Annotated in this window: 54 protein-coding genes (1 of these 54 running past the window's edge); 36 read left to right on the forward strand and 18 right to left on the reverse strand. The window is 70.9% G+C overall.

Annotated features, from left to right (window positions below):
- Positions 1–97: 97 nt before the first annotated feature.
- Together ACFXDJ_RS14475 and ACFXDJ_RS14480 are read right to left on the reverse strand one after the other, a co-directional pair.
- Positions 98–586: a glutathione peroxidase gene (locus tag ACFXDJ_RS14475; protein ID WP_384652010.1), complete on the reverse strand. Its 489-nt coding sequence runs from the start codon at positions 584–586 to the stop codon at positions 98–100.
- 41 nt (positions 587–627) lie between these two features.
- On the reverse strand, positions 628–1,224 hold the full coding sequence (locus ACFXDJ_RS14480; protein ID WP_384652024.1) for a hypothetical protein: 597 nt from the start codon (positions 1,222–1,224) through the stop codon (positions 628–630).
- On the opposite strand from ACFXDJ_RS14480, the gene ACFXDJ_RS14485 reads away from it, so the two are divergent.
- Complete coding sequence (locus tag ACFXDJ_RS14485) at positions 1,160–1,387, forward strand: hypothetical protein (protein WP_384652031.1); 228 nt, start codon at positions 1,160–1,162, stop codon at positions 1,385–1,387. The two genes, ACFXDJ_RS14480 and ACFXDJ_RS14485, sit on opposite strands and share 65 nt — an antisense overlap.
- Before the next feature lie 315 nt (positions 1,388–1,702).
- Positions 1,703–3,481, forward strand: a complete 1,779-nt coding sequence (gcl, locus tag ACFXDJ_RS14490; protein ID WP_384652025.1) for a glyoxylate carboligase — start codon at positions 1,703–1,705, stop codon at positions 3,479–3,481.
- Positions 3,482–4,472: 991 nt separating this feature from the next.
- Here gcl and ACFXDJ_RS14495 read toward each other — a convergent pair.
- The 3 genes from ACFXDJ_RS14495 to ACFXDJ_RS14505 form a co-directional block, all read right to left on the reverse strand.
- Positions 4,473–5,930 (reverse strand): catalase, encoded by a 1,458-nt coding sequence (locus tag ACFXDJ_RS14495; protein ID WP_384652027.1) that lies wholly within the window; start codon positions 5,928–5,930, stop codon positions 4,473–4,475.
- 249 nt (positions 5,931–6,179) lie between these two features.
- Positions 6,180–7,070 (reverse strand): 2-hydroxy-3-oxopropionate reductase, encoded by an 891-nt coding sequence (locus ACFXDJ_RS14500; protein ID WP_384652012.1) that lies wholly within the window; start codon positions 7,068–7,070, stop codon positions 6,180–6,182.
- A 74-nt stretch (positions 7,071–7,144) separates the two neighbouring features.
- The gene (locus tag ACFXDJ_RS14505) at positions 7,145–7,978 is read right to left on the reverse strand and encodes a TIM barrel protein (protein ID WP_384652014.1); all 834 of its coding nucleotides are present in this window, start codon (positions 7,976–7,978) and stop codon (positions 7,145–7,147) included.
- 125 nt (positions 7,979–8,103) lie between these two features.
- On the opposite strand from ACFXDJ_RS14505, the gene ACFXDJ_RS14510 reads away from it, so the two are divergent.
- From ACFXDJ_RS14510 to ACFXDJ_RS14540, 7 genes are all read left to right on the forward strand, one after another.
- Complete coding sequence (locus ACFXDJ_RS14510; RefSeq protein ID WP_384849118.1) at positions 8,104–8,355, forward strand: thiamine-binding protein; 252 nt, start codon at positions 8,104–8,106, stop codon at positions 8,353–8,355.
- Positions 8,352–8,750 (forward strand): helix-turn-helix domain-containing protein, encoded by a 399-nt coding sequence (locus ACFXDJ_RS14515; protein ID WP_384849121.1) that lies wholly within the window; start codon positions 8,352–8,354, stop codon positions 8,748–8,750. The genes ACFXDJ_RS14510 and ACFXDJ_RS14515 overlap by 4 nt, the downstream gene beginning before the upstream one ends.
- 152 nt (positions 8,751–8,902) lie before the next feature.
- Positions 8,903–9,418, forward strand: a complete 516-nt coding sequence (gene uraD, locus ACFXDJ_RS14520; RefSeq protein WP_371618626.1) for a 2-oxo-4-hydroxy-4-carboxy-5-ureidoimidazoline decarboxylase — start codon at positions 8,903–8,905, stop codon at positions 9,416–9,418.
- Between the two features lie 8 nt (positions 9,419–9,426).
- Entirely contained in the window at positions 9,427–9,819 is a 393-nt protein-coding gene (uraH, locus tag ACFXDJ_RS14525) for a hydroxyisourate hydrolase (RefSeq protein ID WP_384652020.1), read from the forward strand.
- Positions 9,820–9,821: 2 nt separating this feature from the next.
- Positions 9,822–10,745, forward strand: a complete 924-nt coding sequence (gene pucL, locus ACFXDJ_RS14530; RefSeq protein WP_330299345.1) for a factor-independent urate hydroxylase — start codon at positions 9,822–9,824, stop codon at positions 10,743–10,745.
- A gap of 218 nt (positions 10,746–10,963) precedes the next feature.
- Positions 10,964–12,367 carry an 8-oxoguanine deaminase gene (locus ACFXDJ_RS14535; protein WP_384652022.1) on the forward strand — a complete coding sequence of 468 codons (1,404 nt, stop codon included), beginning with the start codon at positions 10,964–10,966 and terminating at the stop codon, positions 12,365–12,367.
- Between the two features lie 414 nt (positions 12,368–12,781).
- On the forward strand, positions 12,782–14,188 hold the full coding sequence (locus tag ACFXDJ_RS14540; RefSeq protein ID WP_384652029.1) for a nucleobase:cation symporter-2 family protein: 1,407 nt from the start codon (positions 12,782–12,784) through the stop codon (positions 14,186–14,188).
- A 223-nt stretch (positions 14,189–14,411) separates the two neighbouring features.
- Here ACFXDJ_RS14540 and ACFXDJ_RS14545 read toward each other — a convergent pair whose 3' ends face one another.
- Entirely contained in the window at positions 14,412–15,503 is a 1,092-nt protein-coding gene (locus tag ACFXDJ_RS14545; RefSeq protein ID WP_384664114.1) for an Lrp/AsnC family transcriptional regulator, read from the reverse strand.
- 148 nt (positions 15,504–15,651) lie between these two features.
- Here ACFXDJ_RS14545 and ACFXDJ_RS14550 point away from each other — a divergent pair, with 148 nt between their 5' ends.
- Positions 15,652–17,673, forward strand: coding sequence for an ATP-binding protein (locus ACFXDJ_RS14550; protein WP_384849124.1), 2,022 nt, complete (start codon positions 15,652–15,654; stop codon positions 17,671–17,673).
- On the opposite strand, the gene ACFXDJ_RS14555 is transcribed toward ACFXDJ_RS14550, so the two are convergent.
- The 5 genes from ACFXDJ_RS14555 to ACFXDJ_RS14575 all read right to left on the reverse strand — a co-directional run bounded on the left by ACFXDJ_RS14555 (position 17,670) and on the right by ACFXDJ_RS14575 (position 22,478).
- The gene (locus ACFXDJ_RS14555; RefSeq protein ID WP_384663867.1) at positions 17,670–18,269 is read right to left on the reverse strand and encodes a 3'-5' exoribonuclease domain-containing protein; all 600 of its coding nucleotides are present in this window, start codon (positions 18,267–18,269) and stop codon (positions 17,670–17,672) included. The genes ACFXDJ_RS14550 and ACFXDJ_RS14555 overlap by 4 nt on opposite strands.
- A gap of 69 nt (positions 18,270–18,338) precedes the next feature.
- Complete coding sequence (locus tag ACFXDJ_RS14560) at positions 18,339–19,460, reverse strand: GDSL-type esterase/lipase family protein (protein ID WP_384663866.1); 1,122 nt, start codon at positions 19,458–19,460, stop codon at positions 18,339–18,341.
- A 347-nt stretch (positions 19,461–19,807) separates the two neighbouring features.
- On the reverse strand, positions 19,808–21,427 hold the full coding sequence (gene aceB, locus ACFXDJ_RS14565; RefSeq protein ID WP_384659702.1) for a malate synthase A: 1,620 nt from the start codon (positions 21,425–21,427) through the stop codon (positions 19,808–19,810).
- Positions 21,428–21,699: 272 nt separating this feature from the next.
- The gene (locus ACFXDJ_RS14570) at positions 21,700–22,323 is read right to left on the reverse strand and encodes an NTP transferase domain-containing protein (protein ID WP_384659705.1); all 624 of its coding nucleotides are present in this window, start codon (positions 22,321–22,323) and stop codon (positions 21,700–21,702) included.
- Positions 22,278–22,478, reverse strand: a complete 201-nt coding sequence (locus ACFXDJ_RS14575) for a hypothetical protein (protein ID WP_384659708.1) — start codon at positions 22,476–22,478, stop codon at positions 22,278–22,280. Before ACFXDJ_RS14575 ends, ACFXDJ_RS14570 begins: the two co-directional genes overlap by 46 nt.
- Before the next feature lie 88 nt (positions 22,479–22,566).
- Between ACFXDJ_RS14575 and ACFXDJ_RS14580 the strand changes: the two genes are divergently transcribed.
- Positions 22,567–24,057, forward strand: coding sequence for a PLP-dependent aminotransferase family protein (locus ACFXDJ_RS14580; RefSeq protein WP_384659711.1), 1,491 nt, complete (start codon positions 22,567–22,569; stop codon positions 24,055–24,057).
- Between the two features lie 25 nt (positions 24,058–24,082).
- Here ACFXDJ_RS14580 and ACFXDJ_RS14585 read toward each other — a convergent pair whose 3' ends face one another.
- The 3 genes from ACFXDJ_RS14585 to ACFXDJ_RS14595 all read right to left on the reverse strand — a co-directional run bounded on the left by ACFXDJ_RS14585 (position 24,083) and on the right by ACFXDJ_RS14595 (position 26,729).
- Positions 24,083–24,556, reverse strand: a complete 474-nt coding sequence (locus tag ACFXDJ_RS14585) for a hypothetical protein (protein WP_384659713.1) — start codon at positions 24,554–24,556, stop codon at positions 24,083–24,085.
- Between the two features lie 221 nt (positions 24,557–24,777).
- A complete protein-coding gene (locus ACFXDJ_RS14590) occupies positions 24,778–25,413 on the reverse strand; it encodes a response regulator (RefSeq protein WP_384659716.1) in 636 nt (211 codons plus the stop codon).
- Positions 25,413–26,729 carry a sensor histidine kinase gene (locus ACFXDJ_RS14595; protein ID WP_384849127.1) on the reverse strand — a complete coding sequence of 439 codons (1,317 nt, stop codon included), beginning with the start codon at positions 26,727–26,729 and terminating at the stop codon, positions 25,413–25,415. The genes ACFXDJ_RS14590 and ACFXDJ_RS14595 overlap by 1 nt, the downstream gene beginning before the upstream one ends.
- A gap of 134 nt (positions 26,730–26,863) precedes the next feature.
- Here ACFXDJ_RS14595 and ACFXDJ_RS14600 point away from each other — a divergent pair, with 134 nt between their 5' ends.
- Together ACFXDJ_RS14600 and ACFXDJ_RS14605 are read left to right on the forward strand one after the other, a co-directional pair.
- Positions 26,864–27,955 carry an ABC transporter permease gene (locus ACFXDJ_RS14600; protein WP_384659725.1) on the forward strand — a complete coding sequence of 364 codons (1,092 nt, stop codon included), beginning with the start codon at positions 26,864–26,866 and terminating at the stop codon, positions 27,953–27,955.
- Positions 27,952–28,635, forward strand: a complete 684-nt coding sequence (locus ACFXDJ_RS14605; protein ID WP_384659727.1) for an ABC transporter ATP-binding protein — start codon at positions 27,952–27,954, stop codon at positions 28,633–28,635. The genes ACFXDJ_RS14600 and ACFXDJ_RS14605 overlap by 4 nt, the downstream gene beginning before the upstream one ends.
- 143 nt (positions 28,636–28,778) lie before the next feature.
- Here ACFXDJ_RS14605 and ACFXDJ_RS14610 read toward each other — a convergent pair whose 3' ends face one another.
- Positions 28,779–29,582, reverse strand: a complete 804-nt coding sequence (locus ACFXDJ_RS14610; protein WP_384659730.1) for an IclR family transcriptional regulator — start codon at positions 29,580–29,582, stop codon at positions 28,779–28,781.
- A 337-nt stretch (positions 29,583–29,919) separates the two neighbouring features.
- On the opposite strand from ACFXDJ_RS14610, the gene allB reads away from it, so the two are divergent.
- From allB to ACFXDJ_RS14630, 4 genes are all read left to right on the forward strand, one after another.
- Positions 29,920–31,254, forward strand: coding sequence for an allantoinase AllB (allB, locus tag ACFXDJ_RS14615; protein WP_384659735.1), 1,335 nt, complete (start codon positions 29,920–29,922; stop codon positions 31,252–31,254).
- Between the two features lie 2 nt (positions 31,255–31,256).
- Positions 31,257–32,369, forward strand: coding sequence for an allantoicase (gene alc / locus ACFXDJ_RS14620; protein ID WP_384659733.1), 1,113 nt, complete (start codon positions 31,257–31,259; stop codon positions 32,367–32,369).
- 220 nt (positions 32,370–32,589) lie between these two features.
- A complete protein-coding gene (locus tag ACFXDJ_RS14625; RefSeq protein WP_384650951.1) occupies positions 32,590–33,210 on the forward strand; it encodes a dihydrofolate reductase family protein in 621 nt (206 codons plus the stop codon).
- Positions 33,211–33,350: 140 nt separating this feature from the next.
- The gene (locus ACFXDJ_RS14630; RefSeq protein WP_384849129.1) at positions 33,351–34,271 is read left to right on the forward strand and encodes a DMT family transporter; all 921 of its coding nucleotides are present in this window, start codon (positions 33,351–33,353) and stop codon (positions 34,269–34,271) included.
- Between the two features lie 112 nt (positions 34,272–34,383).
- Here ACFXDJ_RS14630 and ACFXDJ_RS14635 read toward each other — a convergent pair whose 3' ends face one another.
- The gene (locus ACFXDJ_RS14635) at positions 34,384–35,388 is read right to left on the reverse strand and encodes a Gfo/Idh/MocA family oxidoreductase (RefSeq protein WP_384650954.1); all 1,005 of its coding nucleotides are present in this window, start codon (positions 35,386–35,388) and stop codon (positions 34,384–34,386) included.
- Positions 35,389–35,608: 220 nt separating this feature from the next.
- Here ACFXDJ_RS14635 and ACFXDJ_RS14640 point away from each other — a divergent pair, with 220 nt between their 5' ends.
- From ACFXDJ_RS14640 to ACFXDJ_RS14695, 12 genes are all read left to right on the forward strand, one after another.
- Positions 35,609–36,619, forward strand: a complete 1,011-nt coding sequence (locus ACFXDJ_RS14640) for a sugar ABC transporter substrate-binding protein (RefSeq protein ID WP_384650956.1) — start codon at positions 35,609–35,611, stop codon at positions 36,617–36,619.
- The gene (locus ACFXDJ_RS14645) at positions 36,616–37,650 is read left to right on the forward strand and encodes an ABC transporter permease (protein WP_384650958.1); all 1,035 of its coding nucleotides are present in this window, start codon (positions 36,616–36,618) and stop codon (positions 37,648–37,650) included. The genes ACFXDJ_RS14640 and ACFXDJ_RS14645 overlap by 4 nt, the downstream gene beginning before the upstream one ends.
- Entirely contained in the window at positions 37,647–38,513 is an 867-nt protein-coding gene (locus ACFXDJ_RS14650) for an ATP-binding cassette domain-containing protein (RefSeq protein ID WP_384650960.1), read from the forward strand. Before ACFXDJ_RS14645 ends, ACFXDJ_RS14650 begins: the two co-directional genes overlap by 4 nt.
- A 16-nt stretch (positions 38,514–38,529) precedes the next feature.
- Entirely contained in the window at positions 38,530–39,690 is a 1,161-nt protein-coding gene (locus tag ACFXDJ_RS14655; RefSeq protein WP_384650962.1) for an ROK family glucokinase, read from the forward strand.
- A complete protein-coding gene (locus ACFXDJ_RS14660) occupies positions 39,687–40,274 on the forward strand; it encodes a hypothetical protein (protein WP_384650964.1) in 588 nt (195 codons plus the stop codon). The genes ACFXDJ_RS14655 and ACFXDJ_RS14660 overlap by 4 nt, the downstream gene beginning before the upstream one ends.
- A 38-nt stretch (positions 40,275–40,312) precedes the next feature.
- The gene (locus ACFXDJ_RS14665) at positions 40,313–40,945 is read left to right on the forward strand and encodes an MBL fold metallo-hydrolase (RefSeq protein ID WP_384650966.1); all 633 of its coding nucleotides are present in this window, start codon (positions 40,313–40,315) and stop codon (positions 40,943–40,945) included.
- A 30-nt stretch (positions 40,946–40,975) separates the two neighbouring features.
- Positions 40,976–41,755 (forward strand): exodeoxyribonuclease III, encoded by a 780-nt coding sequence (locus tag ACFXDJ_RS14670; protein ID WP_384650968.1) that lies wholly within the window; start codon positions 40,976–40,978, stop codon positions 41,753–41,755.
- Positions 41,756–41,819: 64 nt separating this feature from the next.
- Positions 41,820–42,260 (forward strand): DUF6278 family protein, encoded by a 441-nt coding sequence (locus ACFXDJ_RS14675; RefSeq protein WP_384650970.1) that lies wholly within the window; start codon positions 41,820–41,822, stop codon positions 42,258–42,260.
- Between the two features lie 107 nt (positions 42,261–42,367).
- Positions 42,368–43,111, forward strand: a complete 744-nt coding sequence (locus ACFXDJ_RS14680; RefSeq protein ID WP_384650972.1) for an amino acid ABC transporter ATP-binding protein — start codon at positions 42,368–42,370, stop codon at positions 43,109–43,111.
- 73 nt (positions 43,112–43,184) lie between these two features.
- On the forward strand, positions 43,185–44,072 hold the full coding sequence (locus ACFXDJ_RS14685; RefSeq protein ID WP_384651027.1) for a glutamate ABC transporter substrate-binding protein: 888 nt from the start codon (positions 43,185–43,187) through the stop codon (positions 44,070–44,072).
- Between the two features lie 17 nt (positions 44,073–44,089).
- Entirely contained in the window at positions 44,090–44,734 is a 645-nt protein-coding gene (locus ACFXDJ_RS14690) for an amino acid ABC transporter permease (RefSeq protein ID WP_384650974.1), read from the forward strand.
- Positions 44,731–45,618 (forward strand): amino acid ABC transporter permease, encoded by an 888-nt coding sequence (locus ACFXDJ_RS14695; RefSeq protein WP_384650976.1) that lies wholly within the window; start codon positions 44,731–44,733, stop codon positions 45,616–45,618. Before ACFXDJ_RS14690 ends, ACFXDJ_RS14695 begins: the two co-directional genes overlap by 4 nt.
- Positions 45,619–45,783: 165 nt before the next feature.
- Here ACFXDJ_RS14695 and ACFXDJ_RS14700 read toward each other — a convergent pair whose 3' ends face one another.
- Positions 45,784–46,953, reverse strand: a complete 1,170-nt coding sequence (locus ACFXDJ_RS14700; RefSeq protein WP_384651029.1) for an Ig-like domain-containing protein — start codon at positions 46,951–46,953, stop codon at positions 45,784–45,786.
- Between the two features lie 298 nt (positions 46,954–47,251).
- On the opposite strand from ACFXDJ_RS14700, the gene ACFXDJ_RS14705 reads away from it, so the two are divergent.
- The 6 genes from ACFXDJ_RS14705 to ACFXDJ_RS14730 all read left to right on the forward strand — a co-directional run bounded on the left by ACFXDJ_RS14705 (position 47,252) and on the right by ACFXDJ_RS14730 (position 54,298).
- On the forward strand, positions 47,252–48,475 hold the full coding sequence (locus ACFXDJ_RS14705) for a lipid II:glycine glycyltransferase FemX (protein WP_384650978.1): 1,224 nt from the start codon (positions 47,252–47,254) through the stop codon (positions 48,473–48,475).
- Positions 48,472–50,172, forward strand: a complete 1,701-nt coding sequence (gene murJ, locus ACFXDJ_RS14710; RefSeq protein WP_384650980.1) for a murein biosynthesis integral membrane protein MurJ — start codon at positions 48,472–48,474, stop codon at positions 50,170–50,172. The genes ACFXDJ_RS14705 and murJ overlap by 4 nt, the downstream gene beginning before the upstream one ends.
- Positions 50,173–50,255: 83 nt before the next feature.
- Positions 50,256–50,939 carry a response regulator gene (locus tag ACFXDJ_RS14715; RefSeq protein WP_384650982.1) on the forward strand — a complete coding sequence of 228 codons (684 nt, stop codon included), beginning with the start codon at positions 50,256–50,258 and terminating at the stop codon, positions 50,937–50,939.
- Between the two features lie 48 nt (positions 50,940–50,987).
- Positions 50,988–52,442, forward strand: coding sequence for an ATP-binding protein (locus ACFXDJ_RS14720; protein WP_384849145.1), 1,455 nt, complete (start codon positions 50,988–50,990; stop codon positions 52,440–52,442).
- Positions 52,439–52,957 carry a hypothetical protein gene (locus ACFXDJ_RS14725; protein WP_384650984.1) on the forward strand — a complete coding sequence of 173 codons (519 nt, stop codon included), beginning with the start codon at positions 52,439–52,441 and terminating at the stop codon, positions 52,955–52,957. Before ACFXDJ_RS14720 ends, ACFXDJ_RS14725 begins: the two co-directional genes overlap by 4 nt.
- Before the next feature lie 54 nt (positions 52,958–53,011).
- Positions 53,012–54,298 (forward strand): cytochrome P450, encoded by a 1,287-nt coding sequence (locus tag ACFXDJ_RS14730; RefSeq protein WP_384650986.1) that lies wholly within the window; start codon positions 53,012–53,014, stop codon positions 54,296–54,298.
- Here ACFXDJ_RS14730 and ACFXDJ_RS14735 read toward each other — a convergent pair.
- Complete coding sequence (locus ACFXDJ_RS14735; protein WP_384650988.1) at positions 54,258–54,983, reverse strand: hypothetical protein; 726 nt, start codon at positions 54,981–54,983, stop codon at positions 54,258–54,260. The genes ACFXDJ_RS14730 and ACFXDJ_RS14735 overlap by 41 nt on opposite strands.
- A 115-nt stretch (positions 54,984–55,098) precedes the next feature.
- Between ACFXDJ_RS14735 and ggt the strand changes: the two genes are divergently transcribed.
- A protein-coding gene (gene ggt / locus ACFXDJ_RS14740; protein ID WP_384849132.1) for a gamma-glutamyltransferase crosses the window boundary here: on the forward strand, positions 55,099–55,504 show its 5' portion. 1,406 nt of this gene lie beyond the right edge of the window; only the first 406 of its 1,812 coding nucleotides appear in the window; the start codon lies at positions 55,099–55,101; its stop codon lies beyond the right edge, outside the window.

Here is a 55,504-nt window from a genome sequence, read left to right on the forward strand (position 1 = left end):
GTCTCGGACTCCGGCGAGGTCCTGGCCCGCTCGAACGTGGTGCTCGACGGCTACTGGGACAAGCCCGAGGAGACCGCGGCGGGAGCTACGCGAGGAACTAAGCGGACAGCTGCGCCTCGATCGCGGCGATGACCTCGGGGGACTCGGGCTCGGTGCGCGGGCGGAAGCGGCCCACGACCTCGCCGGCGGGGGAGATCAGGAACTTCTCGAAGTTCCACGTGATGTCCCCGGCCTCGCCCTCGGCGTCCGGGGTCTTCACCAGCTCCTGGTAGAGCGGGTGGCGGTTCTCGCCGTTGACGTCGGACTTCTCCAGCATCGGGAAGGTGACGCCGAAACCGGCCGCGCAGAAGGTCTGGATGTCCTCGGCGTTGCCCGGCTCCTGCCCGCCGAACTGGTTGCAGGGAACACCGATGACGGTGAAGCCCTTCTCCTCGTACTTGAACTGCAGCCGGGCCAGCCCCGAGTACTGGGGGGTGAGACCGCACTGCGAGGCGGTGTTCACGAGCAGGATCGCCTTGCCCTTGTACGCGGCGAGGCTGGTGGGCTCGTCGGACAGGGTGGTCAGCGGGATGTCGTACAGGCTCATCAAGCTCTCCTCGGCAGGAATACGCGTAATACCCCCCGAGCCTAGGCCCCCGTACCGACGAGCTCGTCCGCCGGGTCGTTGACCGGGAGCGGCATGCCTGTGAGGTCCATGACGAACAGGGGTATCCCCAGGTCGTCCGCGCGGGCGCGCGCGTCTTCCGTATACCCGGCGAGCGCGAAGTAAACGCTGGTCGCGGAGGCCGTGAGCCCGTTCAGCCAGACGCACTCCACCGCCCGCAGCCCGGCCGGCGCGGTGGTCGGGTCCACCTGGGCGACCAGGCCCGGGGCCCGCAGGTCCACCGCCGCCGAGGGGATCGGCCGGCCGTCGGGCTGGCGCACGTCCTGGAAGCCGAGCCAGCGCAGGTACAGCGCGGCCGTGGCCACCGCGTCCCGGGCCGTACGGATGGTCACCGGGCGGAACGCGGGGCGGGGCGCTACGGGCCCACCCGACGGCGGGGTGGGGGAGGAGGGGCCGGGGGCCGGGGCCCCCGCGGCGGACGGCCCAGGCCGCGTGGGACGAACGGGCTGATCGGGCCGGGCGACCTGATCGGGCCGAGCGACCTGATCCCCCTGCGTGGAAGCAGCACCCGGCAGGTGTACCGGAACCGCCACCACCGTCCCGCACGACCCGCACCCCACCTCCGGATGCGGCCACTCGCTCTCCCGCCCGCAGGCCGTGCACCGCACCGCCACCCAGCCGTCCGACCAGGTGCGATGGGTCAGCTCCCGGGGCGGCGCCGACAGGTCCAGCGGCGGGACGACCGGGCTCCCGCAGGCGCAAGGGAAGACCGGGACCGTGTAGTCGTTCTCGCGCAGGCACGCCGGGCAGCGCACCGGTACCGCATCCGCCATGAGACCTGCTCCCCCTCCGTCGCTGTGCGTAGCCCCATGCTCCACCACCTGCCACCACCGGGGTGGGCAGACCCCCGATTTTCGGCCGAGGCCTGGTTTTTCGTACAACTCACCGACCGAGACGCGGCTTTTGGTGGGTTCCTGGCCGCCCTCCCGTCTTGACGTGCGCGGGACCGACGCTTAGCTTGTTCCGTATAGCAGAACAAAACTTCCGGATTACGGAAAAGCCTGACCGCCAGACCCGCAGGAGAACTCGATGCCTCGTATGACAGCCGCCGCCGCTGCAGTGGAGATCCTCAAGCGCGAGGGCGTTTCGCAAGCGTTCGGCGTGCCCGGCGCTGCGATCAACCCGTTCTACCGCGAGCTCAAGAACGTGGGTGGCATCGGCCACACGCTCGCTCGCCACGTCGAGGGCGCCTCGCACATGGCCGAGGGCTACACCCGCACGGCTCCGGGCAACATCGGCGTCTGCATCGGTACCTCCGGCCCCGCCGGCACCGACATGATCACCGGCCTGTACTCGGCCATCGCGGACTCGATCCCGATCCTGTGCATCACCGGTCAGGCCCCGGTCGCCAAGCTCCACAAGGAAGACTTCCAGGCCGTCGACATCGCGTCGATCGCCAAGCCGGTCACCAAGAAGGCGACCACCGTCCTGGAGGCCGCGCAGGTCCCGGGCGTGTTCCAGGAGGCCTTCTACCTGATGCGCTCCGGCCGTCCCGGCCCGGTCCTCATCGACCTGCCGATCGACGTCCAGCTGACCGAGATCGAGTTCGACCCCGACCTGTACGAGCCGCTGGCCGTCCACAAGCCGGCCGTGACCCGCAAGCAGGCCGAGAAGGCCATCCAGCTCCTGCTGGAGTCCGAGCGTCCGCTGATCGTCGCCGGTGGCGGCATCATCAACGCCGACGCCTCCGACCTGCTGGTCGAGTTCGCCGAGCTGGTCGGCGTCCCGGTCATCTCCACCCTCATGGGCTGGGGCGTCATCCCGGACGACCACGAGCTCGCCGCCGGCATGGTCGGCGTCCAGACCTCGCACCGCTACGGCAACGCGACGTTCCTGGAGTCGGACTACGTCCTGGGCATCGGCAACCGCTGGGCCAACCGTCACACCGGTTACAACCTGGACGCGTACCTGGGCGACCGCAAGTTCGTCCACGTGGACATCGAGCCCACCCAGATCGGCAAGATCTTCGCCCCGGACCTGGGCATCGTCTCCGACGCCAAGGCCGCGCTGGTCACCTTCATCGAGGTCGCCAAGGAGCTCAAGGCCGCGGGCAAGCTGCCCGACTACAGCGCCTGGGTCGCCTCGCACCTGGAGCGCAAGGGCTCGCTGCAGCGCCGTACGCACTTCGACAACATCCCCATGAAGCCGCAGCGCGTCTACGAGGAGATGAACAAGGCCTTCGGCCCGGAGACCCGCTACGTCACCACCATCGGTCTGTCCCAGATCGCCGGTGCGCAGATGCTGCACGTCTTCAAGCCGCGCCACTGGATCAACTGCGGCCAGGCCGGCCCGCTCGGCTGGACCATCCCGGCCGCGCTGGGTGTCGCCAAGGCCGACCCGACGACCCCGGTCGTCGCGCTCTCCGGTGACTACGACTTCCAGTTCATGCTGGAGGAGCTGGCCGTCGGTGCGCAGCACAAGATCCCGTACGTCCACGTCCTCGTGAACAACGCCTACCTGGGTCTGATCCGTCAGGCGCAGGGTGCTCTCGGCATCAACTTCGAGGTCAACCTCGAATTCGAGAACATCAACGCCCCCGAGCTGGGTGTCTACGGCGTCGACCACGTCAAGGTCGTCGAGGGTCTCGGCTGCAAGGCCATCCGCGTGACGGACCCGAACGAGCTGGGTGCCGCCCTGGAGGAGGCCAAGAAGCTGGCCGCCGAGTTCAGCGTCCCGGTCGTCGTCGAGGCCATCCTGGAGCGCGTCACCAACATCTCCATGAGCAAGACGGTCGACATGAGCGACGTCACCGAGTTCGAAGAGCTCGCGACCGAGCCGGGCCACGCCCCGACCGCGATCCGCCCGATCTCCGCCTAGTCCCACCAGGCTGGTCTAGCACCACCGAACGGCCCCCGTCCCTCCTCCAGGAGGAACGGGGGCCGTTCTGCGTGCCGTACGGGTACCAGGTCCCGGGAGCGTTCCGCCCGGCGGGCCGCTCCCACCGGTCTGGCGCCCGGGGCCCTGGACCCCGGGTCCCGGCCCCGGGGCCCGTAGGAGGAGGCTCAGGCGGCCCTCGCGCCACCGCCGGACGGGCGGGGTACGCGGCCGGAGGGTGCCTGCCGGCTGCCCTGCGGCGGCGTGCGGAGGCGGGGATCGTACGCCGACCCGCAGCGGCCGGACGCCGAGCGCACGAGGCAGCGTAGGAGGAGCCGTGACGGGCCCGCCGACGGACCAATGCCGCAGTGCCCGGCCCGGACGCTCTACGGGGGCGCCGGCCCCTCGGGGGAGGGGGCTCTCGGTAGCGGTCCTGGACGGCCCTGGACGGCCCTGGACGGCCCTGGGAGGGCCGGGGACCCGTGGCCGGGTCCAGACCCCCGCACGTCCCCCTTCCCCACGCACACCAGGACGCGCACACCAGGACGCGCACGCGGACGCACACCCGGAACCGCACCCCCGGACACGCACCCCGGACATGACAAAGAGCCGAGTCACGGGACCGTCCGTGACTCGGCTCTCTGGTTTGGTACCGCCTGACGGTACGAGGCTGGCGCGACAGGACGTTCGCACCGCCAGGCGGAGAGGGTGGGGAGGTTGTCCCCTATATACACAGGGAGCTCTGTGCGTGGCCCCTGGGTATATGAGGAGAGGATTTGGCTGGGACCGTGGCGGGCGGGCGACGAGAACTCCGGCTTCGTCTCCCTCAGGTCAAGAGACGGGCCTCGGAACCCATTACCACCGCACTGGCTCGCACGCTCGCCACGGTCCTCGTCCTGCCCTCACCGCGTACCACCCCTCATCCGGGTCCGCGGTGTGGGCTCGTCACCCGGAGCCTGACCTCCCGTCAGGCCCCCGGTGAAGCTTTTTCGGCTCAGGCGTCGCGCAGGGCGCGAACGGCCTCCTCGACGCGCTTGCCGTAGTCGGCGTCCGCGGCGTGGAAGTGAGCCAGGTTCTTCTCGATGACGTCCTCAAGGGTGACCTGGGACAGGCCGCCGGCGATGTTCGCCACCAGACGCTGCTTCTCGGCCTCGGACATCAGACGGTAGAGCTCACCGGCCTGGAAGAAGTGGTCGTCCTTGGTGTGCTCCGGAGCCGCGTGGGTGCCCGTGTAGCCGGAGACGGCCTTCGGGGCGCCCAGCGCCAGGCCGGTCTCGGCCGGGCCCTGGTACGAGTTGGGCTCGTAGTTCTTGTCGTGGCGCGAGCCGTTGCGCAGCGCCATGACGCCGTCGCGGCCGTAGTTGTCGGCCTTCGTCGCCTTCGGGGCGTTGACCGGCAGCAGGGTGTGGTTCACACCGAGGCGGTAGCGCTGGGCGTCGGCGTACGCGAACAGACGGCCCTGGAGCATCTTGTCCGGCGAGGCGGTGATGCCCGGGACGAAGTTGTTCGGGGAGAACGCGGACTGCTCGACCTCGGCGAAGACGTTGTCGGGGTTCCGGTCCAGGACCAGACGGCCGACGCGCTGCAGCGGGTAGTCGCTGTGCGGCCACACCTTGGTGATGTCGAACGGGTTGAAGCGGTAGTCCACGGCCTCGGCGGCGGGCATGATCTGGACGTAGAGGGTCCAGCTCGGGTTCACACCGCGCTCGATCGCCTGGAGCAGGTCGGTCTGGTGCGAGTTGCCGTCCTTGCCGACGAGCTCGGCAGCCTGGTCACCGGAGAGGCAGCGGATGCCCTGGTTCGTCTTGAAGTGGTACTTGACGAAGAAGGCCTCGCCCTGCTCGTTCGTCCACTGGTACGTGTGGGAGCCGTAGCCGTTCATGTGACGGTACGACGCCGGGATACCGCGGTCACCCATGAGCCAGGTGATCTGGTGCGTCGCCTCGGGGGCGTGCGCCCAGAAGTCCCAGACGTTGTCCGGCTCCTGCTTGCCCGTGAAGGGGTCGCGCTTCTGGGAGTGGATGAAGTCGGGGAACTTGATCGGGTCCTTGATGAAGAACACCGGGGTGTTGTTGCCGACGAGGTCGTAGTTGCCCTCTTCGGTGTAGAACTTCAGCGCGAAGCCGCGCGGGTCGCGGACCGCGTCCGAGCCACCCAGCGAGTCGGCCACGGTGGAGAACCGCAGGAAGGTCTCGGTCTTCTTGCCGACCGTGTTCAGGAACGCGGCGCTGGTGTACGCGGTGACGTCGTCGGTCACCTCGAAGTGGCCGTACGCGGCGGAGCCGCGGGCGTGCACCACACGCTCCGGGATGCGCTCACGGTTGAAGCGGGCAAGCTTCTCGAGGAGCTGCTGGTCCTGGACCAGGATGGGGCCACCGACGCCGGCGGTAGCGGAGTTCTGGTTGTCGGCGACCGGGGCGCCAGACTCGGTCGTCAGCGTGCGCTTCGACATGGTGACCTTCCGTACGGGGAACTGCTGACGGAATTCGTCTTCCGTCATGCGGAACAGCCTAATTTCGGCATGAACTCGACGTCAACAGTTTGTTGAAAAGAAAGATGGCGGGAGAGGTAATCCGGACGGTGCCGGCGCTTGGGCGCGACAGGACAGGTGTCAGCACCGGCACCATCCGGAAACTCAGGTCCCCCGGAGGGGAGTCCCCCGAAGGGGAGTCGAGCTGCGGCCCGCGAGCGGGCCGCGGGCTCAGATCTGGGCGCCGGAGAGGCGCTCGACCGCGCGGAGCAGCGCGGAGTGGTCCAGGCCACCGTCACCCTGGGCGCGCAGCGAGGCGACCAGCTGGGCGACGACCGCGCCGACCGGGAGGGCCGCACCCACGTTGCGGGCGGCGTCGGTGACGATGCCCATGTCCTTGTGGTGCAGGTCGATCCGGAAACCGGGCTTGAAGTCGCGGTTCAGGAAGTTGGCCTTCTTGCGGGTCAGGACCGTGGAGCCGGCCAGACCGCCGTTGAGCACGTCCAGAGCGGCTTCGAGGTTCACGCCCGACTTCTCGAGGAAGACGACGGCCTCGGCGCACGCCTGGATGTTCACCGCGACGATGAGCTGGTTGGCGGCCTTGACTGTCTGGCCGGAGCCGTGCGGGCCGCACAGGACGATGACCTTGCCGAGCGCCTCGAGGACCGGGAGGGCCTCGTCGAAGTCGGCCTGCTCGCCACCCACCATGATCGACAGGACGGCCTCGATGGCACCGGCCTCGCCACCGGAGACCGGGGCGTCGATGACACGGATGCCCTTGGCTGCGGCGTTCTTCGCCAGGTCGATCGAGGTCTGCGGGGTGATCGACGACATGTCGATGATCAGCGCGCCGGACTTGGCGTTCTCAAGGATGCCGTTCTCGCCGTAGGAGATGGCCTCGACCTGCGGGGACGCGGGCACCATCGTGATGATGACGTCGGCGTCGGCCACGGCCTCGGCGATCGAACCGGCGGCGGAGCCACCGGCGGCGGCCAGGCGGTCCAGCTTGTCCTGCTCCAGCGTGAAGCCGGTGACCGAGTAGCCGGCCTTCAGGAGGTTCTCGGCCATGGGGGAGCCCATGATGCCGAGACCGATCCACGCGATCTTGGGGAGGTTGCTCATGATGAGGGTCCTTCTCTTAATGCTTTGTACGAAAAGTTCGTGTGGTGCCTGGCTGTTCGCCCGGACTTTTCCGCTTACTTCGCGGCGCGGGCCTCGGCCGGCAGGAACGCGAAGGAGGCGGCGGCGTCTGCGGCCTTGTACTCAAGACCGACATAACCGTCGTAACCGGCCTTCTTGAGCTGGTCGAGCAGCTCTTCGAGGGGCAGGTCGCCGGTGCCGGGGGCACCTCGTCCCGGCTTGTCCGCGATCTGGACGTGTCCGGTCTTGGCGGCGTACTTTTCGATGACCTCGGAGAGGTCCTCATCGTTCATCGCCAGGTGGTACAGGTCGAGCAGGAACTTGGCGTTGCCGAGGCCGGTGGCCTCGTTCACCTTGTCCACTACCTCGATGCCGGCCGGGGCGCTCACCAGGGGGTAGAGCGGCGACTCGGGCTTGTTGAGGGTCTCGATCAGGAGGATCGCGCCGACGCGGTCCGCGGCCTGAGCCGCCACGACCAGGTTCTTCAGGGCGAGCTCGTCCTGGACGGCCGGGTCCACACCCTCGACGCGGTTGCCGTAGAGGGCGTTCAGCGCCTTGCAGCCGACCGAGGCGGCGAAGTCCGCAGCCACGTTGATGTTGGCGTTGAAGCGCTCCGACTCCTCACCGGGAACCGAAACCGCACCGCGGTCCGGGCCCGGCAGCTGGCCGGCGTAGAAGTTCAGGCCCACCAGCTGGGTCCCGGCGTCCTCAAGAGCCTTCTTGAGGGCGTCGAGCTCCGCCTGAGCGGGGGTGGGGGTCTCAATCCAGGGCCACCACAGCTCGACCGCCGTGAAGCCCGCTGCGGCGGCGGCCGCGGGACGCTCCAGGAGCGGGAGTTCCGTGAAGAGGATCGAAAGATTTACATCGAAGCGCTGGTCCGTGTATCCCATGAGGGGTGTGCGCTCCTTCCGTATTGCGGAAGTTAGTTTCTGCCTGATGGAAGACTGCAAGCCCGGTGTCTCACTTGTCAAGTACCGACTGCCGAAAAGTCCGGACTGCCGGGTAGCTTGAGCGCGTGCGATTGAGAGTGGAGTTCACGACCGAGCCCTTCGATCTTGAAGAGGCCCCTGCCCATGCCGTGGCCGCTCGCGAGGTCATCCAGAAGGCCCAGCTGGACGCGGTGGATGTCGGCCCGTTCGGAAACACGGCCGAAGGGGAGACCGACGAGGTGCTGACCGCGGTCACCGCGCTGCTGCGCGACTCGCTGGCGGCCGGAGCGACGCGCGTCTCGCTCCAGGTCAACGTGATCCGGGAGGAGACCCAGTGACCGAGCCCCGTGATCACCCCTTCGTCACCGCGATCAAGCCGCTGGTGGACGCGATGGGCGGCGAGCTGATGGATCCGTCCCAGGCCCAGCCCGACGACGTCGTGCTCGCCTGGGAGGGCGAGGACCTGCTGGCCGTGCGGCTCCCGCAGCTCTCGGACTCGCTGGATCACATCCTGGCGGCGCTGGAGCGCCGCCACGGCGTACCGTTGTCCCAGCTCGACCGGAAGACCAAGCAGGACGCCGTACGGATACTCGAGGCGCGCGGAGCCTTTTCCGTACGGCACGGCGTGGAGACGGTCGCGGGAGCGCTGGGTGTCAGCCGGTTCACGGTTTACAACTATTTGAACCGGGACTCGAACACCCCAAAAGGACCCAACAAGACGAACCAAGAGTGAATCGGACCTGACTCACAGTGACGAGCCGCCGCCCAATTCACCCGGGCGGCGGCTTTTGTGTACGGGAAGTTTCAACAAAGTGTTGACGCCGTGTTGTCGAGGGCGTTAGCTATGCCCAGCCCGTCAAAGCAACAAGGCCACGGAGGCCTACCGTGACTTCGAGTCCGACCCCGGGTCTCACCCGGTTCAACACCTTGGACGACAGCGCGGCCACGGCCGAGCTCCACGAGGTGTGCGCCAGCTCGGCATGGGGGAGCAAGCTGCTCGCCCAGCGCCCCTTCACCAGCGTCGAAACCCTGTTCTCCGCGAACGAGGCGGCCATGGCCGAACTCACCGCCGAGGACCTGGCCGAGGCGATGGGAGGCCACGCGCCGATCGGCCGGCCGAAGCCGGGAGACCCGACCTCCGCCCGCGAGCAGCGTGGCATGGCCGGTGCCTCGGAGGAGCTCAAGAACGAGCTCCTCGAACTGAACCTGGCCTACCAGGACAAGTTCGGCCACGTCTTCCTCATCTGCGCCACCGGTGCGACCGGTGAGTTCATGCGGGACGCGGTCAAGGTCCGGATCGAGAACTCGCCGGAACAGGAGCGGGAAATCGCTCGTGGCGAGCTCGTCAAGATCAACCGGATCCGCCTGACCCGTCTCGTGGAATCCGTAGAAGGAGAGTAAGACCGAGCATGAGCACTGAGACCACCGCGTCGGTGTCCACGCACATCCTGGACACCAGCATCGGAAAGCCCGCCGAAGGCGTCGCGATCTCCCTGTCGGCCCGTACGGGTCTCGACGGCGAGTGGGCGGCCCTGGGCGGCTCCGCCACCGATGCGGACGGGCGCTGCAAGGACCTGCCGGCCCTGCCGGAGGGCACCACCCACGTGCGTCTCGACTTCGAGACCGAGACGTACTTCTCCAAGAAGCAAGCCGCCGAGGCACAGCAGGACGCCCCCCGCGTAAGGGACAGCGTTGCGTTCTTCCCCGAGGTCACCATCACCTTTGCGGTGAACCCGGGCGAGCACTATCACGTACCGCTGCTGCTCAACCCGTTCGGCTACTCCGTTTACCGAGGGAGCTAGCAATGGCCACCATTCTGGGCCAGAACCAGTACGGCAAAGCAGAGAACCGCGTCGTCAAGATCACGCGGGACGGCGACACCCATCACATCAAGGACCTGAACGTCTCGGTCGCCCTTTCGGGTGACATGGACGACGTCCACTACTCCGGCTCGAACGCCAACTGCCTGCCGACGGACACCACCAAGAACACGGTGTACGCCTTCGCCAAGGAGTACGGCATCGAGTCCGCCGAGCAGTTCGGCATCCACCTGGCGCGCTGGTTCGTCAACAGCCAGGAGCCGATCCACCGCGCACGCATCCGGATCGAGGAGTACTCCTGGTCCCGGATCGCCACCTCGGACGCCAACTCCAAGTTCATCGGCTCCGACGAGGTGAACCACTCCTTCGTCCGCAACGGCGGCGAGACCCGGGTCACCCAGATCACGTACGACGGCAAGAACTGGGAGGTCATCTCCGGCCTCAAGGACCTCGTCGTCATGAACTCCACGAACTCCGAGTTCTGGGGTTACGTGAAGGACAAGTACACGACCCTCAAGGAGGCCTACGACCGCATCCTGGCGACCCAGGTTTCGGCTCGTTGGCGCTTCAGCTGGTCCGACGACGACCAGCGGATGCCGAACTGGGAGAAGTCCTACGCCGAGACCCGGAAGCACATGCTCCAGGCCTTCGCGGAGACCTACTCCCTGTCGCTCCAGCAGACCCTGTACCAGATGGGTTCGCGCATCATCAACCACCGTTCGGAGATCGACGAGGTCCGCTTCTCGCTCCCGAACAAGCACCACTTCCTCGTCGACCTTGAGCCGTTCGGCCTCAAGAACGACAATGAGGTCTACTTCGCCGCGGACCGCCCGTACGGTCTGATCGAGGCGACGGTCCTCCGCGACGGCGTCGACGCCCGTATCCCCGTGGACATGACCAACCTCTGATGTGAACGCGCGTCCCGGGGCCCCGCAGTGGCCCCGGGGCGGTGCGACCACCCTTCACCATCAGCACGAAAGATCAGCACGAAAGCTTCCTGATTCGGCACCCGGACGCACCATATGGGGCGGCAGTACTGTCAGCTGTCCAAGGCCCCCGGCTCCGGCACTCAAATCCTCTGGGTTTTGCCGTGCCCGCACCGCCACTGAAAGCACGAGGAAGTCCCATGGCAGCATCGTCAGCCAATGGCAGCGCCGTAGAGCGCATCGTCATCGAAAACTGTGCGATTGCGACCGTCGACGCGAATGACACCGAGTACGCCTCGGGCTACGTGGTCGTCGCCGGCAACAAGATCGAGGCCATCGGTGCGGGCAGGGCCCCCGACAACCTCGAAAACGTCGTCCGCCGCATCGACGGCACCGGACACCTCGTGACCCCCGGTCTGGTCAACACGCACCACCACTTCTACCAGTGGATCACGCGTGGTCTGGCCACCGACCACAACCTCTTCAACTGGCTCGTCGCGCTGTACCCGACCTGGGCGCGCATCGACGAGCAGATGACGTACACGGCCGCGCAGGGCTCCCTCGCCGCGATGGCCAAGGGCGGCGTCACCACCGCCATGGACCACCACTACGTGTTCCCCAAGGGCTCCGGCGACCTCTCCGGCTCGATCATCCGCGCCGCGTCCGAGATGGGCGTCCGCTTCACCCTCGCCCGCGGTTCCATGGACCGCAGCGAGAAGGACGGCGGTCTGCCGCCGGACCACGCCGTAGAGACCCTCGAAGGTGCGCTCGCCGACACCGAGGCGACCGTGAAGAAGTACCACGACGCCTCCTTCGACGCGATGACCCAGGTCGCCGTCGCCCCGTGCTCCCCCTTCTCGGTCTCCACCGAGCTGCTCAAGCAGGGCGCCGAGATGGCCCGCCGCCTGGGTGTGCGCATGCACACGCACGGCAGCGAGACCGTCGAGGAAGAGCAGTTCTGCAAGGAACTGTTCGGGATGGGCCCGACCGACTACTTCGAGTCGACCGGCTGGCTCGGCGAGGACGTGTGGATGGCGCACAGCGTCCACATGAACGACTCCGACATCGCCGCGTTCGCCCGTACCAAGACCGGTGTCGCGCACTGCCCGTCCTCCAACGCCCGTCTGGCCGCCGGCATCGCCCGCGTCCCGGACATGCTCGCCGCCGGCGTCCCGGTCGGCCTCGGCGTGGACGGCACCGCCTCCAACGAGTCCGGTGAGCTGCACACCGAACTGCGCAACGCGCTCCTCATCAACCGCCTGAACCCGGTGCACCGCGAGCGCGCCCTCAACGCGCGCCAGGCCCTGCGCCTCGGTACGTACGGTGGCGCCCAGGTCCTCGGCCGCGCCGACAACATCGGCTCGCTGGAGGTCGGCAAGTGCGCCGACCTGGTGATGTGGAACCTGAGCACGCTCCTGCACTCCTCCATCGCCGACCCGGTCACCGCCCTGGTCTTCGGTGCGGCTGCCCCCGTGACCCTCTCGCTGGTCAACGGCAAGCAGATCGTCGAGAACAACCGGCTCCTCTTCGCCGACGAGGACGCGATCGCCGTGTCCACCCGGGAAGAGGCCCAGCGCCTCGCGCGGATCTCCGCGCAGGCCTGATCCCACGGAGTCCGGCCGGGGGGGACGGCCCCCGGCCGGCGGCCGTGGACCCGAGCGGGGTCCGCGGCAGCCGTTCCCGGGTAGCGCCCGAGGTTTTTCCCAGGGCGCCCCCGGGGGCGGTGAGTCGTGGCACTTGCAGCACTTGCAGCACTTGCTCCGCAGCTCGTGTACCGAGCCACTGCCACGGCACCTCCAGCTCTTTTTCTCACCTGCGGCCCTCGCCGCCACCGCGTGGAAACGACTTCTCCGGACCGTTCACGTCCGGACCGTTCAAGACGAATCGTTTCCGCACCCCTTGGGACAAGCATTCGCAGCACCCCCACAACTCAATACCGGCTCGACTCGCACAGCTTTCGCATCACCTCCCAGACACATCACGTCCCTGCCGGCGTGTTAAACAGTTCGGAGGAAGCCGTGGCCCAGGCGCCCAGGTTTCGCAAAGACGCAGTCGCAGTACCGCAGGTCTCGGACGACTCCGGGGGGAAGCACCCGGTCGACGAGACCCTGCCCCCGCTGAAAATGTTCACCAGCGGTCTCCAGCACGTGGCCGCCATGTACGCGGGTGTCGTCGCCCCGCCCATGATCGTCGGCCCGGCCGTCGGCCTCTCCGCCACCGAGACCGCCTTCCTGATGGGCGCCTCGCTCTTCACCGCAGGACTCGCGACCCTCCTCCAGACCCTCGGATTCTGGAAGATCGGCGCCAAACTCCCCTTCGTCAACGGCGTTTCGTTCGCCGGCGTCACCCCGATGATCGCCATCGGCAAGGGGGCGGGCGACAACGCCGTGCCCGTCATCTTCGGCGCGATCATCGTCGCCGGAGTCCTCGGCTTCTTCGCAGCCCCGTACTTCGGCAAGCTCGTCAGGTTCTTCCCGCCGGTGGTCACCGGTACGGTCATCACCCTGATCGGCGTCTCGCTGCTCCCCGTGGCCTTCAACTGGTCGCAGGGCGGCAACCGCACCGCCACCGACTACGGCTCGATGCGGAACATCGGGATGGCCGCGGTCACCCTCGCGATCGTCCTGCTGATGCGCAAGTTCCTGCGCGGCTTCCTCCAGCAGATATCCATCCTGCTCGGCCTGGTCGCCGGCACGCTCATCGCGCTGCCCCTGGGCATGACGAACTTCGACGCCGTCAAGAACGCCGACATCGTGGGCTTCCCGACGCCGTTCCACTTCGGCGCCCCGCAGTTCCAGGTCGCCGCGATCATCTCCATGTGCATCGTGATGCTCGTGTGCATGACCGAGTCCACCGCCGACATCCTGGCGCTGGGCAAGATCGTGGGCCGTCCGGCGGACGAGAAGACCATCGAGGGCGGCCTGCGCGCCGACGCCCTGGGCAGTGCGATCAGCCCGCTGTTCAACGGGTTCATGTGCAGTGCCTTCGCGCAGAACATCGGCCTGGTCGCCATGACCAAGGTGCGCAGCCGGTTCGTCGTCGCGGCCGGCGGCGGCATCCTGATCCTGCTCGGCCTCTGTCCGATGGCCGCCTCCGTCATCGGCGTGGTCCCGCTCCCGGTCCTCGGCGGCGCGGGCGTCGTCCTCTTCGGCTCGGTCGCCGCCAGCGGCATCCAGACCCTGGCCGGCGCGGCCATGGAGAAGGGCGAGAACGCCCTGATCGTCGCCGCCTCGCTCGGCATCGGCCTGATCCCGATCGCGGCCCCCGGCTTCTACCACGCCTTCCCGAAGGACCTGCTGGTCGTCCTCGACTCCGGCATCAGCACCGGCTGCGTCGTGGCCATCGCGCTGAACCTGGCCTTCAACCACCTCGGTGCCAAGAAGGGCGCGAACGCCCTTGCCCCGGAGCCGGTGCCGGTGCACTGACCGGGCTTTGCCCGGCCGGAGCATGGAGCGCTGGGGCGGACGCCACCCACTGCGGGTGTGGCGTCCGCCCCGGCGTGCGCCCGTTCGGCTGCCGCCGACCTGTCGGCCCGGCTGCGGCCGCGGCTCATGGGGCTCCGCCCCAGACCCCGCGCCTCAAACTCCCCCAGCTACCGCTGGGAGGGGCCCCCGGGCGGGGCTGGGATTGACGCCGGCGGGGCGGGAATTAGCTTCGGCGGGGCGGGAATTGACGTTCGTCGGAGCTGGAATCCGGCGCCGGGTCGGACCAGATGTCCGGGACGATCGTGCGCAGGCGGTGGCCGCGGCCGTCCAGTTCCTGGGCCTCCGACTTGCGTACGCTCAGGGCCACCGCGGAGTCGGTCACGCGCAGGCCGGGCAGTCGGCGGGTGAGGTCGGCGGTGTAGCGGGAGAGGTCCTCGACCGTGCGCAGCCGTACGCCGATCATGAAGTTCCAGGGCCCGCTGACGGACATGCAGACCCGCGTCTCGCGCAGGCCCGCGGCCGCCGCCGCGCACTCGGCGAGTTCGTACTCGGCGGCCTCCGCCCACAGGGTCGCCGACACCGGCCAGCCCGACAGCCCCGACGCCAGCGCGCAGCTGTAGCGCAGGCTCTGACCGGCCTCCAGCCTCGTCAGCCGGCGCCGTACGGTCGACTCGCTCATCCCGGACTCCCGGGCCAGTGAAGCCACGCTGCGCCGGGCGTCCGAGGACAGGGCCCGTACCAGCGGCCGGTCCTCGGGCTGGAGCGGCGCCACCGGGGCGGTGGCCGGGATCGTGGCGGGCGCCCAGCGCCGGGTCCGGCCGGTCAGCAGGTCGATCTGGCCCGGGGCCAGCTGGTCCAGGCGCCAGCGGTCGGGGGCGTAGTGCACCGCGGTCACCATCGAGGTGCGGGTACCGACCACGCCCGGGATCAGCTGCACCCGCGAGGACAGGTACCGGTACAGCGCGGGCAGGTCCGGGAGGGCCACGAAGACCAGCAGGTCGCGGCCCCCTGTGGTGTGTTCCACGCCGAGCGTGTGCGGATCGGCCACGAGCGCGTCGCCCACCGAGGGCGAGGTTCCCGCGGCGCAGGTGACCTCCACCCAGGCCATGGAGGGCGGCCGGACGCCGGTCCGCAGTCCGATCCCCGACAACCACGCCTCGCCGGCCCCGGTCAGCCGTTCCCAGCGGCGCGCCAGGGTGTCCGGGCGGGCTCCGAGCACCGGTCCCAGCAGCTCCCAGCTCGCACGGGGGGCGAGCTGGAGTGCGTGGACGAGCGCCCGGTCCATGTCATCGATGGCGGAAATGGCCGAGTTCATACCCTCCCCCTGGTGGTTCTCCCGGTCGGTGACGACACAACGGAATTATGAACCGATCATCTCTCTTTGTGCATTCAACTGTTGAACGAGTGGTTGTGTGTACTTGTCGGACATCGCAGGAGGATGTGTGGGGGAGCCCGGCGCGGGCATGCGCCTTGCGGTGCCCGCCGAACTGTCCAGTTTCATCGGTCGCGAGCGGGAGCTGACCGCCCTCGCCTCACTGCTGGCCGCCGAACGCCTCACGACGCTCACCGGCCCCGCGGGCATCGGGAAGACCCGGCTCGCGGTGCGCTCCGTGCGGACGCTGACCGGCCGGGACGGGCTCGACGCGGTCTGGGTGGACCTCGCGGCCCTGCCCGAGCGCCGCTGGGCGGAGCTGGAGGGAGAGCTCGCCGGCCGGCTCGCGGGGCGCCGGGCGCTGCTCGTCCTCGACGGGTGCGAACAGCTCGGGGAGACCGGGCCGGGGCTCGTGGCGGGGTTGCTGTCGCGCCTTCCGGGGCTACGGATCCTGGCCACTTCGCAGCGGCGGCTGCGGCTCGCGGGGGAGGCGGTGCTCGCGGTACCGCCACTGGCCGTGCCTCCGCCGCCCGCACCGCCGCTGACGGGGCTCGCGCTCGCCGTGCCTCCGGCGGCCGCGGCGATGCCGGCGGCCCGGCCCCTGCCCCCGTCGCAGACCCTGCCGGTGGCGGCCGTCGCCGGGTACGCGGCCGTGCGGCTCTTCGAGGAGCGGGCGCGCGGCGCCGACCCCTTCTTCGAGCTGACCGACCGCAACGCGGCCGCGGTGGCCGCGCTGTGCCGGGCGCTCGACGGCATTCCCGGGGCGCTGGAGCTCGCGGCGGGGCGTGCGCACCAGTACGCGCCCGCGCAGGCGCTCCGCAGACTCGGTTCCGACCCGCTGACCTTCCTCGCGGGCGGCGCGGGCCGCAGTACCCGGGTCGACGCCGAACGCTCCCACCGGCTGGCCCCGCCCGACGAACGGCTGCTCTGGGAGCGGCTCTCCGTCTTCGCCGGTCCCTTCGACCGGGCGGCCGTGGCCGAGGTGTGCGGCTTCGGGGAGCTCACCCCGGACACCGCCGCCGAGGCGTTGCAGCGGCTGGCCCCCGGCCTGCTGGCGGACGCCGGGCCGGGCCGCTACCGGATGCCGCTCTCCGTACGGGCCTACGCGGGCCGCCTGCTGGCGCACGGGCCCGCCGGAGACGGCGCGGCGACCGTCCGGCGCCACCACGAGCGGTGCCGGGTGGTGGCCGAGCGGGCGGCGCAGCTGTGGCGCGCGGGCGCGCAGCGGGAGGCGCGCGCCCTCGCCGTACGGGAGCTCCCCGAGCTGCGCGCGGCGATGAACCCGCTCTCCGCCAGCGGTCCGGGCACGGCCCTGGAGATCGCGGTGTCCCTGTGGTTCCTGTGGTCCGCGTGCGGGATGGCGGCGGAGGGGCGGCGGCACCTGGAGCGGGCCCTGGCCCTGCACCCGGCGCCCCGGCCCGCGCGGGCCCTGTGGCTCGCGGCCTGGCTGGTGGCCAGCTTCGGCGAGGCGGACGGCGCCGACCCCCTGCTGGTGGAGGCGTGGACCGCGGCCGTCCACGAGGGGGAGGACACCTGCCTGGCCTACCTCGCGCACGTACGGGGCACGGTCGCGCTTTGGGAGCACCGGTACGAGGAGGCCGCCGCGGAATTCGGCGAGGGTCTGGAACTGCTGCCGGCCGATCCCGACTTCGGCCCCGGCCGCGAAGCCCTCCAGGCCGCGCACACCATGGCGGTGGCCCACACCGACCCGGTGTCGGTCCCGGTCGAGGACGGCCCCCCGGACGGCCCCGCCGACCTGTGGGCCCGCTCCTGGGCCTGCTACGCCCATGCCCTCGTCCAGCGCCGCGAAGGCCGTCCGGCGCTGGCCCGCACCGAACTGCTGCGCGCCCTGCGGACCCAGCTCGCGCTGGACGACCAGCTCGGCCAGGCCTTCTCGGTGGAACTCCTGGCCGAACTGGAGGCGGACCAGGCCCACTACGCGGAAGCCGCCCGCCTCCTCGGAGCGGTCTCCCGCGCCCGCCCCCGCGCGTCCTCGGCCCCCCGGGCCCTGCACACGGTCCGCACCCGCCTCACCCCGGAGGCCTTCCGCACGGCCTACCGCACGGGCGCCCGTACGCCACTGCGCGACCTCCTGCCGGAGCTGTCGGACTAGGCCGGCCGAGCCGGTTCCCACAGCATCAGGCTGTTCATCAGATCGGCCTGCTCGATCGCGTCGTCCAGGGCGTGATGGGTGTGCGGGCGGCGGGAGAGGAGTTCCGGGGGCATGTGGCGCTTGACGGCGGAGCGGAGCGGGATCCGGGCCTTGGCCGCGTAGAGGGTCTTCATGTCCAGGCAGCCCGAGTGACCGAAGGGGCTCTCGCCGCCGAAGTTCATCAAGTACCAGTACAGGAAGGTCCAGTCGAAGGAGGCCGGGTATCCGCACATCACCGGCTGGGCCCCGGCGGAGACTTCCCGGACCCACGCCCGGAACTCGGCCATGGCGACGGCCGGGTCGGCGCCCTCGCGGAGCAGCCGGTCGCGGTCGAGCCCGCTGACGGCGAGGGCTTCCGGCACCCAGGCCTCGCTGATCGGACGCAACTCGCGGTAGAAGGTGTCCTGTTCCGGATCGGCGGCCGTATACGAGTGCGCGCTCTGCCGGCCGGCCACGGAGGCCCCGAAGCTGATCATCGAGTACGGCCCGGGGATGGGCCCGTCGGCCTCGATGTCGACGGAGATGTAAACGTTCGGACGTACGGTACGGGCTGACATGCCCGGAAGCATGCCAGCCCGCGCCGGACCCGTTCACCTCATATAGGGGTGCACCTCATAGAGAGGGGATCAGGAGGAGGGGGTGAGGTACATCCCGCTCTGGTCGCCCCCGGCGGTGTTCTTGCAGCCGAATCCGCTGTCCGCCGGCTGCGCCACCACCAGCGCCAGGCAGCGCCCGGCCGCCAGCTGGCCGAAGTAGTTCGGGTGCATGGACTCCTGGACCAGTCCCTGGGTCTGGTTGTTGTCGATCCAGCGCGCCCACTCGCTCGTCTTCGCCGAGGCCGGCGCCGCGGTCGTCACCTGCTTGCTCGCCTTCGCGCAGACCTCGCGCCCCTGCATCATGTCCCGCAGGTCCAGGAACTGCGCGCCCTTGGCGGCGGCGACCCCCTTGATGCGGTCGGCGAGCTGCGGCACGAGCGAGTCGCGCGCCCAGTCGGAGTCCTTGTTCCAGAACGGGCAGCCGCCGCTGTTGAGCCGGCTCCAGTCGCTCTGGGTGTACCGGTTCTCCGCGCCGCGCGGGATCGGCGACGGGTAGGACTGGAGCACGATCCGGTACGAGGAGTCGGCGTAACCGGCGTCCCGCATGACCGTCCGTACCTCGTCCACGGACTTGCTCACGGCTCCCATCACGGCGTCCATCTTCTGGTCCACGACCGACTGCTGGTCGTCGTAGCAGTAGGAGTTCCAGAGGACGAAGTCGTACGCGCACTCCTTGATGATGTCGGCGAAGCCGAGGTCGTTCCCGCCGATGGACAGCGAGATGACCTTGACGTTGTTGCTCGCGGCCACGGCGGCGAGCTGATCGGCCTGCGGGGCCTCGCCCTTGAAGGCGACCCCGCCGTTCGAGGCGCGGAACACGTTCTCCGAGGTCGCCCCGGAGCAGGCCAGGTTGACGGCCACGTCGGCGATCGCCCCGGCGCTCTTCACCTCGGCGGAGTCGGACCGGTCGCACCCGCCGGCCGTGGCCCCGTAGACCTTCGCGGGGTCGTAGCTGCTCCCGCTGACCCACGCCCGGTCGGTGCCGGTCCGGTTCCCGCTGTTGGTCAGGCTGTTGCCCTTCCAGCGCCCGGCCTCGCCGGAGATGTAGCTGTCGCCCATGGACACCACGGCGGTGGGCCCGCTCCCCGGTGCGGCCGCGGCCGTCCCGGCCCCGCCGGCCATCAGTGCCCCGGCTGCGAGCGGCAGTGTCATGGCGATTCCGGCCAGTCGTCGCACTCGACGGGCACGGTCCTTGCTTGCGGTGCGGAATCCGATCACTGCGGAACTCCTGCGGTCGGCCATGCGGGAGTCGGCAACAACTCCGGCGCATGGCTGGGTAAGTGGGGGTTACCTCCGGCCGGTGGCAATCGGAAAGGTGCCACCTCGCGCGTTGTTACCGCTAGGTACAGGCAAGTTACGAACAAGTAACAACCGATCGGTCGTTCGGCTGAAACCGGCTGGAAACGGCCGGACGCACGACAGCGCCCCCGGAGCCGGGAAGGCTCCGGGGGCGCTGTCGTGGTGTTCGGCTGCTGTGCGATTCAGCCGAAGTCGGAGTGTCAGCCGATGAGCTGGTCGTACGCCGGGAGGGTGAGGAAGTCGGCGTAGTCCGCGTCCAGGGAGACCTGGAGGAGGAGGTCGTGGGCCTGCTGCCACTTGCCGGCGGCGAAGGCTTCCTCGCCGACCTCGGAGCGGATCGCCGCGAGTTCGGCGGCGGCCACCTCGCGGGTGAGGTCGGCCGTCGCGAGCTTGCCGTTCTCGAAGACCACGCCGGCGTTGATCCACTGCCAGATCTGCGAGCGCGAGATCTCGGCGGTGGCCGCGTCCTCCATCAGGCCGAAGATGCCGACGGCGCCGAGGCCGCGCAGCCAGGCCTCGATGTAGCGGATGCCGACCTGGACGGCGTTGCGCAGGCCGTCGTACGTGGGCTTCGCGTCCAGGGAGTCGATCGCGATGAGCTCGCCGGGGGCGACGGAGACGTCCTCGCGCAGGCGGTGCTTCTGGTTCGGGCTGTCGCCGAGGACCGCGTCGAAGGAGGCCATCGCGATCGGGACCAGGTCGGGATGGGCGACCCACGAGCCGTCGAAGCCGTCGCCGGCCTCGCGGTCCTTGTCGGCCTTGACCTTCTCGAAGGCGACCTTGTTGACCTCGGCGTCCTTGCGGGACGGGATGAAGGCCGCCATGCCGCCGATGGCGTGCGCGCCGCGCTTGTGGCAGGTCTTGACCAGCAGCTCGGTGTAGGCGCGCATGAACGGGGCGGTCATCGTCACCGCGTTGCGGTCCGGCAGGACGAACTTCTCGCCGCCGTCACGGAAGTTCTTGACGATGGAGAAGAGGTAGTCCCAGCGGCCGGCGTTCAGGCCCGCCGCGTGGTCGCGCAGCTCGTAGAGGATCTCGTCCATCTCGTACGCGGCCGTGATGGTCTCGATCAGGACGGTCGCGCGGACCGTGCCCTGCGGGATGCCGACGTAGTCCTGCGCGAAGACGAAGATCTCGTTCCAGAGGCGCGCCTCAAGGTGCGACTCGGTCTTCGGCAGGTAGAAGTACGGGCCCTTGCCGAGCGCGATGAGGCGCTTGGCGTTGTGGAAGAAGTACAGGCCGAAGTCCACGAGCGAGCCGGAGGCCGGGCCGCCCTCGAACTGGAGGTGGCGCTCCTGGAGGTGCCAGCCGCGCGGGCGCATCACGACGGTGGCGAGCTCCTCGGCGGGCTTGAGGGCGTACGCCTTGCCCGTGCGGGCGTCGGTGAAGTCGATGCGGCGCTCGTAGGCGTCGATCAGGTTGAGCTGGCCGAGGACCACGTTCTCCCAGGTGGGAGCCGAGGCGTCCTCGAAGTCGGCGAGCCAGACCTTGGCGCCCGAGTTCAGGGCGTTGATGGTCATCTTGCGGTCCGTCGGACCGGTGATCTCCACACGGCGGTCGTTCAGCGCGGCCGGGGCCGGCGCCACCTTCCAGTCGCCCTCGCGGACCTGTGCGGTGTCCGGGAGGAAGTCGAGGGTGGAAGTGCGGGCGATCTCGGCACGGCGCTCGGCGCGGCGGGCGAGGAGCTCGGCCCGACGGGGGGCGAACCGCCGGTGGAGCTCGGCCACGAAGGCGAGAGCCGCTTCGGTGAGGACTTCGTCCTGCCGGGGCAGGGGCTCGGCGTCGACGATGGCCAGCGATGACGGCGCTGGTGCGGACATATCTGTCACTCCTTCAGCGGCGGTGCCTGGCGGCCGCGGGGAATGCTCGCGCTGGACGGCACGCAGTGCCGTCGGGTGTGGAGAGTTCCGGATACGGTCGCGGGCGCCGTCTGGGGGTTCAGGGCGCTTCTGACCAGTGGATAGTAATTTCCTCATGGTGGAAGTTCAATGGTTTGTTGATGTCGAGATTCTCTGGGTCGACAGATTCCGCTACCTGGTGGCCCTCAGTGCCACAGCGGTCACAGCCCGCTCAGGTTCGCCTACGGATCCGCTCAGATGAGTCGTGCCAGGTCGGACGGCGTGTCGATGTCGAAGGCCTCGGCGATGTCCCCGCACTCGACCAGCGTGAGCTCCGCCACGTGCGCCGACAAGTGCACCCGCGCGCCCTTGTCACCCGTGGCGGTCGCCACGATGTCCGGCCAGCGGTCCGCCCCGAACAGCACCGGGTGCCCGCGCTCGCCGCCGTACGCCGCCGCCACCAGGCTCGCCGGGGAGCGGTACGCGGCACGGACCCGGGCCACCGCCTCCGGGCCGATGCCCGGCTGGTCCACCAGGGACACCAGGGCCGCGCGGGCGCCCGTACCGGCCAGCGAGGCGAGACCCACCCGCAGGGAGGAGCCCATGCCCTCGGCCCAGTCCGGGTTGTCGCGCACCACGCACCCGCTCAGGTCCGCGCGCTCGCGCACCTCGGCCGCCGAGGCGCCGAGGACCACGTGGAGCGGGCCGCAGCCGGCCTCGCGCAGGACCCGTACGGCGTTCTCCACCAGCGGGCGGCCCCGGTAGGGCAGCAGGGCCTTGGGGCGGCCGCCGAGGCGCCGGCCGCCGCCGGCCGCGAGGAGCAGACCCGCGATCAACGGGGGAGCGGAGTCGTCGTGTGTGCTGGTGTGGCGTGACATGTCACCGATTCTCGCTCGCGCAGCTCTCGCGGCTCGATCCGCTCCCGCCGCACGAGGCGGCGTACGGCTGCCAGCACGGCACCGACGCGCACCGGCTCGGCGATGCGGTTCTCGGCGGCTGCGAGCAGCGCCCGTTCGTCACGGTCGGTCAACATCACGGCGACTCCTTGCCAATCGGGGGCCAATGCAGCGAGTCTGGACCCGGATTGGCCTGGCCGGCAGAGCCAATCAGGGGAGGTTGGCATGGCAAACGGGCGAGTGGTCCAGACGGCGGACAGAACGATCGGCAGCCGCCAGCTCGCGGCACTGCTCCCGCCCGAGGTACTGGCCCGCCCCGGCTACCGGGCCCTCGCCGACGCCGTCCGCACCCTGATCCTCGACGGCCGGGTCGCCCTGCACGTAAGGCTGCCCGCCGAACGCGAGCTCGCGGAAGCGGTCGGCGCCAGCCGGGCCACCGTCACCGGCGCCTACGACCTGCTGCGCGAGAGCGGCTACGTCCGCAGCCGGCGCGGCTCCGGCACCTGGACCGAGCTCCCCGAAGGCCACCGCCCGGTCGGCGCGCACGCCATCATCGGGGGCACCGGCGGCTACAGCCCCGACGGCGACCCGGGCATCGACCTCGCCATCGCCGCCATGGGAGCCCCCGACGGCGCCCTCTCGGACGCGGTGGCCTGGGCGGCGCCCAGGCTCCCGGGGCTGGCCCGCCATCCCGGCTACCACCCCTTCGGCCTGCCCGACCTGCGCACCGCCATCGCGGAGCGCTTCACCCGGCGCGGGCTGGCGACCCGGCCGGAGCAGATCCTCGTCACGGCGGGAGCGCAGCAGGCGTTCGCGCTGGTCGTGAGCCTGCTGTGCCGGCCCGGGGACCGGGTGATGACCGAGAACCCGACCTACGCCAACGCCCTCGACGCCATCCGGCACGCGCGGCTGCGCGCCGGGTCCATCGCCGTCTCCGACGCGGGCTGGGACCTGGAGATCGCTGAGTCCGCGCTCCGCCAGACCGTGCCGAGGCTCGCGTACGTCATCCCCGACTTCCACAACCCGACGGGCGCGCTGATGCCGCAGGAGCAGCGGCTGCGGCTGCTCGCGGCGACGCGGCGGACCGGGACCTGGCTGGTGGTCGACGAGACCATCGCCGACATCGCCCTCGACGTGCCGGCGCCCGCCCCGCTGGCCTCGCTGGCGCCCAAGGGCGGGGCCGACCACGTGGTGACCATCGGGTCGCTGAGCAAGACGCACTGGGGCGGGCTGCGCGTCGGGTGGATCCGGGCCACCGCCAAGATGATCACCGAGCTGACGGGGGTCCGGGTCGCGGCCGACATGTGCGGATCGGTGCTCGACCAGCTGGTGGCCCTGCCGCTGCTGGAAGGGCTGGAACGGTCGCTGCCGGGGCGGCTGGAGCAGATACGGGGGCAGCGCGCGGCGCTGGTCGCCTCGCTGGAGCGGCACACGCCGGAGTGGTCCTGGCAGCTGCCGCCGGGCGGGCTCTCGCTGTGGGTGGACCTGGGCGAGCCGGTGAGCTCGGCGCTGTCGGAGCGGGCGGCCGCGGCCGGGGTGCACATCGGGCGGGGCGCGCGGTTCGGGGTGGACCCCGGGACGTTCGAGCACCGGCTGCGGATCCCGTACACCCTCGCCGCGGACCGACTGGACGAGGGCGTACGCCGGCTCGCGGAGGCCTTCCACGCGGGCGCGCCGCTGCCTTCGGGGGTGGAGCGGCCGTACTGGGTGGCGTAGCCGGGCGGGCAGGGCCTGCGGGGTCCTACGCGGTGCGGCGGAACCAGGCGTTCGACGCCGGGCGGAACATGAGGGCCACGGCCGTGAGGACGGCGGCCACGTGGACCGCCCGGCTGGCGCCGAAGAGCCAGTCGAGGGCGCCGGCCCGTGCGGCTGCCGCCGAGAGCGATCCTCCGTCGAGGAGGTAGCCGAGGGGCTGGACGGCCATGGAGGCCGTGCCGAGGACGCCGAGGCCGAGGGCGAGGGTGATCCGGGCCCAGCGGGCCCCCGCGCGCATGCGCCGCGCGATCAGGGCGGCGGCGGCGAAGACGGTGAGGCGGACGGCGAGGCCGATGCCGATCTCCCCGGCGGAGCCGGTGCCGTCGGCCGTCATGCGGGTGATCGCGAGGACGGTCTCGAAGGCGCCGGCGGCGATGGCGGTGAGCCAGAGGGTGTGGGCGGTGCGGATGGTTTTGGGCGGGTGTGTGGAGGTCGCGGTGGCGGTCGTTGTGGCGGACATCGGGGCTCGCTCTCGGGTCGGGGGCGGTGTCCCGAATGCTTCCGGTCGCGTCGCTTCCGGGCCCGCCGGTGGGCCGGTGAACCCGGCCGGGGGGTAGCCCCCGGGTGCGGGTGGGGCTGGCCCTGCGGGGCTTGTCCCCTACCCGCCCTTCCACCGTTCCCCGGGCTCCGCCCGGACCCGGTCCTCAAACGCCGGCGGGGCTGGGAGCGGGCTGCGATTGGCTACGGCGTGCGGATCAGGCGGCGGGTGGCTGCCGCGGCTACCGCTGAGGTGCGGGAGTCGACGCCGAGTTTGGCGTAGATGTGGACCAGGTGGGATTTGACCGTGGCCTGGCTCAGGAAGAGCTGTTTGGAGATCTGCTGGTTCGACAGGCCGTCCGCGACCAGCTGGAGGACCTCCAGCTCGCGCTTGGTCAGGGCTTCGGCGGGTGTCCGCATGCGGTCCATCAGGCGCAGGGCCACCGCCGGGGCCAGGGCCGACTGGCCCGCCGCCGCGGTGCGGACCGCCGCCGCGAGTTCCTCCGGCGGGGCGTCCTTGAGGAGGTAGCCCGAGGCGCCCGCCTCCACCGCCGCCAGGATGTCCGCGTCCGTGTCGTATGTGGTGAGGACGAGGACGCGGGGTGCCGAGGGCCGGCCCGTGATCAGGGCCGTGGCCGCCGAGCCGTGCATACCGGGGCCGGGGCCGAACTGGAGGTCCATCAGGACCACGTCCACGCCCGCGGAAGCCGCCAGCTCCACCGCGCGCTCCGCCGTCGCGGCCTCCGCGACCACCGCGAAGTCCGGCTCGGTGTCCAGCACCGCGCGCAGCCCGGCGCGGACCACGGGGTGGTCGTCGGCCAGGAGCAGCCGGATGGTCATCAGGGGGCCTCCAGAGGCAGCGGCAGGGTGACGGCCACGGCGGTGCCCTGGCCCGGGGAGGACTCGACGGTGAACAGGCCGGCCAGGGTTTCGGCCCGCGAGCGCATCGCGGGCAGGCCGAAGCCGCCGTCGCCGGAGGGGGCGGACGAGGGGTCGAAGCCCCGGCCGTCATCGACGATGTCCAGCGTCACGGAGGTGTCCATGAAGCTCAGGGTGATCTCGGCGCGACCGGCCTGCGCGTGCCGCACCACGTTGGCCAGCGCCGACTGCGCGATCCGCAGCAGCGCCACCTCGTAGGGCGTGGGGAGGGGCCGGGCCGTGCCGCTGAGGGAGAAGCGGACCCGGGGGCCCGGAGCGCCCGCGCACAGCCGCTCCAGCGCGGCCGGCAGCGAGCCGTGCTCCAGATCCGGAGGCGTGAGGGCCCGTACGAAGCGCCGTGCCTCGGCGAGGTTCTCCTGCGCGGCCTGGCGCGCCTGGGCGATGTGCGTCAGCGCCGCCGCAGTCGCCGTCGTCGGATCGGGGGCGGCCGGACCGGCGGCCCCCGCCGCCCCCGCCGCTCCCGCAGTCCCCGCCGTCCCCGCAGCTCCCTCGGCGAGCGTCCGCTCCGCCGCCCGCAGCAGCAGTTGGATGGAGGAGAGTCCCTGCGCCAGGGTGTCGTGGATCTCCCGGGCGAGGCGCTCGCGCTCCGCCAGGATCCCGGCGCCCCGCTCGGCCGCCGCCAGCTCGGCCCGGGTGGTGATGAGCTCCTCGATCAGCTCGCGGCGCCGTTCGCTCTCCCGGTAGAGGGCCTCGTAGCCCAGTACGGTCGCCACGGCCACGGCCCCGCCCAGCAGCGGCCCGAGGAAGGCCCCGGGGGTCACCGCTCCGCTGTGCGCGAGGAAGCCGCCGATCGCCGCGCACGCCGTCAGCACGACGGCGCTCACCCCCCAGCGCAGCCGCAGCAGGTGCAGTTCCAGGAAGTACAGCGGGAAGGCGATCCACAGCCCGTCGGGGGAGACCACCAGCAGCGCGGCCCAGGCCGCGCCCAGTCCGGCCAGCCACAACGCCCCGGCGCGCGGCGAGCGGTGCACCGAGGGGGCCCGTACGCCCGCCACGTACACGGCGGCCAGTACGGCGCAGGCCGCGACCACCCAGTCCGCGAGTGGGGCGGAGTCGGTGACGGCCCGCGCGGCGGCGAGCGCGAGCAGGCCGAAGAACAGCGCGTGCAGGCACAGCCGCAGGACGCGGGAGACGGGGGTGAGGGCGCGGCCGACCGGGGCGGCGGAAGGATCCGAGGCCGTCCTGGCGGGTGCCGGGGAGGGGGGAGCAGCAGTCATGGCCCGACCAGCGTAAGTCCGCGTCCGGTGGCCCCGGTCAACCAAAGGATTGATGTCTCGGTGCGCCCTTCGATACCAGGATCCCTACTGTGGCGCGATGCCTTGTGCCCACGTCGGAGACCAGGGTGGGATGCATGTTCGTCGCATGGAGAGATCTACGGTTCGCCAAGGGCCGCTTCGCCCTGATGGGCTCGGTCGTACTGCTGATCACGCTGCTGGTCGGCCTGCTGTCCGGGCTCACCGCAGGCCTGGCCCGGGAGAACATCTCGGCCGTCACCGGCCTGCCGTCCACCACCCGCCTCGCCTTCGCGGCGCCCGCCGGGGACCAGAAGGTCTCCTTCACCAATTCCCAGGTGCCCGAGAAGGCCTGGCTGGCCTGGCGCGAACAGCCGGGGGTCACCTCGGCCCAGCCGCTGGGCATCCGCACCACCAACGCGGTCTCTGGTGAGCGCACGGCCGCCGTGTCGGCCTTCGGCGTGGACCCGGCCGGGCCCCTGCCGCCCCGGGGGAGCGGTCTCGCCCAGGGGCGGGTGGTCCTCACCGAGAAGGCCGCCAAGGAGCTCGGCGGACTGACCGCCGGCGCCAAACTCAAGATCGGCCCGGTCGAGATGACCGTGGCCTCGGTCTCCGGCACCGCCGCCTACAGCCACACCCCGGTGGTCTGGATGGACCTCAACGACTGGCAGCGCGTCGGCAACCCCGGCACCTCCATCGACACCGTGGCCACCGTCGTCGCCCTGGACGGGAAGGACGGCGTCGACTGGGCGGCCGGGTCCAAGGCCACCGGCACCGAGGCCCAGACCATCGACCAGGCGCTGAGCGCGATCGGCTCCTACACGTCCGAGAACGGCTCGCTCCAGCTCATGCGCGGGTTCCTCTTCGCCATCTCCGCCCTCGTCATCGGGGCCTTCTTCACGGTGTGGACGATCCAGCGCAGCGGGGACATCGCCGTGCTGAAGGCACTGGGTGCCTCCACCCCGTACCTCCTCAAGGACGCGCTCGGGCAGGCCGTGGTGATGCTGGCGATCGGCACGGGGGCGGGAACCGCCCTCGCCGCCGGGTTCGGCGCCCTGATCAGCGGCGGCGCCGTGCCCTTCGTGCTCGACGCCGCCACCGTGCTGGTCCCGGCCGCCGTCATGATCGCGCTCGGCGCGCTGGGCGCGGCCCTGTCCATCCGGCGGATCACCGCCGTAGACCCCCTGACCGCACTCGGGAGCGCCCGATGACCCTGCTCGTCCACGACGTCACGCTCACCTACGCGGACGGCGACACCCGGCTCACCGCCCTCGACGCGGTCCGCCTGGAGGTGCCCGCGGGCACCCTGACGGCCGTCATAGGCCCCTCGGGGTCGGGCAAGTCCAGCCTGCTCGCGGTGGCCGCCACCCTCGTCACCCCGGATTCGGGGCGGATCGTCGTCGCGGGGCAGGACACCGCGGAGCTGTCCGCGGCCGAGAAGTCGGCCCTGCGCCGGGAGAAGATCGGCATCGTCTTCCAGCAGCCGAACCTGCTGGCCTCGCTCACCGCCGTCGAGCAGCTCCAGGTGATGGCGCACCTCTCCGGCCGCCCCCCGCGCACCCTGCGGCGGCGGGCCCTGGAGCTGCTGGACTCCGTGGGCCTGGCGGACAAGGCCGACCGGCGGCCCCACCAGCTCTCCGGCGGGCAGCGCCAGCGCGTCAACATCGCCCGCGCGCTGATGAACGAGCCCTCCGTCCTCCTGGTGGACGAGCCCACCAGCGCCCTCGACCACGAGCGCGGCGCCGCGATCCTCGACCTGCTGGTCACCCTCACCCGGGACCGCTCCACCGCCACCGTGCTCGTCACGCACGACCACGCGCACCTGGAGCGCATGGACCGCACCGCGACGATGACGGACGGCCGCCTGATAGAGAGCGTCCCGGCCGCGTAGGCCCGCGTACGGGCCCGGCGATCCGCACGAAGGCCCCGGCGGCCCCTTGGAGGGGCGGCCGGGGCCTTCGTGTGCGTCGGGTGCCTGCGCGGGTCCTACGCGGTCCTACGGGTTCTACGAGTCCTGCGCGGTCGTACGGGGTCCTACGCCGGGGTCTGGCTCTGCAGGGCCACCGACAGCTCGGCGGCGATGCCCTGGAGGATCGGGACGATCGAGTCCGTGAGGGCCTCGGTCACCCGGCCGGCCGGGCCCGAGATGGAGATCGCGGCGGCGGTCGGCGAGTTCGGAACGGACACCGCCAGGCAGCGGACTCCTATTTCCTGCTCGTTGTCGTCGACGGCGTAGCCCACCTTGCGGACCTGTTCCAGGGCCTCCAGGAAGCCCTCGGGCGTGGTGATGGTCTTCTCGGTCGCGGCCGGCATCCCGGTGCGCGAGAGCAGGGCCCGTACCTCGTCGGCGGGGGTGTAGGCCAGCAGCGCCTTGCCCACACCGGTGGAGTGCGGCAGCACGCGGCGGCCGACCTCGGTGAACATCCGCATGGAGTGCTTGGACGGCACCTGGGCGACGTAGACGATCTCGTCCCCGTCGAGCAGGGCCATGTTCGCCGTCTCGCCGGTTTCTTCGACCAGGCGGGCCAGGTACGGGCGCGCCCAGGTGCCCAGCAGCCGCGACGCGGACTCGCCGAGGCGGATCAGCCGGGGGCCGAGGGAGTACCGTCGGTTGGGCTGCTGCCGGACGTAGCCACAGGCCACGAGGGTGCGCATGAGGCGATGGATGGTGGGCAGCGGCAGACCGCTGGCGGCGGAGAGTTCGCTGAGGCCGACTTCGCCCCCTGCGTCGGCCATACGTTCGAGCAGATCGAAGGCGCGCTCAAGGGACTGGACGCCACCGCTGGCGGCGGTGGGCTTGTTGGAGGCGTCGGTGGTGCTGGCGCTGGACGTCGGCACGGCGCGGTCCTTTCGGTGCTGGCAGGCAAGCAAGCAGCCTACCGGTCGGTCGGCGTCGACCCTAGAGCCGGGGCAGAGCCCGTCGCCGCCGGTCAGAGGCGGTTTGTCCTGGTGGCGGACATCCTCGGGAAGTTACCCGTTCAGCACCCGGTGGTGATAGCTACATTCTGCATAGCGAAATCTTAATTCCATCCTGTGGAAACATCCAATTGCGATGCGGACCGGTCAGTGGTCCGTCCGGGCGCTCTTGACTGGGTCCGGATCGACGTGAAGACTCCGTCAACAGAACGTTGAATTTCGCTCTGTGGAAGTAGATGGGGAGGTTCCGGTGTCCGACCTGGCTGTGGAACTGGTACTGCGCTCGACGCGCGTCATCACCCCCGAGGGGACGCGTGCCGCTTCGGTGGCCGTCGCCGGCGGGAAGATCGCGGCCGTGCTGCCGTACGAGGCCGACGTACCGGCCGGGGCCCGGCTGGAGGACTTCGGCGACGACGTGCTCCTCCCCGGCCTGGTCGACACCCACGTCCACGTGAACGACCCCGGTCGTACCGAGTGGGAAGGCTTCTGGACGGCCACCCGCGCCGCCGCGGCCGGTGGCATCACCACCATCCTCGACATGCCGCTCAACTCCCTGCCGCCGACCACGACCACCGCCAACCTGGTGGTCAAGCAGGAAGTGGCCCGGACCAAGGCGCACGTGGACATCGGCTTCTGGGGCGGTGCGCTGCCGGACAACGTCAAGGACCTGCGCCCGCTGCACGACGCCGGGGTCTTCGGCTTCAAGTGCTTCCTGTCGCCCTCCGGCGTGGACGAGTTCCCCGAGCTCGACCAGGAGCAGCTGGCCAACTCCCTCGCCGAGATCACCGGCTTCGGCGGCCTGATGATCGTGCACGCCGAGGACCCGCACCACCTGGAGTCCGCGCCGCACAACCCGGGCCCCAAGTACGCCGACTTCCTGGCCTCCCGCCCCGAGGACGCCGAGAACACCGCGATCCAGAACCTGATCGACCAGGCGAAGCGGCTGAACGCGCGCGTCCACGTACTGCACCTGTCCTCCGCCTCCGCGCTGCCGCTGATCGCCGCCGCCAAGGCCGAGGGCGTACAGATCACCGTCGAGTCCTGCCCGCACTTCCTGACCCTGACGGCCGAGGAAGTCCCGGACGGCGCGACCGAGTTCAAGTGCTGCCCGCCCATCCGCGAGTCCGCCAACCAGGACCTGCTGTGGGACGCGCTCGCCGACGGCACGATCGACTGCATCGTCTCCGACCACTCGCCCTCCACCGCGGACCTCAAGACCGGCGACTTCGCCACCGCGTGGGGCGGCATCTCCTCCCTCCAGCTGGGCCTCCCGGCGATCTGGACCGAGGCGCGCAAGCGCGGCCGCGGCCTGGAGGACGTCGTCCGCTGGATGTCCGCCGCCCCGGCCGCCCTCGCCGGCCTGGCGGGCAAGGGCGCGATCGAGGTCGGCCGCGACGCCGACTTCGCCGTCCTGGCCCCCGAAGAGACCTTCACCGTGGACCCGGCCCACCTGCACCACCGCAACCAGGTCACGGCGTACGCGGGCAAGACCCTGCACGGCGTCGTGAAGTCCACCTGGCTGCGCGGTACGCAGATCGCCGACCACGGCACCCCGTCCGAGCCCACCGGCCGACTCCTTGAAAGGCAGAACTGACTGTGGCGATTGAATCCTTCACCGGTAACGCGAACCCGTACGGGGGCGGCGACCCGTACGCGGACTACCGCACCGCGGACTTCCCGTTCACCCAGTACGCGAACCTCGCCGCGCGTGCGCTCGGCGCCGGTGTCATCGCCGCCAACGACGAGTTCTTCGCCCAGCGCGAGAACCTGCTCATCGAAGAGGCCGCGCACTTCGACCCCGAGGACTTCGGCCACAAGGGCAAGGTCATGGACGGCTGGGAGACCCGTCGCCGCCGCGGCATCTCCGCCACCCAGCCCTGGCCGACCCCCGAGGACCACGACTGGGCGCTGATCCGCCTCGGCGCCCCCGGCGTCATCCGCGGCATCGTCGTCGACACCGCCCACTTCCGCGGCAACATGCCGCAGGCCGTATCGGTGCAGGGCACCTCGGTCGCGGGCTCGCCGACCGAGGCGGAGCTGCTCTCCGACGACGTCAAGTGGACGACCCTCGTCGAGCGCACCCCGGTCGGCGGCCACGCGGCCAACGGCTTCGAGGTCGACGTCGAGCAGCGCTTCACGCACCTGCGCCTGAACCAGCACCCGGACGGCGGCGTCGCCCGCCTGCGCGTCTACGGCGAGGTCCGCACCGACCCGAAGTGGCTCGCCGCGCTGGGCACGTTCGACGTGGTCGCGCTGGAGAACGGCGGCTCGGTCCAGGACGCGTCCAACCGCTTCTACTCCCCGCCGACCAACACCATCAACCCGGGCCGCTCCCGCAAGATGGACGACGGCTGGGAGACCGCCCGTCGCCGCGACAACGGCAACGACTGGATCCGCTACGAGCTGGTCGCCGAGTCCGAGATCCGCGCCGTCGAGATCGACACCGCGTACCTCAAGGGCAACTCGGCCGGCTGGGCCTCGCTGTCCATCAAGACGGGCGAGGAGGGCGAGTGGGCGGAGTTCCTGCCGCGCACCCGCCTGCAGCCCGACACCAACCACCGCTTCGTGCTCGACGCCCCGGCGGTCGGCACGCACGTCCGGATCGACATCTTCCCGGACGGCGGTTTCTCCCGCCTGCGCCTGTACGGCGCCCTGACGGAGGCCGGCGCCGCCGCGCACGCCGCCCGTCACCAGGAGCTGGGCGGCTGACGCCACCCCTCCCGCACCACGCCGACCGCCCCGGGGGCCGACACCCCCGGGCGCGTTCAACGGCCCGCAGGGGCGCACCGTTTCACGGTGCGCCCCTGCGGCGTTCCCGCGCCCGGGTCTCCACCCGCCGGTCTCCCGCGCGCCGCACCGATGAGTTCCGGGCGGCCCGGGAGTCTGAACAGGGACAGGTGAATGCGGACGGAACAAGGAGCGCGGAGCCATGGGAAAGCTGACCCTCACCACCTTCCTGACCCTCGACGGCGTGATGCAGGCCCCCGGCGGGCAGGAGGAGGACGCCAGCGGCGGGTTCGCGTACGGCGGCTGGCTGGTGCCGTTCGCCGACGAGGGCATGGGCGGGTTCATGACGGAGGTCTTCGACCGGGCCGGGGCCTTCCTCCTCGGCCGCCGCACCTACGAGATCTTCGCGGACTACTGGCCGCGCCACACCGACCCGGCGGACCCGATCGCGAGCCGGCTCAACGGGCTGCCCAAGTACGTGGCCTCGACCACCCTGAAGGAGCCCGGGTGGGCCGGGACCACGGTCATCGACGGGGAGCAGCTCCAGTCCGAGATCGTCCGGATCAAGGACGCGCTGGACGGGGACACCGAGCTCCAGGTGCACGGCAGCGGGGCGCTCGCCCAGTGGCTGCTGGCGCGGGATCTGGTCGACGAGCTGAACCTGCTGGTCTTCCCGGTGTTCCTGGGCGGGGGCCGCCGGCTGTTCCCGGCCGGCGCGCTGCCCACGGCGTGCGAGCTGCTCGCCTCCCGCACCACCGAACGCGGCACCGCCATCCACACCTACCGCCCGACGGGACGCGCCGCCTTCGGCACCTTCGAGTGACGCGGCGCCGGCGGGAAAGGGGAGGTCAGCGGGGAGCGGAGCCGGGATAAGCCCTCGACCGGGCCGATCATGTCCGATAACGTCGGCACCCCCGTGCGAGCCGCCGAAGCCTCCACCCTCCTCCTGCCGTTGGAGACCCGGTGTCCACCGTTGCCGCAGCCGCCCCCGCGCCCGCCCTCGCGCCCCGCAGGGCCTGGCTCGCCGATCTGCCGGTCCTGCTCGTCGCCGTCGTCTGGGGCGGCAGCTACCTCGCCGCCAAGGGGATCACCGCCACGCACACCGTGGTCGCGGTGCTCGTCCTGCGCTTCGCGCTGGTGCTGCCCGTCCTGGTGGTCGCCGGCCGGCGGCGGCTGCGCGCGCTCACCCCCGCCCAGCTGCGCGGCGCCGGGGTACTGGGACTCGTACTCGGCGGGATCTTCCTGCTGGAGACCTACGGGGTGGTCCACACCTCGGCCACCAACGCCGGGCTGATCATCAGCCTGACCATGATCTTCACCCCGCTCGCCGAGGCGGCCGTCCGCAGGTCCCGCCCCTCCGCCGGGTTCCTGGGGGCCGCCGCGGCCTCCCTGGCCGGAGTGGTGCTGCTCACCCAGGGCGCCGGGATCACCGCCCCCGGCCTCGGTGACCTCCTCATCCTCGGCGCCGCCCTCGCGCGGACCCTGCACGTCCTGCTCATGGCCCGGATCAAGGCCGTGCAGGAGGCCGACTCGCTCTCCCTGACCACCGTCCAGCTCGGCAGCGCCGTCGCCGTGTTCGCCGTACTGGCCGCGCTGCCCGGCACCGGCGCGAGCCCCTGGGCGGCCGCCGCCGGGTTCGGCCCCGCCGAGTGGGCCGGGCTCGCCTTCCTGTCCGTCTTCTGCACCCTGTTCGCCTTCTTCGTGCAGATGTGGGCCGTCCGTCGCACCTCGCCCTCCCGGGTCAGCCTGCTGCTCGGCACCGAACCCCTCTGGGCGGCGGCCGCGGGCATCGTCATCGGCGGCGAGCACCTCGGACCGGCCGGCCTCGTCGGCGTGGTCCTGGTGCTCGGCGGCACCGCCTGGGGCCGTCGCACCGCGGCCTGACCGATTGGCTTGACCCGTCGGCTTGACCCGTCGGCCCGACCGATTGGCCGGAACGGGACCCTCCGCGGGCCGGCCGCCCGCCTAGGGTTGCCGCATGCCTCCGACGCCGACGTCACAGACCGGGGAGTTCCTCCAGTGCGACCCGGCGCCGCTCCCGGCGCGAGCGCTCGCACGCCTCCGCCACCCGGAACGCGGCGAGCGCCTCGGGGCCGTCGCACGGATTGGGGCCCTCGCCGCGCACCAGCCGGACGAAGGCCGCCAGCTCCGCCTCGTAGGCGGGGGCGAACCGTTCCAGGAACCCGGACCAGGGTTTGGTCGCCGGGGGCGGGCCGTGCGGTTCGGCCGAGGCGATGGGCGTACGGTCGTCCAGCCCGGTGGAGATCTGGTCCAGCTCCCCGGCCAGCTCCATCCGCACGTCGTACCCGGCGCCGTTGCACCGCGTACCGGTGCACGTGGCCAGCGTCCCGTCGTCCAGGGTGAGGACGGCCGCGGCGGTGTCGATGTCGTCCGCCTCCCGGAACCGGGGCGGCCCCGCGTCCGAGCCGGTCGCGTACACCTCGGTCACCTCGCGCCCGGTCACCCAGCGGACCATGTCGAAGTCGTGCACGAGGCAGTCCCGGTACAGCCCGCCCGAGGCGGCCAGGTACGCGGCGGCCGGCGGCGCCGGATCGGCCGTCGTGGTCCGTACGGTGTGCAGCCGGCCCAGCGCGCCCGAGCGGACCAGCTCGCGCGCCGTGCCGTAGCCCGCGTCGAATCGGCGCATGAAGCCCAGCTGGAGCACCCCGCGGACCGCCGCGACCTCGCGCAGCACCGCCAGGGTGCGGTCCAGGTCCGCGGCGACGGGCTTCTCGCAGAACACCGGCAGCCCTCCGCGTACCGCCCGCAGGACCAGCTCCGCGTGCCCCTCGGTGGAGCAGGCCACCACCAGGGCGTCCACGCCCCAGGTGAAGACCTGCCCGACGGAGGGCGCGGCGGTGGCGCCGAGCCGGTCGGCCAGCCGGGCCGCCCGCGCGGGGTCGGCGTCGGCGAGCAGGAGCGAGCCCGCGTCCGGCAGGCGGGCCAGCGCCGCCGCGTGGAAGGAGCCGATGCGGCCCGTTCCGATGAGCCCGATGCGCATGCACTCAACGTGGCCCCGTCCGGGGGACCTGTCAATCTGCCCGGCTGCGTCCCGAAGGGTCCGCGATGCCCCCGATGACCTTGCATGGTGCACTGTGACGGATACTGGGCGGCTGCGGCTCGAAAGACATGACCGCTTCAACCGTGACCGCCACGGACATGACCGCTTCGGCAAGCGCGGCGAGGCAGCGGCGGCAGGACGAGGGAAAGGCACGGCAGACGTGGCTAGGGTTCGGACAGGGGTGCGCGTCGTGGGCGCGGTGCTCGCGGCGGTACTGGGCGCCTCCCTCGTGGGCTGCAGCAGTACGGGCGGCAAGCGGGCCGAGGATCGGGCGAAGGCCGAGGCGGCGGGCCGGCCCGCCGTGTCCACCCCGCGCTGGACCTTCGCGATGGTCACCCACGCGGGCGATGGCGACACCTTCTGGGACATCGTGCAGAAGGGCGCCAAGGAGGCCGCGGCGAAGGACAACATCAACTTCGTCTACGCCCACGACGACCAGGCTCAGCAGCAGGCGCAGTTCGTCCAGAACGCCATCGACCAGAAGGTCGACGGGCTGATCGTCTCCCTGGCCAAGCCCGAGGCCCTCAAGGACGTCCTCGCCAAGGCCGTCAAGGCCGGCATCCCGGTGATCACGGTCAACTCCGGATCGGCCCAGTCCGCCGAGTACGGGGCCCTCACCCACATCGGCCAGGACGAGGAGATCGCCGGAGAGGCGGTCGGCGCCGAGCTGACCAAGCGGGGGAAGAAGAAGGCCGTCTGCGTCCTGCACGAGCAGGGCAACGTGGGCCACGAGCAGCGCTGCGCCGGGGCCAAGAAGACCTTCGGCGGCGCGATGGAGAACCTGTACGTGGAGGGCACCAACATGCCGTCCGTCCAGGCCTCCCTCCAGGCCAAGCTCCAGGCCGACCCGGACATCGACGCGATCGTCACCCTCGGCGCGCCCTTCGCCCCCACCGCCGTCAAGGCCAAGGAGGCGGCGGGCAGCAAGGCCGAGGTGGACACCTTCGACCTCAACGCCTCCGTGGCCCGCGACCTGAAGTCCGGCGCCCTCGGCTTCGCCGTCGACCAGCAGCCCTACCTCCAGGGCTACGAGGCCGTCGACCTGCTCTGGCTGAACCGCTACAACGCGGACGTGCTCGGCGGCGGCCGCCCTGTCCTGACCGGTCCGCAGATCGTCACCGCCGCCGAGGCCGCCAAGCTGGAGGAGTTCATCAAGCGGGGCAGCCGATGAGCGGCACGGCCACCGCCGTCGACGAGCGGCTCGCCCCGACCTCCCTGGTCCGCAAGCTGCTCGGCCGGCCCGAGCTCGGCGCGGTCGTCGGCGCGGCCGCCGTCTTCGTCTTCTTCTCCTTCGCCGCCGACAGCTTCCTGCGGGCCTCCAGCCTGAGCACGATCCTGTACTCGGCTTCCACCATCGGCATCATGGCCGTCCCGGTGGCCCTGCTCATGATCGGCGGCGAGTTCGACCTCTCCGCCGGTGTCATGGTCACCACGTCGGCGCTGTTCAGCTCGATGTTCAGCTACCAGATGACCGCCAACGTCTGGGTCGGCGTCCTCGTGTCGCTGCTGGTCACCCTGGCGATCGGGTTCTTCAACGGGTTCATGCTGACCCGTACGAAACTTCCGAGCTTCATCATCACGCTCGGCACCTTCCTGATGCTGACCGGCCTGAACCTCGGATTCACCAAGCTGATCAGCGGTTCGGTCTCCACCAAGACCATCGCCGACATGGAGGGCTTCGACTCCGCCCGCGCCCTCTTCGCCTCGCAGTGGAACATCGGCTCGGTCACCCTCAAGGTCACCATCCTGTGGTGGCTGCTCCTGGTCGCCGTGGCCACCTGGATCCTGCTGCGCACCCGCGCCGGGAACTGGATCTTCGCCGTCGGCGGCGGGGCGGACGCCGCCCGCGCCACCGGCGTCCCGGTTGTGAAGACCCGTATCGGCCTGTACATGGGCGTCGCCCTGTGCGCCTGGATCTCCGGGCAGCACATCCTCTTCTCGTTCGACGTGGTCCAGTCGGGCGAAGGCGTCGGCAACGAGTTCCTGTACATCATCGCGGCCGTCATCGGCGGCTGCCTGATGACCGGCGGTTACGGCTCGGCCATCGGCTCCGCCGTGGGCGCCTTCATCTTCGGCATGACCAGCAACGGCATCGTGTACGCGCAGTGGAACCCGGACTGGTTCAAGTTCTTCCTCGGCGCGATGCTGCTGCTGGCCACGCTGCTCAACGCATGGGTCCGCAAGCGGGCGGAGGCGAAATGACGATGACCGACCCGATCCCGGTGGGCCCGCCCGCCCTGGTGAAGCTGACCGACGTCAGCAAGTACTACGGCAACATCCGCGCCCTCCAGGGCGTCTCCCTGGAGGTCTCGGCGGGCGAGATCACCTGCGTTCTCGGGGACAACGGCGCCGGCAAGTCCACCCTCATCAAGATCATCGCGGGGCTGCACCGGCACGACGCCGGCACCTTCGAGATCGAGGGCGAGGAGACCGTGCTCGCCAACCCGCGCGCGGCCCTGGACCACGGCATCGCCACCGTCTACCAGGACCTCGCCGTGGTCCCGCTGATGCCCGTATGGCGGAACTTCTTCCTCGGCTCCGAGCCGACCAAGGGCCGCGGCCCCTTCCGCCGCCTCGACGTGGAGCTCATGCGCGAGACCACCCGCGCCGAGCTGCTGCGCATGGGCATCGACCTGCGGGACGTGGACCAGCCCATCGGCACCCTGTCCGGCGGCGAACGCCAGTGCGTGGCGATCGCCCGCGCCGTCCACTTCGGCGCGAAGGTCCTCGTGCTCGACGAGCCCACCGCGGCCCTCGGCGTCAAACAGTCCGGGGTGGTCCTCAAGTACGTCGCCGCCGCCCGTGACGCGGGCCTCGGCGTGGTCCTGATCACGCACAACCCGCACCACGCCCATCTGGTCGGGAACCGGTTCGTGCTGCTCAAGCGCGGCACCATGGCGGGCAGCCACACCCGCGACTCGATCACCCTGGACGAGCTCACCCGGCAGATGGCGGGCGGGTCCGAGCTGGACGAGCTGAGCCACGAACTGGAGCGAGTGGCAGAATCAGGACCTGACAGCGCATCCGGCCCCACACCGGGCACCACCGGCACCACCGCACCTTGAGGGACGACACGACTCGATGAGCACGTACCGGGACTTCACGCTCGCCCACCGGGGGGCGGCGCGAGGCACCGTCCTGCGGACCATCGGCACCCGTGAGCGCAGGTCGCACCTGACCGCCCCGCGCGTCCCGACCGTCGGCATCGACATCGGCGGCACCAAGGTGATGGCCGGTGTGGTCGACGCCGACGGGATCATCCTGGAGAAGATCCGGGCCGAGACCCCAGACAAGTCCAAGAGCGCCAAGGTGGTCGAGGACACCATCGTCGAGCTGGTCCTGGACCTCTCCGACCGGCACGACGTGCACGCGGTGGGCATCGGCGCGGCCGGCTGGGTCGACGCCGACCGCTCCCGCGTGCTCTTCGCCCCGCACCTGGCCTGGCGCGACGAGCCGCTGCGCGACGCCCTCCAGTCCCGGCTCGCGGTCCCGGTCATGGTGGACAACGATGCCAACACCGCCGCCTGGGCCGAATGGCGCTTCGGCGCGGGCCGCGGTGAGGACCACCTGGTCATGATCACGCTGGGCACCGGCATCGGCGGGGCCATCCTCGAAGGCGGCCAGGTCAAGCGCGGCCGCTACGGCGTGGCCGGCGAGTTCGGCCACATGCAGGTCGTCCCCGGCGGCCACCGCTGCCCGTGCGGCAATCGCGGCTGCTGGGAGCAGTACAGCTCCGGCAACGCCCTGGTCCGCGAGGCCCGCGAGCTGGCCGCCGCCGACTCCCCGGTCGCGTACAACATCATCGCCCGGGTCGGCGGCAACGTCTCGGAGATCACCGGGCCGCTCATCACCGAGCTGGCCCGCGAGGGCGACGCCATGTGCATCGAACTCCTCCAGGACATCGGCCAGTGGCTCGGCGTCGGCATCGCCAACCTCGCCGCCGCCCTGGACCCCTCCTGCTTCGTCATCGGCGGGGGAGTCAGCGCCGCCGACGACCTGCTGATCGGCCCCGCCCGCGACGCCTTCCGCCGCCACCTCACCGGCCGCGGCTACCGCCCCGAGGCCCGGATCGCCAAAGCCCAGCTCGGCCCCGAGGCCGGCATGGTCGGCGCCGCCGACCTCGCCCGACTGGTAGCCCGGCGCTTCCGCCGCGCCACGCGCCGACGGGTGGAGCGCTACGAGCGCTACGCGCAGTTCGGCCGACGAGACACCGCAGCCCCCGAAGAGCAGGAAAAACCGTGACCCCGCCGACCCTGCCCCACCAGGCCCAGTCCCCCGACGAGGACCCCGCGCGGCTGCCCGCCGAGGACCGCAAGCACGTGGTGCGGCGCCGCTGGATCACCGCGATCATCATCCTGCTGCTGGTCGGAGTCCCGGCCGGCTACCTCGCCGTCTCCGCGCAGCAGAGCCGCGAGAGCGGCCGCGACAAGGCGGCCAGGGTCGGGGCCGTCAAGGTGCGCACGGCCTGGCCCACCGCGGTGCAGCGCAGCATCTACGAGGTCCCGATCCCGCCGAAGGCCTGGCGGGTCGGGTACCTGGAGACCAACAACTGGCACACCAGCCGCCTGTACGTCCAGTTCGCCGTCACGGCGGAAGAGCTCGACGCCCTCCTGGCCGCCTGTGGCACCAGCCGCGCGGCGCTGACCCCGGGAGTCTCGATCTCCGCGGAGGACACCAAGGCCGCGGGCTGGGTCTGGAAGCCCACGAACTCCTGGTACGGGGTCACCCTCGACGCCCCGAACCCCCGGCCGACCCGGGACATCACCGTGGACCTCACCGAGCCGGCGATCCCCAGGGTGTACGTGGTCTCCACGGCGGTGCCGTAGGCGCGAGGGGCCGGCGGCCGCGACGCTAGCCTTGGATCATGATGCTCACCAAGCGGCTGCACTCCTGCGTCCAGCTGGAGAAGGACGGGCGCACGCTCGTCATCGACCCGGGCACCTTCAGCGAGTCGGACGCCGGTCTCGGCGCGGACGTCCTGCTGGTCACCCACGAGCACCCCGACCACTTCGAGGAGGGCCGGCTGCGGGCCGCCCTCGACGCGAACCCCGGCACCGAGTTGTGGACCCTGCGCAGCGTCGCCGAGAAGCTGGCCCCGGCCTACCCGGGCCGCGTGCACACCGTCGGCCACGGCGACGCCTTCGGCGCCGCCGGGTTCGAGGTCCAGGTCCACGGCGAGCTGCACGCCGTGATCCACCCGGACATGCCCCGGGTCACCAACGTCGGCTTCCTCGTGGACGGCACGGTCTTCCATCCCGGGGACGCGCTGACCGTGCCGCAGGCCCCCGTGGACACGCTGATGCTCCCGGTGCACGCGCCCTGGAACAAGATCGCCGAGGTCATCGACTACGTCCGCGAGGTCAAGCCGCGCGTGGCCATCGACATCCACGACGCCTACCTCGCCGACCTCGCCCGGCCCATCTACGACTTCGCCCTGGACAAGCTCGGGGGATCCCCGCACACCCGACTCACCGCCGGGGACACCACGAACCTGTGACTGTCGGTGCCGGGCGGTAAGTTGTCGGGCATGCGTATCGCCACGTTCAACGTCAACTCGATCACCGCCCGGCTGCCGCGCCTGCTGGCCTGGCTGGAGAGCTCCGGCACCGATGTCCTGTGCATCCAGGAGACCAAGTGCTCCGAGGAGCAGTTCCCCTACGAGGAGCTGCGCGAGCTGGGCTACGAGTCGGCCGTCAACGCCACCGGCAGGTGGAACGGGGTGGCCCTGCTCTCCAAGGTGGGCCTGGAGGACGTGGTCGTCGGCCTGCCCGGGGGGCCCGAGTACGAGGGCGCCCAGGAGCCCCGCGCCATCTCCGCCACCTGCGGCGGGGTGCGGGTCTGGTCGGTGTACGTGCCCAACGGGCGCGAGGTCGAGCACGACCACTACGACTACAAGCTGGACTGGTTCCGGGCGCTGACCGCCGCCGTCACGGAAGACGCGGCGGGGGAGCGCCCGTTCGCGGTGCTCGGCGACTTCAACGTGGCCCCGACCGACGAGGACGTCTACGACCCGTCGGTCTTCGAGGGCTCCACCCACGTCACCCCGGCCGAGCGGGCGGCGCTGGAGCAGCTGCGGGCCCTGGGGCTCTCCGACGTCTTCCCGCGACCGCTCAAGTACGACCGGCCGTACACCTTCTGGGACTACCGGATGCTCGCCTTCCCGAAGAACAAGGGCATGCGCATCGACCTGGTCTACGGGAACGAGGCGTTCGCCAAGGCCGTCACCGACTCCTACGTGGACCGCGAGGAGCGCAAGGGCAAGGGTGCTTCCGACCACGCGCCGGTCGTCGTGGACCTGGAGGTTTAGGCAGTCCGTCCCGGATCAGGCGCGCCCTGTCGCCCACCGGGGATCCGGGTGTCAGGCTGGGACCATGAATATCCCTTTCCTGGCCAACTGGCGGAACCGGCACGAAACGGAACGGGGCGCGGGACTCGCCGCCGCCCTCGCGGACGACCCCGAGGGCATCAACGAGTTGTTCGCGGAATGCGAGATGCTGCGCGCCCACGCGCGCTCGGCCGGGCTCGAACTCGACGAGAGCCCACGCTCGTTGGAGGAGCTCGACCAGCTGATGCCCCGCTGGCGGCGGGATCCGGAGATCACCCCGTGGCTCGGCAACGACGCGGGCTTCTACCTCGGGACCGTGATCATCCGGTCCATCCCGGGCGCCGGCTGGCAGGTGTGGCCCAACGGCCAGCCGGTGATCCGGCTGGCCTCGGGCCGCGAGCTGAACGTGATCGAGTCCGGGGTCTCCTGGGCGATGACCGGTTCCCCGGAGCTCAGCCAGGCGTACGCCGAAGCCTCGGAAGGCTGAGACCGGGGCCCTTTATGCGGCTTTTAGGCGTGTCGAGGTGAAGTGCCCTTCCGCGGCTGGATAGTTTGCGCTGACCTCGACACACCGACAAGTGGGCAGGGCAGCGTATGGCCGTCGATCCGTTGATCGAGCTGCGGGACGTCAACAAGTACTACGGGAAGTTGCACGTCCTCCAGGACATCAACCTCACCGTCGGCCGCGGGGAGGTGGTGGTGGTCATCGGCCCCTCCGGCTCCGGGAAGTCGACGCTGTGCCGGGCGGTCAACCGGCTGGAGACCATCGAGTCGGGCACCATCACCCTGGACGGGAAGCCGCTGCCCGCCGAGGGCAAGGAGCTCGCGGCGCTCCGCGCGGACGTCGGCATGGTCTTCCAGTCCTTCAACCTCTTCGCGCACAAGACCGTCCTCGCCAACGTCTCCCTCGCCCAGATCAAGGTCAGGAAGCGCAAGCGGGAAGAGGCCGACAAGCGCTCCCGGGAGCTGCTGGACCGGGTGGGCCTCGCGAACCAGGCCGAGAAGTTCCCCGCCCAGCTCTCCGGCGGCCAGCAGCAGCGCGTGGCCATCGCCCGTGCGCTCGCCATGAACCCCAAGGCCCTGCTCTTCGACGAGCCCACCTCCGCGCTCGACCCGGAGATGATCAACGAGGTGCTGGAGGTCATGCAGCAGCTCGCCGCCGAGGGCATGACCATGGTCGTGGTCACGCACGAGATGGGCTTCGCCCGCTCCGCCGCCAATCGCGTCGTGTTCATGGCCGACGGAAGGATCGTCGAGGACCGGACCCCGGAGGCCTTCTTCACCGCCCCCGAGAGCGACCGGGCCAAGGACTTCCTCTCCAAGATCCTCAAGCACTGAGGGCGGCCCGGTGAAACACTTCGGCAAGCCCCGCCCCCGCCCGTCCGCCCGCGCCCGTACCCGTACCCGCTCCCTGGTGCTGACCCTCGTGCTCCTCGGAGCCGTCGCCGGCTGCGGCAAGTCCGGCAGCCCTCCGGTCAAGGGGCCGCAGCCGGAGGATCTGCCCGTCTACGAGGTCGCGGCCGGCTTCCAGCTGCCCGACTCGCCGACCTGGGAGAAGGCGAAGCGGCGCGGCCACCTCGTGGTCGGCGCCAAGGAGGACCAGCCGTACATGGGGGAGAAGGACCCCGCGAGCGGCAGCTACTCGGGCTTCGACATCGAGATCGCCAAGATGATGTCCGCCTCGCTCGGCTTCGACCCCAAGACGGTGGAGTTCAAGACCATCGCCTCCGCCAACCGCGAGACGGCCCTGCAGAACGGCCAGATCGACTACTACGTCGGCACCTACACGATCAACGACAACCGCAAGAAGCAGGTCGGCTTCGCCGGTCCCTACTTCCTCGCCGGCCAGTCGCTGCTCGTGCGCAAGGGGGAGACGAAGATCAAGGGCCCCGAGGACCTCGCCGGCAAGAAGGTCTGCTCGGCCGCCGGCTCCACCCCGTACCAACGGCTCCAGCGGGAGTTCCCGCGCGCCGTCCTCGTCGCCTACGACACGTACTCGGTCTGCGTGGACAACCTGCTGACCTACCAGGTCGACGCCGTCTCCACCGACGACTCCATCCTCCTCGGCTACGCGGCCAAGGTCCCCGAAGAGCTCAAGGTGGTCGGCAAGCCCTTCTCCGAGGAGCCCTACGGCATCGGCGTCCCGCGCTCCGACAACGCCCTGCGCTTCGCCCTCGACGACGCCCTCGCCGAGAACGAGAAGAACGGGAACTGGAAGAAGGCCTATCTGGCCACCCTCGGCCTGTCCGGCGAGCCCGCCCCGAAGCCGCCCGCCATCGACCGCTACCCGGCGAGCTGAGGGGAGAGCACACCGCGATGAACGTACTCACCGACAATTTCGCGCTCTACGGGAAGGGCTTCCTCGGCACCGTCGAGCTCACGCTCTACGCCTCGCTCGTCGCCCTGGTCCTCGGCTTCCTGATGGCCTCCTTCCGCGTCGCCCCCGTGGGCTCCTTCCGGGTCTTCGGCACCGTCTGGGTGACCATCCTGCGCAACACCCCGCTCACCCTGCTCTTCTTCGCCGTCCTGCTCGGCCTGCCGCGCTTCGGACTGGTCCTGCCCTTCCAGCTCTTCGCCGTCCTCGCGCTGGGCTGCTACACCTCCGCCTTCATCTGCGAAGCCCTGCGCTCCGGCATCAACACCGTGCCCAAGGGCCAGGGCGAGGCGGCCCGGAGCCTGGGCATGTCCTTCGGGCAGACCCTGGGCACGGTCGTGCTCCCGCAGGCCTTCCGCTCCGTGATCCCGCCCGTCGGCTCCACGTTGATCGCGCTCGCCAAGAACTCGGCGATCGCCGGCGCCTTCAGCGTCACCGAGCTGCTGGGCACCTACAAGACCCTCAACGAGCTGGGCTACAGCATCATCTGGACCTTCGTCTGGATCGCCGTGGGCTACCTGATCATCACCCTGTCCATCAGCGCGCTCTTCAACGCGCTGGAGAAGCGCTACGGAGTCGCCCGATGACCGCGCACGCGCTCCACGGGGACCTGGAGTCCACCGCCCTCTACGACCTGCCCGGCCCGAGCGCCAGGCGCCGCCACTTCTTCTACGGGATCGCCTCGACGGCGGTCATCCTGGGACTGCTCGGCTGGCTGCTCTACCTGCTCTTCGACACCGACCAGTTCACGGCCGCCAAATGGACCCCCTTCGAGTACAAGGGCATCCAGGAGCTGCTGCTCAAGGGGCTCTGGAACACCCTCAAGGCCTTCGCCTACGCCTCGGTGCTCTCGGTCGTCCTCGGCGCGGTGCTCGCCACCGGCCGGCTCTCGGTCCACCGGCCGGTGCGCTGGCTGTCGACGCTGTGCGTGGAGTTCTTCCGGGCCATGCCGGTGCTGGTGATGATCTTCTTCATCTTCGTCGCGCTCAAGGTCCAGCCGCTGCCCGCGCTGGTGGCCGGACTGACCCTGTACAACGGCTCGGTGCTGGCCGAGGTCTTCCGCACCGGGATCAACTCGGTGGAGCAGGGCCAGCGCGAGGCCGCGTACGCCCTGGGCATGCGCAAGACCCAGGTGATGACCTACGTGCTGGCCCCGCAGGGGGTACGGGCGATGCTGCCCACGATCATCAGCCAGCTGGTGGTGGCCCTGAAGGACACCTCGCTCGGCTACCTGATCACCTACGAGGAGTTCCTGCACGCGGGCAAGCTGATCGCCTCCAACCTCGACTACGACCTGCCGTTCATCCCCGTGGTGATGATCATCTCGCCGATCTACATCGGCATGTGCATGCTGCTGTCCTGGTTCGCCACCTGGGTGGCCCGGCGCGAGCGGCGCAGCCCGAAGACCAAGGCGGTGGAGGTCGCCCCGGCCGAGCCGGGCACGGTCCTGCCGGGCGCGCCGCTCCTGTAGGCCCCGAGAGCCACACCCGGCCCGGCGGCAGCCGCGGATCACTGCTCGCGCGACGGCACCGAGACGTACGAGGGATCGGTGCGCGGCGGGGAGAAGGTCAGCTGCGCGCCGGTCGGGCTGTGCTCGGACCTCAGCGGTCAGCCGTCGGCCGTCAGTCGCCAGCCGTCAGCCGTTCGCCGGGGCTCCGGTCAGGGCGCTCTTGGCCTTCCACTGGTCCCACGACAGGTTCCACTCGCCGTAGCCGTTGCCGAGGTCCGCGTTGCCCTTCGAGCCGTCACCCACGACCTCGACCGGATCGCCGGCCTGGGCCCTGGCGTAGAAGGCCTTGGCGTTCTCGTCGCTCATGCCCACGCAGCCGGAACTGGTGTTGGCACGGCCGAAGTTGGCGGTGTTCCACGGCGCGGCGTGCACGTACATGCCCGACCAGGTCAACCGCATCGAGTAGTCGACCATCTTGTCGTAGGCATCGCCCAGGCCCACCGTCTGGGAGTCCATCCGGATGGTGCCCTCCTTGGCCATCAACACCATCTTTCCGTCCCAGGACGCCTTCTTGCCGCCCGGGGTGCCGGCCGACACCGGTATGGTCTCGACGTCCTTGCCGTCCTCGGTGACCGACATCTTCTTCGTGTCGAGGTCCACCTTCACCCGGCGGTCCTTGCCGATCTTGAACTCGGTGTTGTAGTCCTTGACGAACAGTCCGCCGCCGGTGCCGGAGTCCACCCCGTTCAGGTTCATCTGGACCTTCACGTCGGTCCCGGACTTCCAGTACTCCTTGGGCCGCCAGTCCACCCGGTCCTTGCCCGAGTAATCCTTGATCCAGCCCCAGGAACCCTCGGTGTTGTCCGAGGTGGTGACCTTCAGCTGCTTCTCCACCTCGGCCTTGTTCTTCACCGGGTTGTCGAAGACGATCGAGACCGGCATGGCCACGCCCACGGTGCTGCCCTTGGGCACGTTGATCGAGACCTTGTTCACCTTGTCGGCGGCCGTGGTCTTGAACGTGGTGGTCGCGCTCTGGCTGTCGGTGTTCTGCGCCTCGACCTTGTACTCGGCGCCGGCCGACGCGTTGCGCTCCGACTTCCAGGACTTGCCGTCGGCGGCTATCTGGCCGGCCAGTTCACCGCCGGCCGCGTCCGTCACCTTCACCGTCGAGAGGTGTCCCTCGGCGACCGTCACGGTCACCGGCTCGCCGGCCTTGACCGCGTCGCCGGTGAGGTTCACCGATATCGCCATGTCGGCCTTCTTCTTCATCTCCGATTTGGCTCCGCTCCCCGCGGCTCCGGAACCGCCGCCACAGGCGGTCAGCGCGGCGGCCAGCAATACGGTGCCGGCCGCCATGGCGTGGCGGCCGCGCAACGAGAAGGCCCGACGGCTCGGCTGTGCGGTACGGCGTGTGCGGCTCAACGAAAACCCCTCCGAAGTAATGATCGTCCGTCATTGGAGATGCGAACGACCCAACTGTAGGTTGCGCGATATTCGAAAAAGATGAAGGTTTCAGTTGTGACGTGCACCGCAGCGAAACGGTCATCGTCCGGTCACAATCGCCGCGCACTTCGGTCATGGACAGCTGTGAGAGTCCTGTGCATCCCCCCCAACATCCCGGATGCGACCGGATGTACAGGAAGGCCGATCAGCCATGTGCGCACTGCTCGTGACCCCCGCTCAGCAGCTTCAGTACCAGCGTCAGCGTCAGCGTCAGGACGAGCGTAGGGACGAGGGCCGGGACCGGAGCCGGGGTCAGGAGCTCACGGTGCGTTCCCTGTCGGTTCCCGAATATCAGGGATTCCTTTCCCGCCACGGCAGGGCCAGCTTTCTCCAGTACCCGTCATGGGCCGATGTAAAGGACCTTTGGCGCTCGGAAAGGGTCGGATGGCACTGTCCGGACGGTGAAATCGAGGGCGCGGGGTTGGTTCTCTACCGCCAATTCCCCGGCACCCGCAAATACTTCGCCTATCTCCCCGAAGGCCCCGTCGCCGACTGGGCCGACCCGGACCTCGACCGCTGGCTGACCCCCCTCACGGCCCACCTGAAGTCGGCCGGCGCCTTCGCCGTCCGCATCGGCCCCACCCCCGCCTACCGCCGCTGGGACGCGGCCACCGCCAAGGCCGGCACCGGTCCCGGGCGACAGATGTCCGACGTGCTCGCCACCGAGGTCGACCCCGTCGGCGCCGCCCTCGCCGACCGGCTGCGCACCCGCGGCTGGAAGCGCTGCGGGGGCGAGGACGACGGCGACGCCCAGCCGCGCCACGTCTTCCGCGTCCCGCTCGCCGGACGCTCCCTCGACGACGTGTGGTCGGGCCTGAACCAGGAGTGGCGGCGCAATGTGCGCAAGGCCACGAAAGCCGGGGTCGAGACGGTCCTCGGCACCGCGGGCGACCTGCCCGAGTTCTACCGGCTGCTGCGCGTCACCGAGGAGCGCGACGGCTTCAGGCTCGGCCGCTCGCTCGCGTACTACCAGCGGCAGTACGAGGTCCTGAACGCCGAATCGCCCGGCCGCATGCGGCTCTACCTGGGCGTTCACCAGGGCGAGATCCTCGCCGCGCACACCATGATCGTGGCCGGCAGCCGGGTCTGGTACCAGACCGGAGCCTCCGCCGACCACCGCCGAGAGGTCCGCCCCAGCAACGCCCTGCAGTGGCGCATGATGAGTGACGCCCACGCGCTCGGAGCGGACGAGTACGACATGCGCGGGGTACCCTCCACCCTCGACCCCGACGAACGCTCCTTCGGACTGCTGCGCTGGAAGCTCGGCACCGGCGGGCAGGTCGTCGAAACCCTCGGCGAGTGGGAGACCTCGATGGACGGATACGCCAACACGGCGCTCTACAAGGCGTTCCAGGCGTACATGGCCCGCCGGTGACCGTCGCAGCAACCAGACCGGCCGACGCCGGTCACACCGGCGCCGCCCCCGCCGAAGCCGCTCACACGGCACCCGGGAAGACCTCGGTGCTGCGCAGCGGCGCGCTCATGGCGGCCGGTTCGATCGTCTCCCGCGCCACCGGCTTCGTCCGCTCCGCCGTGATCGTCGCCGCCCTCGGCGTCGGACTGCTCGGCGACGGCTACGCCGTGGCCAACACCGTCCCGAACATCCTCTACATCCTGCTCATCGGCGGCGCCCTCAACGCGGTCTTCGTCCCCGAGCTGGTCCGCGCCGCCAAGGAGCACGAGGACGGCGGCGCCGCGTACACCGACCGGCTGCTCACCGCCTGCACGGCCGCGCTGCTGGTCATCACCGCCGCCGCCGTGCTCGCCGCCCCGCTGATCGTCTCGGCGTACACCGGCTACAGCGGCAGCCAGGAGTCCACCACCGTGGCCCTGGCCCGGTACTGCCTCCCGCAGATCCTGTTCTACGGGCTGTTCACCCTGCTCGGGCAGGTGCTCAACGCCCGCGGCCGGTTCGGCGCGATGATGTGGACCCCGGTCCTCAACAACCTCGTCGTCATCGCCGTCTTCGGGCTCTTCCTCTACGTCTCCCGGGACGGCCAGGGAGGCGCCGACGGCCTGACCGCCGCCCAGACCCGGCTGCTCGGCATCGGCACCACCCTCGGCATCGTCGTCCAGGCCCTCGGCCTGGTCCCCTCGCTGCGCGCCGCCCGCTTCCGCTGGCGCCCCCGCTTCGACTGGCGCGGCAGCGGCCTCACCCGCCCGCTGCGCAACGCGGGCTGGCTCGTCATGCTCGTCCTGACCAACCAGCTCGCCTACTGGGTCGTGACCCGGCTCTCCACCGCCACCGGCCGCCACGCCGTCGAGGCGGGGCTCGCGGGCGGCGCCGGATACACCGCCTACAGCAACGCCTACCTGCTGTGGATGGTCCCGCAGGGCATCATCACCGTCTCCCTCGTCACCGCCCTCATGCCCCGCATGAGCGCCGCCGCCACCGACGGGGACCTGGCGGCCGTGCGCAAGGACGTCTCCTACGCGCTGCGTTCCAGCGCCGCCCTCGTGGTCCCGGCCGCCGCGGTCTTCGCGGCCCTCGCGCCCTGGGTGATGGGCAGCGTCTTCGAGTACGGGCGCACCGGCGCCGCCGACGTCGCGGTCATGGCGGGGATGCTGGCGGCCTTCGCGCCCGGCCTGATCGCCTACTCCGCGCAGTACGTGCTCTCCCGCGGCTTCTACGCCCTCTCCGACACCCGCACCCCCTTCTTCCTCAACCTCACCATCGCCGCCCTCAACGCCGGGCTCTCGGCCGCCGCGTACCTCCTGCTGCCCCCGCGCTGGGCCGTCACGGGCATGGCCGCGGCCTGCTCGGTCGCCTTCACCGCGGGCGCCGGCGTCACCGCGTACGTCCTCGCCCGGCGGCTCGGCCCGCGCGCGGGGACCCGTACCGAACGCCGCGGCACCGCGGTACGGACCCACCTGCGGCTGCTGGCGGCCTGCGTACCGGCGGGCGCCGCCGGGTACGCCGCGGCGCGCGCCGCCGACCCGTTCGGGAACTTCGCAGGCGTCGGAGCGGGAACCGCGGTCATCCTCCTCGTCGTCATCCTCCTCGCCGGACCACTGCGGCTGACGGAGATCACCGACCTGCTCGGCTCCGTACGCCGGAAGGTCGGCCTCTAGGGCCTGTGACGCCCCGCTTCCGGCCGCCGCACCTCGGCCGGACGGGGGAGGAAAACGATCGACGAGCTTGGAATACTGACCCGATGCCACGCGTACTGCTGATCGAGGACGACCCTTCCATCCGGGAAGGGGTGGGCCTGGGCCTGCGCCGACGCGGCCACGAGGTGCGCGCCGCCGAGACCGGCGAGGCCGGACTCGCCCTCATGACGAGCTTCCACCCCGAACTCGTCCTGCTCGACCTCATGCTGCCCGGCATCAACGGGGTGCAGGTCTGCCGCCGGATCCGCGAGACCAGCCAGGTCCCGATCATCATGCTCACCGCGCGCGGCGACGACTTCGACATAGTCGTCGGCCTGGAGGCCGGCGCCGACGACTACATCGTCAAACCCGCCCGCACCGAGGTCATCGAAGCCCGCATCAAGGCCGTGCTGCGCCGCCTCGCCGATCCGGCGGGAGGCCGCCCCGACGTCGATCTCCACGGCGAGCTGGCCATCGACCGCGGCGGGCTCACCGTCGCCAAGAACGGCGAGCGCGTCCCCCTCGCCCCCAGCGAGATCAAGCTCCTGCTGCACCTGTCGGCCTCGCCCGAGCAGGTCTTCTCCCGCCAGCAGCTCCTCGAATACGTGTGGGACCACAGCTACCACGCCGACGCCCGGCTCGTGGACGCCTGCGTACGGCGGCTGCGCAACAAGATCGAGGACCCCGATGCCGCCCCCCGCTACATCCAGACCGTGCGCGGGTTCGGCTACCGCTTCGGTCCGCTGTAGGCCCGCGCCGTGAGACGCATCGCACCGCTCGGTCTGCGCACCCGGCTGATGGCCGCCTTCCTGCTGGTCGCGGCGATCAGCGCCGTCAGCACGGCGGCCCTGACCTACCAGCAGGCCCGCAACGCCATCCTCAAGCAGAGCCAGGACACCGCCGTCAGCACCCTGCGGGACCTGATGGACCAGCAGTCCGTACAGCTGCCGCTGGACCAGCAGCAGCTCCAGCGGATCGTCCTCGACCTCGGCAAGCGGGGCCAGCCGCACTCCTGGATCATGTTCGCGGAGTACGGCAGCCTGCGCGCCTCCACCAACCCGGTCCAGGCCACCTCCACGGTCATCACCGACAAGCTCCGCCGCCAGGTGTCCACCCATCCGCACGGAGCCTTCCAGCGGGTGAAGGACCAGAGGGGCACCCCCTACCTCACCATCGGCATGCCGGCCGTCTTCAAGAACAACGGGGCCTACGAGCCCACCGGCGCCGTCTTCTACGTCGCCATGCCCCTCTCCACCGAACAGACGACGGTGGACGCCATGGTCGCCGCCGCGCGGCAGGGGGCCGTCCCCGGCCTCGCCATCGCGGTCATCCCGGCCCTGCTCGCCGCCCGCAGCGTCCTGCGCCCGGTACGGGACATGCGCCAGGCCGCCCAGCGGCTGGGCCGCGGCCGCCTCGACACCCGGATCGAGGTCCGCGGCGCCGACGAACTCGCGGGCCTCGCCCGCACGTTCAACGAGACGGCCCGCGCCCTCGAACAGTCCGTGAGCGAACTCCAGGACGCCGAGGCCCGCGCCCGCCGGTTCGCCTCCGACGTCTCCCACGAACTGCGCACCCCGCTCGCGGGGATGCTCGCCGTCACCGAGGTCCTGGACGAGGACGCGGACCGGCTCGATCCCGACACGGCCTCCGCGCTGCGCCTGATCAGCGCCGAGACCGGGAAGCTCGCCGTCCTGGTCGAGGACCTCATGGAGATATCGCGCTTCGACGCCCGCGCCGCCGAACTCAACCCGGACGACGTGGACATCGCCGAGTTCGTCACCAAGACCCTGGAACGCCGCCACTGGAGCGACGGCCGGGTCGTCACGGACCTCCAGCCCGGCGTCCGGGCCCGGCTCGACCCGCGCCGCTTCGACGTGGTCCTCGCCAACCTGGTGGGCAACGCCCTCAAGCACGGCGACGCCCCCGTCCACGTCACCGTACGCACCGAGGCCGGGCCGAAGCAGAGCGCCGGTGCGTGCGCGGGTTCCGGCGGCGGTGCGGGTTCCGGCGGCGCGCGGCTGCTCGTCGAGGTGGCCGACAGCGGGCCGGGCATCGCCCCCGCGGTGCTGCCGCACATCTTCGACCGGTTCTTCAAGGCCGACGCCGCCCGCACCCGCTCCTCCGGCAGCGGCCTCGGACTCGCCATCACCCTGGAGAACGTCCGGCTGCACGGCGGCACCCTGCACGCGGCCAACGGAGCCGTCCGGGGCGCGGTCTTCACCATCGACATGCCCCTGGAGGTGGAGTCGTGAGCAGGCGATGGACGGCCGTCGCGGCGGCCGCGATGCTCGGCCCGCTGCTGCTCGCGACCGGCTGTGGCATCGCGACCACCGGGGTCGTCGAGAGCGGCGGGGCGGGGACCATGAACGTGGGCGGGCCCCAGTCCACCCTGGTCTACTTCGTCTCGCCCGAGGGCGTGCTCATGCCGGTGACCGTCACCGACATGCCCCAGACCTCGGTCAGCGCCACCCTGGCCACGCTGCTGGCCGGCCCGAACGAGACCGCGCGGGCGGCGGGCCTGACCACCGAGCTCCCGGCCTCGGACTCCCGGGAGTTCGCGGAGGGCGTGATCAAGTTCGGCTTCGGCGACAACGGGCACGACGTCCGTGTCGTCCTGCCCTTCCCGGTCGCCCCCCTGTCCGACCTGGCCCGCCGCCAGGTGGCCTGCACGGTCGCCGCGGCGGTCCACAGGACTCCGACGCCCGAGACCGTCCTCGTCGGCTCCGACGGGAAGCAGGAGACCGTCACCTGCGGGATCCACGACTGACGGGCCGCGCGGCCCCCTTGCGGGCCGGGCCCGCGCCCCGCCACGGTGTGGCGCATGGACCCAGCCGCAGCCCCCGAGCCACAGCACCCGGTGGACGTCGTCCCCGACGTCTTCGACCCCCGCGTCTACGCCGAAGGCGTCCCGCACGACCGCTACCGGCTGCTGCGCGACCACCACCCCGTGGTCTGGCAGCCCGAGCCCGAGGTCCTCGGCTGGCCCGCCGGTCCGGGCTTCTGGGCCGTCACCCGCCACGCCGACGTGGTCCGCGTCCTGCGCGACCACGCCACGTACTCCTCCCACCTGGGCGCCACCCAGATCCGTGACCCCGACCCGGCCGACCTGCCCTTCCTGCGGCGCACCATGCTCAACCAGGATCCCCCCGAGCACGGAAAGCTCCGCCGGACCGTCGCCCGCGCCTTCACCCCGGCCCGCGTCGACGCCTTCGCCGCCCGGGTCCGCGACCGCGCCCGTACGCTGCTGCGCGCCGCCCGCGACGGAGCCGAGGCCGGGACGGCCGACCTGGTGCGGGCCGTCACCGACGAGTACGCGCTCCTGAACCTCACCGACCTGCTGGGCGTCCCGGCCGCCGACCGGGGGCTGCTCCTGGAGTGGACGGTGCGGATCATCGGCTACCAGGACCCCGAGGACGCGCCCGCGCCCCGGCCGGGCCCGGACGGGAAACCGCTGAACCCGCGCTCCCCGGCGCTGCTGGGGGAGATGTTCGGCTACGCCCGCGAACTGGCCGCGCACAAGCGCGCCCACCCCGGCGACGACGTGATGACCGCCCTCGCGCTCGCCGGGCTGGAGGAGGCCGAGCTGGAGATGTTCTTCTTCCTGCTCACCGTCGCGGGCAACGACACCGTGCGCAGCGCCGCGCCCGGCGGCCTGCTCGCCCTGGCCCGCGACCCGGACGCGTACGCCCGGCTCGCCGACGGGCGGGTCCCGGCGGACCGGGCGGTCGAGGAACTCCTGCGCGTCCACCCGCCGGTGCTGAGCTTTCGCCGAACGGCCGCCGTGGACACCGAACTGGCCGGGCAGTCCGTCCGCGCCGGTGACAAGGTGGTGGTCTTCCACGCCTCCGCCAACCACGACGAGCGGGTCTTCACCGAGCCCGGCCGCCTCGACCTCGGCCGCACGCCCAACCCGCACGTCTCCTTCGGCGACGGTCCGCACGTCTGCCTGGGCGCCCACTTCGCCCGGCTCCAGCTGCGCGTCCTCTACGAGGAGTGGCGCGGCGAGATGCCGGCGCCCGAACTCGCCGGGGAACCCCGCCGGTTGGTCTCCAACTTCATCAACGGGATCACACGGCTGCCGCTACGGGTGTCCGGGCCGGCCCGGTGACATCGGCGACCAGCTCCGTGACATCGGGGCCGTACGCATCGGAGTTGATCACCTTCAGCAAGATGCAGAAGGAGTCGCCGCCGTAGGCCTTGGCCAGCTTCCGGTGGTGCCTGGCCAGGTAACGGGCCGCCGCCTGATTGCTGTTGGCGGTCTGCCCGCACAGCAGGAACACCGGTCGGGACCCCTGCCCGGTCGTCAGCCGCGCCAGCAGTACGTACTCGACGAGGCCCTTCTCCCATCGGTACGTCTCCCCGCCGACGGTGATGGCGCCGCGGTCCGGCACCGGCTCGCTGGAGACGATGATCCGCACCCCGGGGAGCATGGAGGCCAGGTGCGCCGTCGTGCGGGTGTTGGAGGACGGCCCGCCCACACAGAACTCGGCCCGCTCGCCGAACCCCTGGCGGGCGCCGTCGTGGGTGACGATCTGCACGTTCGCCCCGCAGTCCTTGATCAGGGCGGATATCTCCAGAAGGGCGAAGGCATCGTTGCGGTGCAGCGAGGAATCGGTGCCGCCCATCTGCCGGTTGACCACGAACAGGCAGTCGGAACCGGTCGGCAGCCCGAAGAAGGCCTGCTTGCGGCGCAGTGCCCGGCGCCACAGGTAGGTCCGGGAGAACCAGCCGAAGCCACCGCTGACGGCGGTGGCCACCACCCCCAGCACGATGTTGCGCACGTCGTCGTTCATGGCGTGGATGTTAACCAGCGTCAGGCAGTCCTGACGCGGGGGGTTCGGTGAAGTTACAGTGCCCAGCCTAGGCCTGGGGCCAGGGGGTCTGACAGGCCGTCGACTGGAGGTACGGATGCGTCGTCCCGCCGCAGCACGTCAGTTAGCGCTCCTCGCACTCGCCGGTGCGCTCGTCTCCACCGGTGCCGCCGCCCCGCCGTCGCAGGCGGCGGGGGCGGGGACTCCGGCGAAGGTGCCGGTGGCCGTCGGGTACGGCGGGGCCGTCGCCAGCGTGGACGCCGACGCCAGCGCCGCCGGGATCGCCGTCCTGCGCTCCGGGGGCAACGCCGTGGACGCGGCCGTCGCGACGGCGGCGGCGCTCGGGGTCACCGAGCCCTACTCCTCCGGGATCGGCGGAGGCGGCTACTTCGTCTACTACGACGCCCGTTCCGGCCGGGTACGGACCATCGACGGGCGCGAGACCGCCCCGGCGACGGCCACCGCCGCGCTGTTCCAGGAGAACGGCCTCCCCATCCCCTTCG

Source organism: Streptomyces sp. NPDC059443 (assembly GCF_042750105.1).
Taxonomy (GTDB): domain Bacteria; phylum Actinomycetota; class Actinomycetes; order Streptomycetales; family Streptomycetaceae; genus Streptomyces.

Excerpts from the sequence above, each read along its gene's own strand:
- ACFXDJ_RS14605 (WP_384659727.1), top strand. The coding sequence starts at position 27,952 with ATGACCCTGCTCGTCCACGACGTCACGCTCACCTACGCGGACGGCGAC.
- ACFXDJ_RS14705 (WP_384650978.1), top strand. The coding sequence starts at position 47,252 with ATGTGCGCACTGCTCGTGACCCCCGCTCAGCAGCTTCAGTACCAGCGT.
- ACFXDJ_RS14590 (WP_384659716.1), bottom strand. The coding sequence starts at position 25,413 with ATGACCATCCGGCTGCTCCTGGCCGACGACCACCCCGTGGTCCGCGCC.
- ACFXDJ_RS14560 (WP_384663866.1), bottom strand. The coding sequence starts at position 19,460 with ATGACACTGCCGCTCGCAGCCGGGGCACTGATGGCCGGCGGGGCCGGG.
- ACFXDJ_RS14580 (WP_384659711.1), top strand. The coding sequence starts at position 22,567 with ATGGCAAACGGGCGAGTGGTCCAGACGGCGGACAGAACGATCGGCAGC.
- ACFXDJ_RS14585 (WP_384659713.1), bottom strand. The coding sequence starts at position 24,556 with ATGTCCGCCACAACGACCGCCACCGCGACCTCCACACACCCGCCCAAA.
- ACFXDJ_RS14505 (WP_384652014.1), bottom strand. The coding sequence starts at position 7,978 with ATGGGATACACGGACCAGCGCTTCGATGTAAATCTTTCGATCCTCTTC.
- ACFXDJ_RS14695 (WP_384650976.1), top strand. The coding sequence starts at position 44,731 with ATGACCGCGCACGCGCTCCACGGGGACCTGGAGTCCACCGCCCTCTAC.
- ACFXDJ_RS14635 (WP_384650954.1), bottom strand. The coding sequence starts at position 35,388 with ATGCGCATCGGGCTCATCGGAACGGGCCGCATCGGCTCCTTCCACGCG.
- aceB (WP_384659702.1), bottom strand. The coding sequence starts at position 21,427 with ATGTCCGCACCAGCGCCGTCATCGCTGGCCATCGTCGACGCCGAGCCC.
- ACFXDJ_RS14625 (WP_384650951.1), top strand. The coding sequence starts at position 32,590 with ATGGGAAAGCTGACCCTCACCACCTTCCTGACCCTCGACGGCGTGATG.
- pucL (WP_330299345.1), top strand. The coding sequence starts at position 9,822 with ATGGCCACCATTCTGGGCCAGAACCAGTACGGCAAAGCAGAGAACCGC.
- gcl (WP_384652025.1), top strand. The coding sequence starts at position 1,703 with ATGACAGCCGCCGCCGCTGCAGTGGAGATCCTCAAGCGCGAGGGCGTT.
- ACFXDJ_RS14555 (WP_384663867.1), bottom strand. The coding sequence starts at position 18,269 with ATGTCAGCCCGTACCGTACGTCCGAACGTTTACATCTCCGTCGACATC.
- ACFXDJ_RS14655 (WP_384650962.1), top strand. The coding sequence starts at position 38,530 with ATGAGCACGTACCGGGACTTCACGCTCGCCCACCGGGGGGCGGCGCGA.
- ACFXDJ_RS14675 (WP_384650970.1), top strand. The coding sequence starts at position 41,820 with ATGAATATCCCTTTCCTGGCCAACTGGCGGAACCGGCACGAAACGGAA.
- ACFXDJ_RS14600 (WP_384659725.1), top strand. The coding sequence starts at position 26,864 with ATGTTCGTCGCATGGAGAGATCTACGGTTCGCCAAGGGCCGCTTCGCC.
- ACFXDJ_RS14715 (WP_384650982.1), top strand. The coding sequence starts at position 50,256 with ATGCCACGCGTACTGCTGATCGAGGACGACCCTTCCATCCGGGAAGGG.
- ACFXDJ_RS14670 (WP_384650968.1), top strand. The coding sequence starts at position 40,976 with ATGCGTATCGCCACGTTCAACGTCAACTCGATCACCGCCCGGCTGCCG.
- ACFXDJ_RS14535 (WP_384652022.1), top strand. The coding sequence starts at position 10,964 with ATGGCAGCATCGTCAGCCAATGGCAGCGCCGTAGAGCGCATCGTCATC.
- ACFXDJ_RS14475 (WP_384652010.1), bottom strand. The coding sequence starts at position 586 with ATGAGCCTGTACGACATCCCGCTGACCACCCTGTCCGACGAGCCCACC.
- ACFXDJ_RS14690 (WP_384650974.1), top strand. The coding sequence starts at position 44,090 with ATGAACGTACTCACCGACAATTTCGCGCTCTACGGGAAGGGCTTCCTC.
- ACFXDJ_RS14645 (WP_384650958.1), top strand. The coding sequence starts at position 36,616 with ATGAGCGGCACGGCCACCGCCGTCGACGAGCGGCTCGCCCCGACCTCC.
- ACFXDJ_RS14720 (WP_384849145.1), top strand. The coding sequence starts at position 50,988 with ATGGCCGCCTTCCTGCTGGTCGCGGCGATCAGCGCCGTCAGCACGGCG.
- ACFXDJ_RS14665 (WP_384650966.1), top strand. The coding sequence starts at position 40,313 with ATGATGCTCACCAAGCGGCTGCACTCCTGCGTCCAGCTGGAGAAGGAC.
- ACFXDJ_RS14500 (WP_384652012.1), bottom strand. The coding sequence starts at position 7,070 with ATGAGCAACCTCCCCAAGATCGCGTGGATCGGTCTCGGCATCATGGGC.
- ACFXDJ_RS14650 (WP_384650960.1), top strand. The coding sequence starts at position 37,647 with ATGACGATGACCGACCCGATCCCGGTGGGCCCGCCCGCCCTGGTGAAG.
- ACFXDJ_RS14550 (WP_384849124.1), top strand. The coding sequence starts at position 15,652 with ATGCGCCTTGCGGTGCCCGCCGAACTGTCCAGTTTCATCGGTCGCGAG.
- ACFXDJ_RS14700 (WP_384651029.1), bottom strand. The coding sequence starts at position 46,953 with ATGGCGGCCGGCACCGTATTGCTGGCCGCCGCGCTGACCGCCTGTGGC.
- ACFXDJ_RS14735 (WP_384650988.1), bottom strand. The coding sequence starts at position 54,983 with ATGAACGACGACGTGCGCAACATCGTGCTGGGGGTGGTGGCCACCGCC.
- ACFXDJ_RS14730 (WP_384650986.1), top strand. The coding sequence starts at position 53,012 with ATGGACCCAGCCGCAGCCCCCGAGCCACAGCACCCGGTGGACGTCGTC.
- ACFXDJ_RS14680 (WP_384650972.1), top strand. The coding sequence starts at position 42,368 with ATGGCCGTCGATCCGTTGATCGAGCTGCGGGACGTCAACAAGTACTAC.
- ACFXDJ_RS14495 (WP_384652027.1), bottom strand. The coding sequence starts at position 5,930 with ATGTCGAAGCGCACGCTGACGACCGAGTCTGGCGCCCCGGTCGCCGAC.
- ACFXDJ_RS14570 (WP_384659705.1), bottom strand. The coding sequence starts at position 22,323 with ATGTCACGCCACACCAGCACACACGACGACTCCGCTCCCCCGTTGATC.
- ACFXDJ_RS14545 (WP_384664114.1), bottom strand. The coding sequence starts at position 15,503 with ATGAACTCGGCCATTTCCGCCATCGATGACATGGACCGGGCGCTCGTC.
- ACFXDJ_RS14575 (WP_384659708.1), bottom strand. The coding sequence starts at position 22,478 with ATGTTGACCGACCGTGACGAACGGGCGCTGCTCGCAGCCGCCGAGAAC.
- ACFXDJ_RS14595 (WP_384849127.1), bottom strand. The coding sequence starts at position 26,729 with ATGACTGCTGCTCCCCCCTCCCCGGCACCCGCCAGGACGGCCTCGGAT.
- uraH (WP_384652020.1), top strand. The coding sequence starts at position 9,427 with ATGAGCACTGAGACCACCGCGTCGGTGTCCACGCACATCCTGGACACC.